We start from the raw sequence: 57,671 nt of genomic DNA, 5'->3' as shown, positions 1-57,671 counted from the left end.
CCTGGGCTTTGGTCCGGCACCAGACCCTGACTACACTCTATAAACTTAAAACTACGGGACTAAACCACTGTCTGTTCTTCGACCCAGTCGTGGTAGGACAAGTTACATTCCACTTCGCGTACAAGAATGCATGGAACGTCGTACGGATGATAATCCTGAATACGACTAAGCAATCGTTCTTTGAGTGCTAGAGAAGATTTCATATAGATGAGATATTCTCCTTCTGTGGCGACATTTCCTTCCCAATTGTATTGGCTTTGAGCGGGCCATGCGACGCCACATGCGATGAGTTTTGATTGAAGTAATTGGTCAATCAACTTAGTAGAACTCTCTTTATCTGAGATGGTTGTGTAGCAAGTGATAATTTTTGGTAATGACATTATGAAAGAATATTGGTCATTTCAATCAAACTTTTCTTCGGGCTTTTATCTGCTGAGATGGCGTCTGAAAATTCTGTAAATACGATTTCATCATTAATGATCCCAACCGATTTATTGGTTTTGCCGTCCAGAAGTGCGGTGACCGCCGATGCACCCAGCCTGGAGGCCAATACCCGGTCGTGGCAGGACGGAGCTCCACCTCGCTGAAGATGGCCGATAATGGACACTTTTGATTCCAGTTCCGGCAGGTGTTCAGCAACACTTTCTGCAATTTTGGCAGCACCTCCGTTTTTATTTCCTTCTGCGACTATAACGAGACTAAAAAGTTTTCCCCGTTTCACCCCTTTTCTCAACTGGTCCACCAACTCCTCGATAGAGACGTTGTTCTCCGGGATAAGTATCCCGGTTGCACCGCTGCCGATGCCGGTGTGCAATGCAATGTGACCTGTGTGTCTGCCCATGACTTCGATAAAGAATACCCGGTTGTGACTGTCTGCGGTATCCCTGATTTTGTCGACTGCGTCAATCGCTGTATTAAGTGCTGTATCAAATCCTATGGTGAAATCAGTGCCAAATATATCGTTGTCAATGGTTCCGGGAATACCTATCATAGGGATGTCAAATTCTTCTGAAAAGATCATTGCAGCCGTATAGGTTCCGTTACCACCGATAACGATGCAGGCGTCAATGTTATGCGCTTTAAGAGTTTCATAAGCACGTTGTCTGCCTTCCGGTGTGAAAAACTCATAACTACGGGCTGTTTTTAGAATGGTTCCGCCCCGATGAATGATGTTCCCCACCTCATGTCGCTCTATGCGCTTGATGGATCCTTTAATCATTCCGTCATATCCGCGGTAAATCCCATAGACATGTTTTCCAAAATGTCCTGATGCTCTGACGACACTGCGAATTGCAGCATTCATTCCTGGGGCATCGCCACCTGAGGTTAATACAGCAATCCGGTTTATAGCTTTATCACTCATTCTATAATTCCTTGTAATGATATTTTTCTAATTCAGTAATTGGGCGTGTTAAAAACTTACCCGGCATCAATCCTTGAGACTCAAGAGATTCAATAAGTATATCTCTGAAATGTTCAGAAATTGAGCCCACAAAGTTAATTGGAAGTTTGTCATTATTAGGATATTTTGACAGATAATTTTTGATTAGAGCCTGAAATGAGCCTTGAATTTCGTGACGAATTACCGGTAGGTGTTGATGTTTGCCTGCAAATTGGCAAAAGGTTGCTAAATATCGATTTGGTTTTTCATGAGTGTATAATTTCTTAACAAATGCGGAACGATCAGCGAGCTCATCATCCAGTTTCCGGCTTAACTTTTCAGGGAGTGATTTTGAATAATATAACTTGATCATACGCGTTCCAATATCGACCCCGCCGCCTTCGTCACCAATCATATAGCCGAATCCCTGATAGTTCTCTGTGATGGATGTCCCGTCGAAATAACAGGAATTGGATCCCGTACCTAGGATGCATACGATCCCCGGGGCATCTCCCAAAGTAGCTCTGACTGCGGCGAGCATATCATCTTCCACAGAAAGTATTGCATTCGGGAAATAGGTGTAGTATATATCTTTTAACAGGTTTTTTTGCTGAATGCCGCTGACACCGGCACCATAATGGTAAATTTTCGAAACTTGGGCCGGATCAGGGAGCCGTTCACTGCCGGCACGAATATACAGTCCGACATCTTCTTCCGCCAATGTTGACGGATTAATTCCATGGTCAGAAAAAGAGATTTTCTTTTTCTCGTTAATGATCAATACCCAGTCACTTTTTGTTGATCCACATTCGAGAATTAGTATCATAATATCCTATCAGTTTGTGATCCCCTTGATAACCAAGAGATCATGAACAAAACATCGTAGTAAATAATTACTATAAAAATAAATAAGAATCTGAACGGTAAACTTACAAAGTTCCTGCCTTTTAAAGGGTACTTTATTTCCGCATTATATCCAATTTAGATTGGAATATACGACTTTGATATTTTTTTAGGAGTTGGATTTTAAATAATGTTTCCCCGGGCAGCATATGGATCTTTCGGCTCGATACTTATTTCCAGCAGGAGTATGACAGTCAATTGGTCGGAGAAATGCTTCCTTTATTTAACAACCGTTTTATACCATTTGAATTCACAATTACCGCATATATTTCGAAATATTCTTCGATTCTCTTCGTCAAAATACACGGTGTAACTTCAGCTATTGCTCCGTTTTTCTCCTTGACAATCTTTGAATATTTACAAAATCTTATACGGCATTATCAAATACATTGGTAATAGCTATTCATCCAGTGATTTAAATTCCTCGATGGCTCGACGCTCTTTTTTGGTTGGGCGACCAGCTCCTTTATCGCGGAACTCGCCCAAAGTCTTTCCAACATACCATCGATCAAACTTTTTTAGTTCTTCTTCCGGTGTAATGTCCTGGTAACATTGTTGTGCTTCGGGGGCACCCACACGCTTTTTAATGGTTTTAAGGACGATGAACTCATATAAAAACCGGTTTTTGCCGACTTTTATGTGGTCATCCTGGGATACGGTCATCGACGGTTTGACCTTATTCCCATTGATCCATACTTTTCCTTTTTTACAAGCTTCATTGGCTTTGGTCCTTGATTTGAAGATACGTACGGACCACAACCATTGGTCTATTCGTGCATCAGCCATAATTTTCTTTCATGTATTTGTGTTCGGCCTCACTGAGCAAGGGTCGAACCATATTAAGGTTTTGCAATGTATCCCGAACCGTCTTCGCTACCAGGTAGTTTCTGTACCAGGCCTGATCGGCAGGAATAATAATCCACGGTATCCGGCTATTATTGATGGAATATTCGTAAGCCGTACGGTAATCATCCCATTTTTTGGCTTCGACCCAATCTGCCGTCTTGTGTTTCCAATTTTTTTCAGGTTCATCGATGCGTTCCTGAAGTTCTTCCTGTTGTTCCGCTTGAGATATGTGCAAATAAAATTTCAGGATAGTGGTATTGTTATCATACTGGAGCAATTCTTCAAAGTCGTTGATGGAATTCATCCTTTTGTCCACAAGACTCTGGTCGATCCACTGATTAACGCGTTGAATAAGAATGTCCTCATAGTGGGAGCGATTGAATATTTGTATCATTCCTTTGGCGGGGGCATGCCGGTGGACCCGCCACAAAAAGTCATGATTCATTTCTTCTTCCGTAGGTTTTTTGAACGAATGTGCCCGCAGTCCGATGGGATTGCAATAGGGGAAAGCAGCTTTGGCGGACCCGTCCTTGCCACTGGCGTCCATGCCCTGGAACAGTACCAAAAGAGCGTGTTTTTCTTCTGCAAATAAAGTGGTTTGTAATTCACCTATTTCACGAGCGATTTGTCGCGTATTTTTCTTGGTTTTCTTTTTGTCGTAATGTTCGGGAGCTCTGGTTTCGATATCTTTTAGTCTGATCATATCATGTTATTTTGCCTCTTCGTATAAGGAATGCACGAAGTACTTTGTTGAAATCTTCATTAATATCTGCATGCATGATGTCAATGCCCATCTGGAGTGATTTAAGTCGCAGTAACTCCAGGAAATTGGTCATTTTCTCCTGGTATACTTGTTGTATCTCACGGGGTCGAATCTTTATATTTTCGCCGGTTTCATAATCTACGAAATTGATGGGTTTGTTTTTGTACTCAAAATTTACTTCCTTTTTGTGGTCAATTACATTGAAGATAATGACTTCATGCTTATTGTATCGCAGGTGTTGCAAAGCGGAAAATATAGGTTCCGGTGCATTCATATGTTCAAAGAAATCGGAAAAAATGACGATCAAAGAGCGCTTAGCAGCGCGTTCAGCCACTTCATGCAGTGCATTGGCTAGATTTGTTTTGCTATGTTTTCCGGGTGGGTTGTGGTAGAGGTCTTCCAGATAAGCCATCAAAAGACGCATTTGTTTGAGGCTACCATTGGCCTGGCGATGTATTTTTATCTCTTCATCAAAGACTGTTAATCCGAAAGCATCCCGTTGTTTTTTAAGCAGGTAAAGCAATGCCGCTCCCCCCAGAACAGACCATTGTAACTTGGACAGTTGTTGCTTATCTGCGTTAGTTAATGCCATGGAAGCCGAGGCATCGACGACGACTTGACACCGGAGATTGGTTTCGTCATCGTATTTTTTATTGTACAGTCGATCTGTCCGCGCATAGACCTTCCAGTCTATATTTTTGGTAGATTCGCCGGGGTTGTAAAGTTTATGTTCTGCAAATTCAGCGGAAAAACCGTGATATGGGCTTTGATGAAGTCCAATAATAAATCCTTCCACGACCTGTTTGGCCAGCAGTTCAAAATTTTCAATGTGATGAAGATCATAAGCTTCAAAAATGTCAGCCATAGTAATCGTTGCGGTTCAAGGTGAGCTAAGACAGCAATTGCCGGTCTCAATGTATGAAAAAAGCCTCTCATAGAAAAACTATGTGAGGCTTTTACTTTTGTTTATTCATGCCAAAAGCCTACGATAAATGTTCGTCGAGTTTGTCAATTAAGACTTGCTTTGGAGTAGCACCGACCACTTTATCCACGATTTCTCCGTCCTTTACAAACAGGATGGTCGGAATACTGCGGATGCCGTATTTGATCGATAGTTCAGGGTTCTCATCTACATTTACCTTGCCGATGAGTGCCTTTCCATCATAGTCTTTGGATAGATCTTCGATGATGGGGCCGATCATCTTACAAGGACCACACCATTCTGCCCAAAAATCAATGAGGGTCAGTCCCCCTTTATCCAGAACTTCATCCTGGAAATTGTTGTCTGTTAGTTCAAATGCCATTTCTTATCTACTTTTATGATTTGTACGTTGTGTAAAAAAACTACATTAGCGATTAAACGCATATTCTTTGAATTGGTTTTCAAAACAGAGAATAATTCAACAAATTAAAGACTTTTTGCCTTGAAGACATCAAAAATCGGTTCACTTGTTCAAAAATTTATCCGGAAACATTTGCTATTTTGTTTTATCCTGCTGGCTGGATTGATTACATTGGTATTCGGGCTCCTGATTTTTAATGATGTCACATGGGCCCACTGGTATTATAATAGATTCTTCATTCCTGTTAATACGACCATGCAGTCGGTGTTGCAATTTTCTGAAACGCCATTTTATATGGTTGTTTTGGTTATTTGTTTTGTGCTTCTTATAGGTCAGATTATGTCAGTTGCTGGTGAAGGATGGCGGCGCGGATTGGTCAGTTGGGGATTGTTTCTGTTATCATCTTTGGTTCTGATTGTGGTTTTATTTTATTGGTTGTGGGGCTTCAATTATGGTCGTTCAACGATCGGAGAGTTCTATTTTCAAGATGAATACGTGACCCTGGATACGATGGATTTTAAGGATCGATGGAAACTCCAGACAAATCGTGTGAATCTCCTTCGGTCCAAGGTGGTCATGCCAGATTCAACGGAGAAACGATTAACGCAGCAATACGCCATCCGATACCGGGAAACCATTCCGAAATTGGATGGATCGCTCGGATTGGATAAACGATTGCAGCCTCAGTGTAAAGAATTTGTTCCGGCGGGCTTATTACTGCGATTAAATACCGCTGGTTTTTATTTCCCCTTTGGAAGTGAATCGTATGTGGATAAAGCATTGCACGTCTCTCAAAAACCATTTGTGATTGCACATGAACTGGCTCATGGTTATGGTATTACCGATGAAGGTGAAGCAAATTTTATCGGTTATTTATTAAGTCAAGCTTCTGCTGATCCGCTGGCGCAGTATTCTTCTGCTATGGCATTGTGGCTCTATATGGCGTCCGATGGTCGACATCTAAGTCCGTCTTTTACCCAATCGATGTGGGATGGTCTGTCTCCCGCCGTTTGGGATGACCTGCAGGACCGGCAGGCATTGAATGAAAGATATCCGGAATTTATGCCCCGTATGCGCGACGCTGTATATGACTCTTACCTTTCTTTGAATAAAGTAGAAGGTGGCATGAAAAGCTATAATCGGTTTGTAAAAATGGTTTTGACGTATGAAGAGAATTTTTAATTCGTTAAAGCTATTTCTTATAGGATTGATAGAGACGAGCAGTTCTTCCTCAATGCAGGTTCATCAGAGTGAAATACATGGGGGGTGAAAGATGTGCGAAGTCGTTTTATTGAAAATAGATGGGGCGCTGCGCTTGGATCGGGGACGGTACGCTGAGTCGCTGGTCATCAAATGACATTTTAATCCCGTTTTTTATCTAAAAATTTAGAGCGTCCGCTATACCTGAATCGTAGTCGCATGACTTTTAGGTGTAATCCACTTCTCTTATGCTTCTTTTGATGGGCATGCGTCCATTATTATATACACGGGATGGGGTGTCTTCCAACTGATCGAGACCGGTTTTGAAAACTATATAAAAAAAGCCACTGCATGTTGCAGTGGCTTTGGTATTTACTATTTGGTGTAAGCTAACAGCTTTCTTCCTACTAAAGGAGTTTATCCATACTGGTTACTACAGAAGCTATTCGAATTGCACTAAAGATGCGTTTTTCTCCGGAACCCAGATTTTTGACAGATTGTTCATGTGATTTGACACAAGCTTCGCAGCCATTAACCGCGGATACGGCTAGACTAATCAACTCAAACAATTCCTTGCCCAATACGGGTTTTGCCATGATGTTCATCCGGATTCGAGCTGGAATATTCTGATAATTATCAGATTCTACAAAATGGCGAAATCGGTACAATATATTATTTGCACTTAGCAAGGACGCACAAGCCACAGATTCAGCGATTTCACCTTCAGAGGCCTCCAATTCACGAGATTTCTCTGTGAAATACTTGACCAGTGATTGATTTTTATTATTAGCTGCTATAGCTAAACCGATCAGATGTGATTCCTTTTGATTCAGTCCATCCTGGTCCGGATCAACCTGGAGCGCTGTTTTAAAGTTTAGTTTTAAATCCTTGATGTACCGGGATTCCCCAGCCACCAATTGATCCAGCAATGCACTGTCCTGATTTAGATCCAGTGCTGCGGTCAAATCATTTTTAATATCGTTTAACATAGTCGCTGATTTTAGTTTAATGACAATGACTCCGTCAAGGTCTCTTCTCCTTTTTCCCAGTTGCACGGGCACAATTCATCCGTCTGCAGGGCATCTAAGACTCGAACCACCTCTTTGACATTACGTCCTACATTGAGATCGTTAACACACACCCAGCGGATAATTCCCTGTGGGTCGACAATAAAGGTTGCACGCAAAGCAACTTTTTCCTCTTGTTCAAGGATGCCAAGCTCTTCAGCGAGGCTTTTAGACGTATCGGCCAACATGGGGAATTTCAAGTCACGCAAATCTTCGTGATCATTTCGCCAGGCCAGGTGTACGAATTCGGAATCGGTTGATGCGCCGATCAGATAGGCATCGCGATCTCGAAATTCTTCAAAATTTTGATTAAACTCTGCGATTTCGGTCGGGCACACAAAAGTAAAATCCTTCGGCCACCAAAACATGACCATCCAATCACCGCTTTGCTGATGATCATCGTGTTTGATGTTTTTAAATTCTTTTCCTTTTTCCCGGCTTACCACAGAAATTTTGTCAAATTCCGGAAACTTGTTTCCTACACTAATTACTCTTTGATTCATAGTTCAATTTATTATTTTAACGTTCAGGGGCAAATATGAGACATATAGTTGATAAACAAAATCGATGTTTTTTATATTACTATAGATTAAAATGATTGAACAATGTTTTCCTTTGTACAGCTGGAGTATATCATCGCTTTAGATACCTATGGCAATTTTAAAAAAGCTTCTGAACACTGTTATGTAACCCAACCCACGCTTTCCATGCAAATAAAAAAAATGGAAGAAGAGCTTGGTGTGATCCTTTTTGACCGGTCCAAAAAACCTGTTGTTTCCACTGAAATTGGAAGAGCAGTTATTGCCCAGGCGCGGACGATCCTTACTGAACGGGATAAACTGGGAGAGCTGGTCGATGTTCATCAGAATGAAATTCAGGGGGAGCTTCACTTGGGGATTATTCCTTCGATCTCACCGTATTTACTCCCTTTGTTTATAATGGAGCTGCATCAAAAATATCCACGAATATCTATTCACATTCATGAGATGCTTACCGAAGAACTGATTACAGCACTTCGAAAAGAAACTTTGGATGTGGGGATACTCGTCACGCCGATCGATGCGAAACAAATCATGACGCATCCGATCTATTATGAGGATATTGCACTATATGTTTCGCCCGATCATCCCTTCTTCAACGAGGTAAAGGTTTCGATCCAAGCATTGGACGGAGACGAAATGTGGATGTTGCGTGAAGGTCACTGTTTTCGAAATCAAAGCTTGAATTTGTGCCAAAATCAATCCAGAAGGTCAGATGAACGTCGTTTTTCTTTTGAAACAAGTTCGATAGAAACATTAATAAAAATGGTTGATTTACAGGGCGGTTATACGCTCATTCCGGAAATGGTGATTGGCAATATATCGCCGGAGAAGCGGGGGCAGGTCAAGTGGATAGAAGGGCCATCTCAAATGCGGGAGGTTAGCATTGCTACTTTTCGGAATTTTGCAAAGCAACGCCTGGTTAAGGTTCTCGAAGAGACGATACGGTCTGTCCTGCCTGAGTCAATGCTGGATCGGAAAGAGGGACAGGTGGTAGAATGGCAGTAAGTGTTAAGTTCAGAGCATTTTTGGAGATATATGGTTGAAAACTCTTTTCCATTATTTCATTTTATTTAACTACTTTACGGGTTTGTTTGAAGAGTGTTGCTGAAACTAATAAACCAAAAACCGAACCGATCATTAAGAATAACCCCACTACATCCATCAAAGGTGTATTCCGAAGCTACCGCTGGCGAATATGTGCCTTGCTTTTTCTGGCCACCAGTATTAATTACCTGGACCGAAGCGTCTTGAGTATTCTTGCGCCAACGTTACAAGAAGAAATTGGTTGGACAGAAATTGAATACAGTTATATCGTTTCTGCATTTCAACTGGCCTACGGCATCAGTGTGGTGGGGATGGGACAATTAATTGACCGTTTTGGAGTAAAATGGTTTTTTCCTTTGGCAGTGGGACTATGGAGCCTGGCGGGGATAGGCCATGCTTTTGCCCGGAGTGTATCGGGGTTTGCATTAGCCCGGTTTTCTCTTGGGGTGGGCGAGGCCTCCAATTTTCCAGCGGCGATCAAGACAGTGGCCGAATGGTTTCCTGAAAAAGAACGTGCGATTGCCGCGGGTGTATTCAACGCCGGTTCGAGTGTCGGAGCGATTCTGGCGCCATTGATGGTGCCATGGCTGGCGTTGAACTATGGCTGGAAGTCTGCTTTTATAGTTACGGGGATGCTGGGTTTTATTTGGATTATACTTTGGCGGCTCGTCTACCGGGAACCCGCAAAACATCCTCGGATCACAAAAGAAGAATTGGATTATATTGAATCCGGGCAAGAAGTAACTTCAACGGATAAAATTTCCTGGTTTGCTGTGCTTCGAAAGCGAGAAACCATCGTAGTGTGTTTAGTCCGTTTTTTATCCGATCCTACGTGGTGGTTTTTGTTGTTTTGGTTGCCGAAATATTTATATCAGGAATTTGGGATTACCCTGGAGAATATCGGAGCGCCGATGATTACGATATATTTGATTGCAGATCTGGGTAGCGTAGGTGGAGGATGGCTATCTTCCCGATTTATTTCCATGGGCCGAAGTATTAATTTCTCCCGTAAAGCGGCGTTATTAATATGTGCGGTGTGTGTGGTTCCTGTTATTCTTGTCTCTCAGATTTCCAGTTTTTATGTAGCTATCGCGCTTATTAGCCTGGCTGCGGCGGCACACATGGGGTGGATAGCCAATGTGTACACTGTGATTTCAGATCTTTTTCCGCAGCGGGCCATCGGATCCGTTACTGGGTTGTCTACCATGAGTGCGGTGCTGGGTGGGTTGGTGTATTCTTCCGTGATCGGTTATGTCCTCGAAGCTACCGGCAGTTACTTGTTGATCTTTGTGATGTCCGGGTTTATGTATGTGACGGCTTGGATGGTCCTCATGATAGGAATTCCGGAGATTAAGAAATTAAAAGTGGAAAAAGGGAAGTTGGCCTAGTGGTTATGTATCATAAGTCATTCTAAAAATAACACCTCGATATATCTCAAAATGACTTAGAGTTCAATCTAATCCGACCCTGACTGGGTCGGAATTGGTTTTCTAACTCACATCTAACCTAATCTGACCCTGACTGGGTCAGAATCCTTGCAGGTCAAAGATCTCAGAGAGGTCTAATTAGATTAGATATATTATTTGCACTCAAATTAACGACCTCAGAGAGGTCGTATTAGATTCTGAATCGCATAATTTTGTTCGTTCCATTTTAATTATCAATATTTATGAAACGCAACACTAGTGCGGCCTCGCATTAATTTTTATAAGTTAATTTGAAATAAACTGTTTTAACTGAAAGTCAATATAAATTGACCGGATATTTCCATCTATAATATGATTTGAATTCTAGAAAGAATGATATCTCTATCAGGGTATATGAAATAGCAGAAAAGCAATAATATTATTATAATTGAACTGGACTCAAAAATAATCCTTTATAATCCCTGAATTGTGTAAAAAATCAAATGTTTTCGAAATAATCATTGTAATATCTTAGTAATATTGAAATAAATTCCTTAATTTAGGTTTTGATAAATAGGAAATTTCTGAAAATCATTCAGGAATATAGTATAAGGTGGTTGCTGATCCCCAAGTAATTTATAGGTTCTATTTTTAATATTCTAATCTTTTAGAGATATGAAACGAGTATTACAATGTGTGTTTGCAAATTTAAACTTTTGGGTTGGTGTAAGATGGGGCGTTACAGCTTTTATACTTTTTTGGAATGTGTTAGCTGGAATAAGTCAAACATCAATAGAAGGCACAGTTAAAGATGAGGAAGGAGATCCTTTAATCGGAGCAACGATTTTAGAAAAGGGAACCACAAATGGTACGGTTACCGATCTAGATGGACGATTTGTTTTGGAGGACGTTGACGAAGATGGAACCGTGACGATATCCTATACTGGCATGAAATCAAGTGATTATGTTGTTGCTGAAGTGAATGATTGGAATATTGTTTTGGAAACAGCAGATATTATGTTGGATGAAATTCAAATTGTTGCGGTGGGGTATGGAACATTAGACAAAAAGGAGTTAACTACGGCTGTAACTCATATTGACAGCAAAGATTTTTTACAGACTTCGAGTATAAATCCGATGAATCAAATTCAAGGGAAGGTAGCCGGCGTGAATATTCAAAACACAGCAGCTGCCGATCCAAATGCTGGTCCTAGCATCCAGATTCGTGGTGTGGGGTCACGAAATGCTGGGAATGCACCCTTGGTCATTATAGATGGAATACCTGGAGGCAGTCTTTCAAATATTGACAACAACGATATTGCTTCCATTGATGTTCTAAAAGGAGGTGCGGCATCTGCTATTTATGGAACCAGGGCTTCCAATGGCGTCATTATAGTAACTACAAAAAAGGGGAAAGCCGGACAAGGATTGCAAGTGAATTATAATGGTTATTTGGCTACAGATGTGGTAAAAAATATTCCAGAAGTGTTATCCCCAGAGGAATTTTTGGAAAAGGAAATCGCGCGAGATGAAGGAGCTCGAACGGATTGGGCAGACAAAATTACCCGTGCGACACCATTATGGTATAATCATTCATTGGCATTAAGTAATGCTACGGAGAATACGAGTTATAGAGCTTCGGCACAATACCGTAATGCGGAAGGAATCGATATTGCAACGAACCGGAATGAATTCGGTGCCAGACTCAACGTGCGACATACCGCATTGAATGACCAACTAGAATTTACATTGAATGCGGCGCCCCGGTTTACCAAGGAGGAGTATACAAACTATGGGGCGTTTAGTCAGGCGATACAATTGAACCCTACGTTACCAGTTTTCGAGCCGGATAATCCTGGTCAATACGCTTATTTTGCTGGCTTTGATACCTACAATCCTGTGGAAGAATTACTCAACAATGAGCGTGGGGGTGAGCGCAAATATTTTAGTGGAAGTGCCACTGCACAGTGGAATATAACGAAAAACCTTAATACTTCGGTCATGTATGCTTATCAAAACGATGACCGACTAAACTATTGGTTTTCTCCGTCCAATTCGGCACGGTCTATTTCCAGTAATCGACGGGGCGAGGCGGAAAGAAGATATGATGTATGGAAAGATAAAGTATTTGAATGGACAGGAAATTACTCTTTGTATAAACGCGATTTTACGGTACGGTTATTAGGTGGATATTCATACCAATATAATAACTGGGAATATTTTAGAGCCAAAAACTATGATTTTCCATCAGATGCATTGTCATACAATGATCTGGACCAGGGTAGTTACCTGAAGGAAGGACGTGCAGAGCTGGATTCTGATCAAGATTCGTGGAAACTTATTGCGTTCTTCGGGCGATTTACGGGCAATTACCTCGAAAGATATTATTTTACTGCCAGCCTACGTCGAGAAGGATCTAGTAAGTTTGGAGAGAATAATAAATGGGGATGGTTTCCGGGTTTGTCGGCTGCGTGGCGAATATCGGAAGAATCCTTTATGGATGATCAGGTTTTCTTTGATGAATTAAAAATAAGAGCTGATTATGGAGTGACGGGGAACCAAGGATTTTCACCATATCAAGCCGTAAAATTATATACCGGTGCTGGTCAATACTATATAATGGGCAACTGGGTTAAAGGATTTGGGCCGGGGAACAACTACAATCCAAATTTGGCTTGGGAGGAAGCCGTAAATTATAACGCTGGAATTGACTTTACAATTTTAAATTCGAAAATAAGTGGAAGTATTGATTTGTACAATAGAGAGTCACGTGGATTAGTAGGGAATTATGATGTACCTGTTCCACCCAATATTCATCCTCAGACATTTGTCAATGTAGGAACTATACGTAATACTGGTGCTGAAATATCTTTAGATGTTTTTCCTGTTCATAGCGAAGATTTTGAATATAGTCTTGGTTTGGTGGCAGCTACCAATAATAATAAGTTGGTTTCTTTTTCCAATGATCTCTATGAACAGGGACAGGTGTATTTGAAAAGCTTGCCTAGTCCAGGTAACCCCGGACCTGTTATTTTGATGGAAGAAGGAGGTGATATAGGCTCTTTCTATATGTTCAAGCATGCAGGTTTTGATGAGAATGGAGATTTTCTGATTTACAAAAAAGGAGAGAATGGTGAGTTTACTAATGAGAAAATATCCGCTACAGGAGCTGGAGATGATCAAAAGTATCATGCAGGGTCTGGGATTCCGAAGCTCACCGCCAGCTTGAGCAATAGATTTCGGTATAAAAATTTTGACTTGAATTTATATTTCAGAGGAGCATTTGGACATAAGATCCTTAACTTGAAAAACATGTATTATGGCTTGAAAGCATTCGAAGGAGTGAATCTTCTTCGAAAAGCTTACTTTCCAACAGATCATGGTATACAGACCCACCAGATTAATGATTCAAAAAAAGTAACGGATTACTTTCTACAAAAAGGTGATTTTGTAAAACTGGATGTTGCGACGATTGGATATACTTTTGATCCCATACCTGGTTTAAAAAACTTGCGATTATATCTTTCTGCGCGGGAGCTTCTGACTTTAACAAGGTACGATGGGATCGATCCTGATCAAGTTCCTACAAACGGCCTTGAACCTGGTGTGGAAGAAAAGGACTTTTATCCTGATACTCGGAATTTTACATTTGGTCTTCAACTTACCTTTTAATCAATTGAAAACTAATAGATATGAAACGCATATACATAAATATTTGTCTGATCACTTCTCTGTTTTTTATTAACGGCTGTACTAATTTGGATGAAGAATATTTTAATCAAATTGCTCCCTCTACATTTTACAATTCGCAAAGTGACGTTGCTGCTGCAATCGCCCGAGTATATGAGCATACTTCTTGGGCGCTTCATTCAGATGCAGATTGGTGGAAGGTGTCGGAATTGAGCTCAGACCATTTTGTGTGGACACAAAAAGGCCGACATGGTTATGATCAAGCACGATGGATCCAATTGCACGGCCATTCGTGGACGTATTTACACAATGAAATATTTGGAGTTTGGAGGGCCATGTATCAAGGAATTGGGTATGCTTATAATACATACAATGATTTTGAAAGGGTTGTTAAACCAAAAGCAGAGAGCTTTGGGTTGTCTAAAAGCGATATTGAGAGAGCTCAATCTGAAATGCTTGTTTTGGCAGCGCTCTATCATCTATATCTGATGGATGCTTATGGACCTACAATTCCTCTTTTTACCCCGGAAATCGAAGGTGATGCTCGTCCTCCTTCTTCAGAAGGGACAGAAGTGTTTGATTGGATTGAAAAAACACTCAAAGAAAATTTGCCGAAATTGGGACGTCACCAGGCCGGAACCAAAGATGAACTATATGGCCGTATCGATCAAGCGACTTGTGCCGCGATTTTAGCACGATTATATCTTAATGCTGATGTAACCATTGGGGTACCAAAATATGACCAGGCTGAAGAATACGCTCAACGGATCATCGATGGAGAATATGGTAATTATTCCTTAGATGAATCTTGGCAACTGCAATTTAACTTTGATAACGACCGCTCCAATTCAATTCTATGGGCATTCCCCTGTGAGAAAAATCAACTTAGAAGAGTAACAATTCCTTGTGGAGGTCATTATCAAGCAGCATTTTTTTATAGGTCTGAATATGGAAATGGATGTAATGGCACGCATCTACAACCTTCTCAAACCACAGATGGAGAGTTTTTTGAAGATAAGTATGGTCAGGGTTCACCTTACCAAAAATATTATGACGGAGACGAAAGGAGAGTACCATATTTTTGCAATCAAAAAGGCGAAAGAACGGGAATATTTTCGATCGGAACCCAAAGTGTCCCCGGGCATACTTATAAAGGACGTGCAGCATTTGATAATGCTTCCGAAGAATGGCGTTTTACAAGTGGTCAGGATACGCTTTTTGTGGTCGACCGGGTCGGACGGTTTTCAGAAATAGCGAACAGATGGGCAGATAGCGGTGACCCCAGGTATCAAGAACTAGTGAATTCTCATAACTTTCTTTACTTATTAGAGAATGCTTCTAAAGAGGAATTGGCTAGTGTCCGAAGTGATTTGGCAAATCCAGGTGAAGGTGTAACAAAAGGTGAAGAAAACTCCGGGTTCCGATATCGTAAATACCCCATTTATCCCGATGAATTCGAAGCTGGAGCAGGAAATTGGAATTCTGACTTTGCAGTTATTCGACTCGCTGAGATATATTATACCTTGGCAGAGTGTAAATTACGGAAAGGAGAAGTGGCGGCAGCCGCTGAACTTTTAGATGCAGTCCGTAGGCCTTATTTTACTCAACCGGGAGCTGATGAAGCACAAACGCGCCAAGTACGTTTCGAAAATGGGGAAATCGAGGATGTTCGAGAACCGCCGATAAGCTATCGAACAGCTACAACCGAATCTGGAAATATAAATGAATTTTGGAATGCAGCGAGTTATGTTCAAAATCCAGAATTGCTCGATATGGATGAATTGTTGGATGAATGGGGGCGTGAATTTATTGGGGAAGGCCGGAGAATGGTTGATCTGAAAAGGTTTGGGAAGTATACTAAAGGACGGTGGTGGAATAAGAACAAAGATACAGATGATAAATATGAAGTGCTACCAATTCCACAACGGGTATTGGTAGCTAATGAGAATATTATTCAGAATCCGGGCTATCAGACAATCCAATAAGATAAAAGTCGTCAAATATTATTGATGTACTCATGTAGATTTGATTCGTTAGATTAACTGGGTCTATGCTTAAAAGAAATCAATTTAGATTCTTGTTGCTAATCAACACTATTATGATCCTTTCTTGTAAGAACATGGATCATGGTGTTATCACTGACTCCAGAGATGGCACCAAGTATCACTGGATTAAAATAGGAGACCAAAAGTGGTTTACCGAAAACTTAGCTTATCTCCCCTCCGTAAACAAAGTGTCGGAGCAATCGGATTCCGAACCTATGTATTATGTATATGGGAATATTGAAAGCGATAATCCAGATACCGCACGCCACAATAAGGTTGAGTTGGTATCTGGTGAGGAAATTAATACCTATAATGAATTTGGTGTTCTATACAATTTTGCTGTCATCTCCAATGATGTTGGAGTCTGTCCAACTGGATGGCGAATACCCACGGATGACGATTGGAAGGAGCTGGAGATCCAATTAGGTATGGATAAACATGCGGTTGGCATGCTCGGACATCGGCCAGAAGGAGGACTTGGACATCGCCTTAAAGATTCTGTAGGATGGGCTAATGACGGAAATGGTCTGAATGAGGTACAGCTGGCGATTAAATCGACTGGAGAATGTTTTAGTGGGAGTAATTTTCATTCTGAAGGTTCTACTGCTGTCTTTTGGACAGCGACTAAAGATAATTTTGGTAATGGAATGGTGCGTAAGTTCTCCTGTTGTAAAGAAGGAATCATACGAGAGTGGAAGGATCAACGAGATGGATATTCGATAAGGTGTATCCAGTAATATAATGCATTATGACGTTAAATTGTTCCAATAAACAGGAATTATGTTTTTTAAGCCGGATTTGTTTTAAACTATAAATTGGAATTTAATATTCATAGCTAACCTAATACTATATATGATGATTAAAAACAGAAATATAATTACATTGCTTATAGCAGGTGTTCTACTATTTAGTTGTCCATTGTGGGGTTTTGCGCTTCCGAAAATTACTGTGTCCGGTATCGTCACTGATACCGATGGCGAATCACTCATTGGGGTCAATGTTCAGGTGAAAGGAACCGACAAGGGGACCGCTACGGACATCGATGGATCGTATGAATTAAATGATGTGGCAGAAGATGCAACGCTGGTTTTTTCATACATTGGATATCAAACGCTGGAAGTACTTGTCGATGGGCAATCCACCATTGATGTGTCGCTGACATCCGATGCTGAATTGCTGGAAGAAATTGTGGTTGTGGGGTATGGAAAGCAAAAGAAGGCAAATGTCATTGGATCGGTCACCGCTATCTCTGGAAGTGATATCGAGGCGATTCCAGCTCCGGATTTGACTAATGCGATATCAGGTCGACTTCCCGGATCCGTCGTGATGCAGGGTTCAGGTGAACCAGGACGAAACAGTGCTCGAATATTAGTACGTGGTAGGTCTACCCTGGGAGGTGCCGGACAAACGAGCCCTTTGGTGGTCATTGATGGGATTCCCAATCGAAGTTTAAATGAAATCGACCCCAATGACATCGAAAGTATATCTGTGTTGAAAGACGCTGCTGCTGCTATTTATGGTTCTAGTGCAGCCAACGGTGTAATTCTGGTGACAACAAAATCAGGTACACAAGAAGGCACCCGCCTAAACTATCAACTGTATCAGGGATATCTGACGCCTACGATACTACCAGAACCAGCCGGAGCAGCTCAATATGCCCGCTATATAAGTGATTATCAGAATTATGAAGGTCTTAGCAGGTTGTATTCCGATCGTGATATCGAATTATATGAAAACGGGAATGATCCCTGGGAGCATCCTCGAACCAATTGGATGGATGAATTGGTTCGGGATTGGACCACGACCTCTAAGCATCATTTGTCACTGTCTGGTGGATCAGATAATCTATCCTACTTTATATCGGCAGGCTTCAAAAATGAAGAAGCTTTTTATGCGCAGGAATCAACCAATTACAAGCAATATAATTTAAGGGCAAATGTAGATGTTCCGATCAATAACTGGTTGACTGCATCTGTGAATTATGCCGGTTTTATAACGGATCGAAAGTACCCGACAACAAGCACGTACCAACTTGTAGGTTGGGCATCCTTAGTGGTGCCTACTGAACCAGCCTTTTGGCCAACCGGTGAACCGGGGCCAGACTTCGAGGGTGGAGTTAATCCTGTTGTTAATTCCAGTTTTGTCGCAGGGTATGATGAGCTCAATAATTACAAAAATCAAATTACACTGAAGACTTCGATTCAACCCGAATTTGTACCCGGGCTTGATATAGGTGCTTTTTATACGCTTGATTTGAATAATGCTTATAACAAAACCTTTAAAAAACCATGGACCCTGTATTATGCAGATTGGGAATCAGCCGTCAGAGACGCCGATGGTTTTATCACCCGTATGGATCTGCAGCCCCGGAAACGTGGACTGGACTCCCCGGAACTGACAGATAGATATGGCCGGGACATCAACACCATGGCCCAATTTCATGCAAATTACAGCAAAAGTTTTGATAATCACTCTTTTTCGATGTTTGGAGCATTTGAACAGTTTCAAGTGAAATCCAATGGATTTAATGCTTATAGGAAATTCTTTATCTCTGATTTGGTCCAGACGCTGGGCGCCGGGGGGGGGAAAAGGACAAAGACAATGATGGGTATTTGAATATTTATGCACGTAGTTCCTGGATTGGTCGATTGAATTATAATTTTCAAGGTAAATATCTGGCAGAGTTTATATTCCGACGAGATGGTTCATTGAAGTTTCCTCCCAAAAGCCGATGGGGGAACTTCCCCGGATTGCTGTTGGGATGGCGTGCATCGGAAGAGCCTTTTTGGCAAGCTAATTTAGCGGCGATCAATTATTTCAAGCTTAAATTGAGTTACGGAGAAATGGGGATGGATCCCGGGGCTGCTTTTCAATATATTAATAAATACACACTCGGAACGGGAATGACGATTGGGAGTGACCGAGAGGTGAAAACGAAAATTTCACAAGCCAGTCTGGCAAATCCAAATATCACCTGGGAAAAGCAAAAAACTTACAATATCGGGTTTGAATCAGAATTTTTGGACAATGCATTCTTTTTTAATGCAGATGTATTCTACAACCGTCGATCGGATATCCTTACTTCGAGAAACGCCTCTGTACCGGATTATTCCGGGTTGGCCCTTCCCGATGAAAATATTGCTATCGTAGACAATAAAGGTTTTGAGCTGGAAGGAGGATATAATTCATCGGTGTCGAAAGAGTGGATGATTACAGTATCGGGAAACATTGGATGGAGCAAAAATGAGGTGGTTTTTATGGACGAACCAGAACGTGCGGTTCCCTGGCAACGACGTACCGGTCATGCGTACGGAGCAGACCTCGTGTACAATGCGATCGGGATATTTCGGACGGAGGCTGATGTAGCCGGTTATCCGCACTGGAATGGTGCCAAACCGGGGGATGTCATATTTGAGGATTACAATGGCGATGGTGTGATTAATTCTGAAGATCGAATTCTATTAGATAAAACTGATTTTCCAACTACGTTTTATGGCGTAAAACTGGACCTTAACTATAAAAATTGGGGGCTCTCTATCCTGGTTCAGGGACAGGGAGATTATTATGTATCTTCCATTAGTGGGAATCGCGGGATTGGTCAAAATGTTTATAGCTGGATGGCTACCGATTATTGGACACCTGAAACAACCCAGGCAACCAATGCCCGCCCATTTCACCGGGGAGATCAATATTGGTCATACATTAGTAATAGCAGTACCTATTGGTACGATAATATGGCTTATGCGCGATTGAAAAATGCCGTTTTGCGGTATAAATTTCCCGATACCTGGATGGATCAGGTAGGGATCGCCGGTGCGAGTTTGTTTCTTTCCGGGAATAATTTGTTTTTGATTTATAGCAAACAAAAAAATTACGATCCTGAAATTGCAGATCCGGAATCTTATCCGGCCATGAAGACCTTTGCACTGGGTGCATACATTACCTTTTAATGAATTGAGTAATAATAAAACCAAAAAATATGAGAACCCATATACTATTATTTTCTCTGGCATTCCTTTTCACAATTGGGTTATTCAGTTGCCAGACAGATTTACTAGAGCAGAAGCCGGTGGATTCGTTTAATGAAGAAACTTTATTTGATGATATTAATCTCGTGGAAGCATTTTTGTGGCAATGTTACGATGATATGGGCGGTGGTCGAGAGGAAGTACTTGGCATGCGCGAAGATTTACTGTCTTCATCTACGGACGAACTTTTGAATATCCATCGTGCCGGACAGATTAATTTTTTAAAAGGAACCCTGACTTCTGATGATATGGGGCATTTTGGAAATTGGCGTTTCGGTTTTTTGAATTGGTCTTATATGTACAATAGCATCAAAAATGTAAATACTTTGTTGAGTAACATCGATGAAGTTCCCGTATCGAATAGTGAGGAAGAAAAACTTTTAGCGCAGATAAAAGCAGAAGCTCTTTTTATTCGTGCCTTTAATTATACGAATTTATTACGATCATATGGCGGCGTCGTGCTGGTCGATAAGAAATTTGAATTGGATGATGATCTAACCGCACAAAAAAGAGCAACTTTGAATGAAACTGTCGATTTTATTTTAATGGATCTGGAACAATCGATTTCTGGTTTACCCTTAAAAAATGATACAGAGCAAGGGCGAGCTACGAAGGGTGCCGCTGCTGCTCTAAAATCCAGATTACTGAGTTTTGTGGCTGGTGAATTGACGAATGGAGGGTATGCTCCTTCCAATCCTTTAGTGTCTTTTCAGGAAGGGAATCGGCAGCAGCGCTTGGAAGACGCCAAACAAGCTGCCAAATCAATTATCGATCAGAATTATGGTACCTATGCACTTGCAGGCAGTACAGAGGACCCCCCGGAAAATATGACCGAAGACGAAGTGCAATCCTACGCCCAGGTATATTATGATCTGTTTATGCAAAAGGGAGCCTGGAACGATGAAGTGATTTGGGGTATTCAATATCTCAATAAACAAGGTAATAGAGCCCGTAACAACCTATATTGGGGGCCAAACGGGTACAATAACTGGGGGAATAATGAACCCTTGGAAAGCATGGTTCGGAAATTTGAAATGAAAGATGGACGTCCGTTTGAATGGGATCGATTTGACGAGGGGAATATGGTGTATCGCGAATTTACCAACGCACAGCTATTAGCTGAGCCCGAACGCAATCCCTATGTGGGACGTGAACCGCGGTTTTATGCATACGTATTGTTTGACGGTGCCCCATGGCAGGAACGTGCAGCAACTAATGATAAAATCGAAGCCAGTTATTTTGTGGATGCACCGGGTGCTGATTTGTTGGGGAAAGGACTGAGTGAAAAGAACAATGCCATAGATCAACTCGAGCCTTTGATTACTGGTGGATATGATACAAGGTCAGCTGCAAACCAGGCTTGGAATGGTACCAAAACAGGGTATTATCTGCGGAAAATGCTGGACATTGGCCTGAATGGTGAACAAAACAACAATGAAAACAGCTGGTTAGAATTTCGGTATGCTGAAGTTTTGTTAGACTATGCTGAAGCATGTATTGAACTAGGCGAAGTACAGGAAGGATTGAATGCTGTGAATCAAATACGTAACCGAGCTGGTTTGCCTGACCGGGTCACCAATGATCAAGCTAAGGCCCGGGAATGGTATCGACATGAACGAATGATCGAAATGTTGGCCGAGGGAGATCGTTGGTACATGATTCGCAAATGGATGATCGCTGATGATGCTGTGCAGAATCACCATCCGATGAAAGTGTATCACTTTAATGATGGTGTGTCCATGTATATTCACAATACAGATGTACTAGCTGATGAACGAATTTGGGAGGATCGTCAATATTGGTTGCCCATATCTATTGTAGAATTGAATAAAGCGCCGCAATTGGAGCAGAATCCGGGGTATGAATAAAGATAGGTAACAATGCCTTGTTCCGAGACTTATTTATGTTTTTTGTGCCCAAACATATCATATGCTCCTTTAGAATGACACAGTAGACAACATAGGCGTGAAACTAGTGGTCAATGACGACCTATTCTCTGATCGCACAGCGTTAAACTTGTCTTGAGAAGTATTATGCGCTTAGACCTGATGTTTTAGCCTAGTAAGAGGAATATAATCATGGCACCGGTCAAAAATGCTTCCGGATTGATGCGAGAACGTATAAACTTAAGTGCCTGAGCCCGGTGGTTTTTAGCGGTATAGGGTGAAATGTTCAATTCTATAGCGATCTCTTTCAGGGATTTTCCTTTGTCGTAAAAGAGCTTGTAAACCTCTTGCTGTCGTTGTGGGAGTTCAGCCACGACAGATTGGATGGATTCTTGCAATTCATGACGCTGGATTATAGCGTACTCATTGCTATTTTGCGTAGGCATATGTAGAATGACTTCCTGGAGGTAGGATTCCTCTCTCGTCATTTTCTTAAAATGATCTCGCACCTGGTTGCGGGTAACAGCTAGTATGTAAGCTTCCTGATCTTCCATTGATAGAATTCGATTCCGATTCTTCCATAGCTTAATCAGAACATCCTGTGTCAGGTCCTCTGCCTGTTCCGGGATCTTCACATATTTCAGAAGGAAACCATAAATTCGGTTCCGGTATTGTTGCACTAATTCTTCCATCTTCACATAGTTAACAAGTTCAAAACTTGGGGCTAGGACTTAAGTCAGTGATCTTGTTATCATGCCCAAATGTAGGGATAATTTAAGATTATTAAAAAATTTTTAGGATTTAACTAGTCTCTTTTTGACCCAATGGAGTTTACCTGTATATAGATCGCCAGATAGTAAATACTTTAAGGTTGTGAGATAAAACTTATGGCGTTGAATAAACAAATGGTATGTATAAAAAAGAATTTCAAGAACTGCTAATCAAATATAAAAATGGTACTTCTACGGTTCACGAAGTAGAGGAAATGACGCGGTTATTGGATATTAATCCGGAATTTTATGCTCTAATCGATGCGGACGTTGATCAGGATTGGAAGAATTTCTCTGCTGGATTAAAGGATGGCAAGGATCAAATTCCAAAATCAATTTCTAAAAAACAGATAGTTTCCAGAACCTCAATGTGGAAGGTAGCTGCAGCTATTGCGCTATTAATTGCTGCCGGTACTGTTTGGTGGTTTACTTCCAATTCTGGTCAGGTTCACTATCATACTGATTTTGGAGAACGTCAGATGATTGAGCTTCCGGATGGGAGTCAGGTCACATTGAACGCCAACTCTGAATTAACCTGGAGTACGAACTGGAAAAGAACAGGAATCCGATCGGTAACCCTTGATGGGGAAGCTTTTTTTGAAGTCGCAAAATATAAGGCCCAAAAATTTGAAGTAAATACCGGAGATGTAGTGGTGAAAGTACTGGGTACCTCATTCAATGTGTCAAACCGGAGGGGAGATACTAAGGTATACCTTGAGGAAGGAAAGGTCCAGCTCGCATTGCCTGGTGTGGAGGAACTGGCCATGGTTCCAGGGGATAAAATAGAATATGAATCGATTTCTCAAAAGATCGAGAAAACGGAAATGGAGACATTGAGATCTGCTGCGGCTTGGAAAACAGGGGTGATTAGTTTTCAAGAACAACCTTTGAACAGGATTATACCCGAACTCAGCGATATTTACGGGGTTGAATTGATCTGTGTGGATAGTGCGCTGAATGATAAAGTAATGGATGTCGGCGTACCCTACATGGATTGGGAAGCTACCAAACAGTCACTTGAATTGGCGATGAAAGTGGCTATACAGGAAATAGATGGTAAATATTATATAGAAAGTAAATAGTTAAGGTTTAAATGCATCAACCAAATAACCAAGATAAAGAAAGATAATCATGAAGAAATTTTTATTCCCGGGTGTGTTGCTTCTTGGACTCATTTTTACGCAAGTATCCGTGGCGTGGAGTGCGGAGGTGGAAAATGATCCATCTCATAAAAAGCAGATGTTGTTGGTGGAAGCGATTAGTATGATTAGTAAGGAATACAATGTCTACTTCACCTTTGACCACAGTCTTGTGGAAGATATAAAAGTCGAGTATCAGACGAACCACAGTCAGTCTGTCGAAGAGGCATTAACCGGGGTGCTGCGTGAGACTGATTTGAAATTTAAATTGTACGATCGTCGGTTTGTGATTTTGTATCAAAATGATAAAAAGGGCTTGGAGTCACTGAAAGAAATGGTGAAACACTTTGAGCATATTATCGCTGATGGACCCGAAAAAAAACAGGTTCGGAACAGTTTGAGGCCGATATCCAAAATCCCACTGAACAAAAGAATGGTTTCTGCTGAACGAATGATTAAAAAAGTAGCTACCAATATTAGTGGTATCGTAACAGATCAGGAAGGAGAACCATTGATCGGAGTCAATGTTCAGGTGAAGGGAACCAATAAAGGGGCCGCCACGGACCTTGATGGAAAGTTTGAATTAATCGATGTTAATGAAAATGCGACCCTGGTCATATCTTATATTGGATACAAAACCCAGGAAGTGAAAGTGGATGGTCGGACAACGATCAATATTACACTACAGCCGGATGCAGCATTAGTGGATGAAGTGGTCGTGGTCGCTTTTGGAAAACAAAAAAAGACAGACATGGTCGGTGCCGTAACTTCGATTAGTCCTGCGGATCTTAAAGTGCCTGCGAGTAATTTGACGACGGCTTTGGCTGGGCAAGCCGCAGGAGTTATCTCCTATCAACGAAGTGGCGAACCCGGTCAGGATAATGCAGAATTTTTTATTCGAGGCGTCACCTCATTTGGAGTAGGTAAGGTTAATCCCCTCATCTTGATTGACGGGGTGGAACTGGGCGTCACGGAATTAGCGCGATTACGACCGGATGATATCGAGAATTTTTCGATCATGAAGGATGCTACCGCCACCGCTTTGTATGGGGCGCGTGGAGCTAATGGCGTGATTTACGTAACTACGAAGGAGGGGGTAGAGGGCAAAGTACAGATATCACTTCGCTCTGAACTTTCGATGTCGTCACCAACGTCCAATGTAGAATTGGCGGATCCGGTCACTTATATGGAGTTATATAATGAAGCCTTGTTCGCCCGGGATCCATTTTCAATACCACTATATAGCCAGGAGAAAATCAATGAAACCAGAAAAAATCCCAATTCGGTCATTTTTCCATCGGTGGACTGGAGGGATGAATTATTTAAAGATAGAACGGTCAACCATCGACACAATCTAAATGTGCGTGGGGGAGGGAAAATTGCCCGGTATTACGTGGCAGGGTCGGTCGCGCAGGACAATGGAACCCTGAAGGTCAACGGGATTAATAATTTTAATAATAACATTGACTTAAAGACCTACACCCTCCGTGCAAATGTGAATATTAATCTATCCCCTTCTACAGAATTGATCGTTCGATTGAACGGTAATTTTGATGATTATAAAGGACCTTTGGACGGTGGATCCACTGTTTATAATCAAGTCATACGCTCCAATCCAGTTGATTTTTTACCGTTCTATGAGCGGGGTCAAAAGCATCAGCACATCAATCATATTTTGTTTGGAGGGGTCTCTGACCGCCCTTTTATTAACCCATATGCTAATATGGTCAAGGGATATCGGGATTACCAAAGATCATTGATGTTGGCACAGATGGAAATCAAACAAGACCTGAATTTCATTACCGAAGGCTTGTCGTTTCGCACCATGTTCAATACGAACCGAACCTCCAGGTTTGATATTGAAAGGTCTTATAAACCTTTCTACTATGAACTGTCCGACTTTGATAAATTTTCCGGAGAATACAGCATAGAAAACTTTAATGAAAGCACGGGTGAAGAGTTTTTGAGCTTTAGGTTGAATGATAACAACCGGCAGCAAGAGAACGTATTTTACATGGAGTCTGCCCTCAATTACAACCGTACATTTGCTGACAAGCATTCACTTAGCGGTCTTCTGGTGAATATATTGAGGTCATCCATCACAGCTCGAGCTTCAAGTCTACAACTTTCTTTACCCCGAAGAAACTTTGGAGTTTCTGGTCGTTTGACTTATTCTTATGACGAGCGATATTACGGGGAATTCAATTTTGGATACAATGGATCAGAGAAATTCGATAAAAATCACCGCTATGGTTTTTTCCCTTCTGTTGGATTTGCATGGAGCATTTCCAACGAAGATTTTTGGTTGCCATTAAAAGATATAGTCAATAATTTACGGATTAGAGCAACCTATGGATTGGTTGGAAATGATGCCATTGGAAGTGCCTCAGACCGTTTCTTCTATTTGTCCAATGTGAATATGAACGCTGGTGCACAAGGTTTTAGGTTTGGGCAGATTAATCCCTATTCACGCAACGGCGTGAATGTTACTCGCTATTCAAATCCCGATGTAACCTGGGAGGTTTCGAAAAAAGCGAATTTATCGATCGAAGCCAGTTTGTTTGAGAATTTAAATATTCAGGCAGATTTTTTCACGGAGGAGCGAGCGAATATCTTAATGTCGCGGATCGATATTCCGTCTACGATGGGTCTGACAGCTCCTGTTCGTGCCAATGTGGGGGCCGCATCCGGAGGCGGAATGGATATCATGTCTGATTATACGTATACGCACCGTAATTCCTTCTGGCTTCAAGTTCGTGGAAATTTCACCTACGCGACAAGTCAATTTAAGGTGTATGAAGAACCATTATATGAAAAAGAATGGTGGTTGTCACGCATTGGTCAACCCATTTCAAAACAATGGGGATATATTGCTGAGCGACTTTTTATTGATGACGAAGAAGTGGCTAATTCCCCTGATCAACCATTTGGTGACGTGATTGGTGGAGATATTAAGTACAAAGATGTGAATCAGGACGGTCAAATTACTTCGCTTGATCGAGTCCCGATCGGTTTTCCGACGGTGCCGGAAATAATTTATGGTGCCGGCTTTTCTGTAGGATATAAAGATTTTGATGTGTCTGTCTTTTTTCAGGGATCTGCCCGATCCTCCTTTTGGGTGGATCCGGGACAGGTCGCTCCTTTTGAAGGCGGACGTCAAATTATAAAAGCATTTGCCGATGATCATTATTCACTACAAAACCAAAACACCTATGCATTATGGCCCCGGCTGAGTACAATCGGTAATCAAAATAATCAGCAAAGGAGTTCCTGGTGGCTTTACAATGGGGCTTTCCTTCGGGTCAAACAAGCAGAATTAGGCTATACCTTTTCCCCCAAGTCGGGCCGAATTGGAAAATTTGATGATGTCAGGGTATATTTAAGTGGCACCAACCTGCTTTTATTCAGTCATTTTAAACTGTGGGATATTGAAATGGGACAACGAGGTTTGGGATACCCATTGCAACGGGTGTTTAATTTTGGAGTAAATATAAATATTTAATAATATGAAAACTTCTATATATAAGGTTTTTACTGTTAGCTGTATAATACTTTTTTCTTCCTGCGACAGTTTCCTGGATGTGGTTCCTGATAATGTGGCTACTATAGATTACGCATTTCGTTTACGCAGCGCAGCTGAAAAGTATTTGTTTACGTGTTATTCCTATTTACCTGACTTAGGTGATAAATATAAAAACATGGGGTATGCGGCGGATGAATTTTGGTTGTCTAATGATAAGGTTTGGTGGAGATCGTGGACGATAGCACGTGGAGTACAGAATACGAATAATCCGCATATGGACTATTGGAATGGCGATGGTGTAACCGATTTGTGGGAAGGCATCAGCCAGTGTAATATATTTTTAGATAATATGGAGTCAGTTCCGGATATGGATCAGTATGAAAAGAAACGTTGGGCTGCCGAGGTGAAGTTTCTAAAGGCCTATTATCATTTTTACCTGTTAAAGTGTTACGGCCCCATTCCGATTATTGATCAGAACTTGCCCATTTCTGCTTCCGGTGACGAGGTTCGAGTACATCGAAAACCGGTCGATGAGGTGTTCGAGTATGTTGTCAATTTGATTGATGAGTCTTCTCAGGATTTACCCATAGAAATTCAAGATGAAAATACCGAATATGGACGGATTACCGCACCAATTGCTCTGGGCATAAAAGCAAAAATACTGACTTATGCGGCCAGCCCGCTTTTCAATGGGAATACGGATTATCAGGGCATGGTCGATTCCGAGGGAACCGCTCTGTTCAATACGGCATACCAACCAGAGAAGTGGGAACGAGCATTGGAAGCCATTGATTCTGCAATTGAGTTAGCGCATTCCGTAGGATATCAATTGTATGAATTTGAATTGACACAACAGACCAGAGATATTTCAGATAGTACAAAACTGAAGTTAACGCATCGGGGTACTATTACTGAGCGTTGGAACCCTGAAATTATTTGGGCCCACACTAACAGTACGACTCAATCTTTTCAAGAATGGGTAGCGCCGAAGGCATTTAATTGGCAGCAACAAAATCAAAACAGTAAGCCTAATGGGAGTACAGGAGTAACCATGAAAATTGCCGAAAAATACTATTCTGAAAATGGGGTGCCTATTGATGAAGATGTAACCTGGAATTATGGAGATCGATTTGGAATTTCTACGGCACTAGAGGAGGATGAAAATTATTTAAAAACGGGAGAAAGAACCGTAAATTTTCATTTTAACCGAGAGCCCCGGTTTTATGCCTCTTTGGGTTTTGACCGTGGAATATGGTATGGCCAGGGCAAGTACGATGAGGATAATGTCTATTGGCTCGAGTTGAAAATCGGAGAATATGGCGGTAAAACACAGACGGGTTGGCATGCTGTTACCGGCTATTATGCCAAAAAATTGATTCATTTTACTAATACAAACCCAACCCCAAAATCCTATTCTGCTATTGCATATCCTTGGGTTATGTTGCGATTGGGTGACCTTTATTTATTGTATGCTGAGGCTGCTAATGAGGTGAAAGGACCGGGACCTGAGGCTTTTAAGTATCTCGACTTGATTCGTAAAAAAGCAGGGTTGAATAGCGTGTTGGAATCTTGGGAAAACTTTTCTAAAACCCCGAGCAAACCGAATACAAAAAACGGTTTAAGAGAAATTATTCAGCGAGAAAGAACGATTGATATGGCGTTTGAAGGTCAACGGTTTTGGGATGTGCGAAGATGGAAGACCGCACCGGTGGAGTTGAATCAACCCATCACAGGGTGGGATGTAGATCAGAAATCCATACAAGGTTTTTACAGGGAGCGAATCCTTCACGAACAGACTTTTGGGTTGAAAGATTATTTTTGGCCGCTCCAGGAATATGATTTAATTGTAAACAAAAATTTAATCCAGAATCCTGGATGGTAAAAATAAATAGCACTTATTATGAATGGTAGATTTATTTGTTTTATTCTAATTTCTTATTTATTAATTGCTTGTGATGCGGAAGAGAAGAAGCCATTGGTGGACGTCGGAGGTCAACCCCAAGCAATATTTAACATTAGAGTTGAAAATAAACCTGGGGGAGCAAAAATTTATTATTCTTTACCAGATGACCCTTCCATGTTGTATGTGATGGCTGAGTATCGGACAACCGATAAAGGTGATGTGCAACGTGTAAAATCATCTGTATTTAAAAACTTTATAGAGCTAGAAGGGTTTGGGCGGGAACAAACCTACCAGATAAAACTATATGGTGTTAATCGGGCAGAGCATAAGTCGACACCAGTGGATGTTACAATTCATCCGGAAAGGCCATACGTTCATTCTTTATACGATTCTCTAAAGGTGTCTGCAGCTTTTGGAGGTGTTGCGATCAATTTAAAGAATATTGATGAAGTGGACAATGTAGTACATATATCTTACAAAGATTCTATTGGTGAGTGGGTTGACTATGACAGGTATTATTCTAATTCTAAAGAAGTTTATTATGCGGTGAGAGGTTTTGAGGCAAAACCGACTCAGTTTGCATTTTGGATAACAGATAAATGGCAAAACAGCTCGGATACCCTTTTTGCAGAACTTACACCTTTATATGAAGAAGAGCTAGATAAAAGTTTGTGGAAAGATGCTGCATTGTTAGATGATTTTAACGACCCATTGTATGGCCCATTATCTCAACTATGGACTCCGGGATCAAGAACATACTTTTTTCAAAATAAAAACAATATTGAAGCCTCAGGGATGCCTACCTGGATAACAATTGATTTAGGAAAAAATTACTTTATAGGTAGAATGAAGCTAAATCAAGTATCCCATAGTAACACCTGGAGGTATGGGAGCTGTTCTCCACGGTTGTTTCAGATATATGGTTCTAATTCACCTTCTACAGACTGGAATAAATGGGACTTGTTGGGTGACTTTGAATCTATCAAACCGTCAGAGCTTCCAGTAGGCCAACTTTCAGATGCAGATCTTAAAAGAAATGCAGAAGGAGAAGATTTTTCTTTTCAATCCTCCGACCAATCATATAGATATGTCAGATTTAAGGCGTTGGAAACATGGGGTAATGTTCAATATATGTGTGCTTTGGAGTTAACCTTGTGGGGTCAAGTAGATGAATAAGAAACTTAAAAATTTAATTAACGTGAATAATAATCTAATCATATTTTTTTTCAGTGCTGCAATTTGGTTAACTGGATGTGAATCGATGGAAGATACCTATTGGGATTTTGTTAAGGATGGTGAAACAATCTATGTGTCAAAAGCAGATTCCTTACAGGTTCGCGGAGGATATAATAGGGCAGAATTGACTTGGTTGCTGATTGCTGATCCTAAAGTACATCAATATGCTGTGTATTGGAACAATAAACGGGATTCAATTTCAGGAATACTCGAAAAATCAATTTACGTAGACACTGTCCAATTAACCATTGAAAATCTTGAAGAAAAAACGCATGAATTCGAAGTAATAATTTTTGACAAGTACAGAAACAGTTCGGTTCCTTCTAGGTTGATTAGTGAGGTTTATGGTGATCGGTATCAAAGATCTTTATTGAATCGAAGCTATAGTTCATATTCTGTAGTTGATGAAAATCAAGTGATTTTGAATTGGAGCCCAGCTGAGGAGGAATTAGTATATTCTATCGTAACCTATGAATCAATTCGGGACTCAATGATAACGAAGGTGATCAATCGGGAATCTTCTGAAGACGTCTTGTCTGATTATCCTATTGGGCAATCATTTGAAATGGTTTCGGCATTTTTACCGGATACGACCGCATTGGATACATTTTTTACTGAGCCAGAAAAGTTTCTTATTGAATGACAATAAGTTGGATAATTGGTGTTTACCTCTCTTTCACTGTAGTCATGTTTGTACTTTCTAGTAGTATGATTATTTAATAGATATGAATAACTCGAATACTGCTAGGATGGATCATGATAATTTTGCTATTCGAATTATTTGAGGCAATCGTATTTTGCATAAATAGGAAGTTATTTTAATTGTTTAAATGTTTTTGTATTGAGATTATTTATATGCCTTTTGTTGAGTCTCCTATATGTTACTAATATTGTCCAGAGCCAGGAGAATAAATATAATTTTGAAGCATTAGGAAAGCCCGTTCGATCTACCATTCCTATCCAGTTTGTCACCTCGACGCCGTCTACAGGTTCCATAGCATGGGCCAGCCTTACCGATGCGGACCGAAGTGCCTTAATAGGCATCAATTTAGAGAGCGGTGAATTGACTGAAATCGATCTTACCCCCTATGGGAAAGCCAATGGGGTATTAATTTTTAAAGAATCGAATCATATAATACACATATACGCCGGAGTGCCCGGCCGATTTTTTAGATATGACGTGAATACGGATAAGTTATCAGTGATCGGTGAAGTAACTAAATCCAAATACTGGATGAGTACAAGTTACACCATCGCACCTGATGGGAAAATTTATGTGGGAACTTATCCCAGAACCGCCGTGTCTGTCTTGGACCCTGAAACAGAAAGTGTGGAAGTTTTAGACCAGATATCTTCTACACCAGGAACCGAATATGTGATCAATCCAGCTTCTTCAGATGATGGTATCATTTACTTTCCCACAGGTATGCATCATGGAGAACTGTGGGTGTATAATCCAGAGACCAAAACGAAGAAACAGATTCTGCCAGAATATTTGCAAACCTACGGACAACCCCGAATTTGGATAGCGGAAGATGGAAAGGTTTATGGCAAAAAAGGCAGTACGAAGTTTTTATGTACCCCTGATGGAATCATAGAAGGAAAAACCAAACCGAAGAGAAAAAGGAAGAAGGATCATAATACAATTAGTCACAGAGCTTTATTTATAAATGAAAAGGGAGCACTGGTCTTAGAGGATATCGGTTCCAAAGAAAGAATACAGGTTAAAAGTGAATTTGAACCTCCTGCGCATGAGATCTACAGCATTGGAGATGTATTTAAAGAGAAACTTTATGGGAGTAGCCTTAAGCCAGGTCATGTATTTACTTTTGATTTGAAATCGCGCCAGTTCGAAGACCTGGGTAAGATAACCCGGGGCGGAGTGCAAGTGTATGACATTCTCTCTTCAAGTGATGGCTTGTATATGAGCAGTTATACCGGCGGATACATCGATTACTTTGATTATGATGAGGAAGCAGGTCCCATAAATCAAACGAGTATCGCTCATTTAAAAGCCACCGACAACCAGGAACGGATAGTCCAGATGGTTTATGGTGAAAACGGACATATATATGCTCCTACTTTTCCTATTAAAGGGTATTTAGGTGGGGTATTGACGGAAATAAACACTCAGACACGAGTTGTAAAGACCTTTAAGGGATTGATCAAGGACCAAAGTCTAACTTCAATAACATCCATACCTATGACTGGAGAATTGCTAATTACGTCGTCCATTTATGGCGGGACCAGCGCAAAACCCAAAGCACGCTCTGCTTTCATTTTTATTTGGGATCCGGAAACTGAGACGGTGAAATATAAATCACAACCTATTCCAACTGCAAGAAAATATGGAAAAACTGTTTTAGCGTCCAACGGGATGGTGTATGGTACCGCCAAAGACAGTATTTATGCTTTTGATCCCATTAATTATAAAGTGACCTTCAAAGGAAAGTTGAAAACACAGCTTCAAGTTAAAACCCCAAAACTTATGTTGAGCGATCGCGCTGGACGCGATGGAATACTCTATGGGGTTGATGTGGTCAACGGACAGTTGTTTTCTATCGATTCGAACACCAATCATCTGCAATTGCTGGCTCAGGATGATTCCATTATTGGCGCACGTTTTGCAGAAGTCAAGGATGATGGGTATTTGTATTATCCGCATGACGCTGTATTGATGCGAGTGAAGGTGGTTAAAGAATAAATGATAAGGATTAATAAACACCTTTCAATTTTTATAATGTCATGCGAGAACCAATATAATCGAATAGTGACTGTGAATTTATTTTTGAGTCTTTTGATCATTCTATCCTGTCGATTCGATTCCGGATTTGGTAAAAGTGCTTCAGAGGATCCGAACGTTACTTTCGATACCATCATCAAATCCATCCAGATCGATCCCGGTTTCTCCTATTATCAAAACCGTTCACCCGAAAGTATCGCTGAAGAATTGAAGCTCAATGGATTCAGAGTTGTACACTATTTCGTCACAAATGAAAATAAGGTAGATGGTGAGCTGGTTCAAGCCTTGAAAGATTGTGGGGTAGAAGTTTGGTTGATGACGCTGGGGAATGGCACCTATTCTACGGCCAATTATCCGAAAGGATGGGAATCCTGGAAAATGGAATTTACAAATGGTCAGAATGGAACAGGAGGATATACCTTTTTATCTCCGTTCAATGAAGAATTTGTTTCCTGGAAAAAGCGGAAGTTGGTTGGTTTGATGACTACGTATCCATTTGACGGTATAGAATTAGCGGAAGCTTATCTGCCCTCGTGGAATGGCATGAGCAGAGGACATTACGGAGATGTCGGGCCAAATGCTCAGGAGGCATTCTATGCCATTTATGGCGTGGAGATGCCTGATTTTACTGATGCTGATGATCCCCGATATTACAAAAATATACCAAAGGTATACGAGAAGTGGATGACTTTTAGAGTCAATGGAGTCAATCATTTCTTAAATGAAATATTCAATGGGCCAAACGGGATCCGGGAATCTCGTTCTGATGCTAAAATAGCTACCTGGAGTCTGGCGATTGACGCTGGTGATCATCCTGTGAAAAAGCTGAGGGAAGATCAGGGATTGGATGTGCCTGCCATGATTGAGCTCGTACAACCGGATCTTCATTATATCCAAACCCATTGGCCGGATTGGATTAAGTCCGAGGAACAACTGCCGGCTGATTACATCAAAGCCTACGAACCCTTTATTAAGGAAATAAAAAATATACAACCTGACCTGCCTGTGGGGATTCAAGCCGACATCGGTTCCAATGCAAATATGGTGAAATCTCAAGAATGGATTCAGGACTTTATTCACTTTTCGGAAAAAGAGGGATATGATGTGATGACAGCTTATGAATATCATTTGGGAGGATACATATATGATGAAGCTCCACGTCTTATGAAGACTGATCGAATCGGGTCAGATCGGATCGGGCTTTCTTTTCAAAAACGAATCCATGTTGAAACTACAATAAAGTCGGATAATTTTTATTTTTTGGATAATAACAAAAAACGCATTTATCCAACCATCAATAAAATAAATATAGATGGTAATCGGGTGGAGCTAAAGAGTCGAGATTTTCCCGAAGTTCCTTTTTATGTAATTATCCAGAAACTCAGGGATACCCCCGAATTCTGGCTATATGGGAAAACCAGCGCAAATAATGTTGAAAATATTAAGTGTTATATAGAATGAAGCTTCGGCCTTACAATACTCAAAGTGGCGTATTCAAACTGTAAATCGTGAACTTGACCTCGATGACCTGTCCAATGCGCTCTTGTTAAGTAAAGGGAAATGCTTTAACTGAAATTGTAATTAATTAACAGATAAAGATGAAAATGAAATTCCTAAGAACCGTTTTATTACTTTTACTTATTGTGAAATCCCAAAGTTATGGACAGGTCAATGTAAAAGACTCCCTTACATTTTTACTGACTGGTGCTTCGTTTGCGAGCCAGGTTAACGGTTGGTTCGAACTAGGCTGTGAGTCGCTAGGAGCCAAGACCATCAATCGTGCGAAGGGTGGAACGGCAATCGCTGATGCAGCCAATCAAATGATGGAAGGCACTTTATACAGCGATGAAGAGCTTGAAGATATGGATGCCTTAATCATTATGCATGTTGTCAATAGGGATGTATTTGATAGTACTCAATTGAAAGATTCATATACAGATTATGAGACTCCTTTTGATCGGAGTAACTATGCTGCAGCTTATGATTATGTTATAAAACGATATCTCACAGAATGCTATAATTTGAAATTTAATAAAGATTCCAAGTACTATGGAACCCGGAGTGGTAAACCTGCTGTCATTGTGCTTTGTACAGACTGGCACGAGGGAAGGGACAAGTACAACTCAAGTATTCGGAAGCTTGCAAAAAAATGGGGGCTTCAATTAATAGCATTTGATGAAAAAATTGGATTTTCGCAAGAAGTTCTCCATCCTGTTACAGGACAAGACATGAGTCTTACATATGCGAAAGACACTCAAAGTATTAATGATAAAACTTTTGGTTGGCATCCTGCCAGAGGGAAAAATGAATATATCCAACAACGGATGGCAGCTATTTTTAGTAGTACTATGCGGAGCATTTTTGTGATAAAATAATTGTAATTAATTGAATAATATTAATAACAACTGTCAGGCACGGGTGTATCCTGACTGTTTATCTTCAGGTCGAATAGTTGGTAGATTTAAGTTTATGATTAACTCAGGATAATTGACTATATATGTGTTTTGAAAATACATTCAGATAAAATATATAATAATCGCTAACATGGTTACACAGGAAGATGGAAAGGTCAATCGGAGAAGTTTTGTTAAAAAAACATCACTGCTTCTAGCCAGTGCACCCTTATTTCACATAAAGAGCCGGTCACAGTTCAGTAAAATTGAAAAAGGCCGAAGAATTGGAGTTATTGGATTGGATACCGGGCATGGTCCACATTTTGCAAAAATATTAAACAGTCCTGATGCTGGCGACAAATTTCTAGGATATAAAGTGGTAGCCGCCTATCCGTTTGGAAGCCGGACCATACAAAGTAGTATGGATATGATTCCAGGGAACACCGAAGACATCATAGCGCAGGGCGTTGAAATAGTCGATTCCATTAGTGACTTATTGAAGAAGGTTGATGTTGTTCTTTTAGAATCGAATGACGGGCAAATTCACCTGGAACAGGCATTGGAAGTATTCAAAGCGGGGAAACCAGTTTTTGTAGACAAACCAGTGGCGGCATCCTTAGTTGATACTTTGGCTATATACCGGGCTGCTGATTTTTACAATGTTCCGGTTTTTTCATCTTCTACTTTGCGGTATATCGACAGTGTTCAACAGGCGGCCAATGGACAGGTAGGCCATGTGAAAGGCGTAGATGTTTTTACCCCGGCTCCTACAGAGGAGAGTCATCCGGATCTGTTTTGGTACGGAATACATGGGACAGAAATGCTCTTCACGATACTGGGTGCGGAATGCGAAAAAGTAACCCGGTACTATGAGCCTGAATCAGAATTAACCGTAGGAAAATGGCGGAATGGTCGAATAGGTACCCTCCGGGGGAATCGAAACGTAACCTGGAATTTTGGGGGCCACGTTTTTGGAGAAGGAAAGAATATGTTACTGGGTGATTTCACAGGGTATGCCCCCTTAATGCCCCCTATCATTTCGTTTTTTGATACAGGAGTGAGTCCCGTAGCTAAGGAGGAGACGATAGGAATTTACGCCTTTATGTCAGCTGCTGAGCGTAGTAAGGAAGAGGGTGGGCGCGAAATATCAGTAGCGCACGTATTACATGAGGCAAGAGCAGAAAGTGAGAAAATTAATATTAAATAAATTGAATATTGGCTTATTGTGAATAAATTGTGTGGGGCGGTTTCATGCGTTGCACAGGCTGTGCCATTGCATGGAGTAACTGTCATTATGAACATGGTGAATCGATATTTATATCGAAAGAAACGTTGCGAAATAAGGTCTGAGATGGATGGGCTGGTCCAACCATCGAAGTGGCCTTCAGTTGGCCCACAGAATTTAAATATCAAGGTACTTTTATTCAAAATTTTTAAATGATCCCCGTACCGATTTAAGGGATGAAAGTATTCCCTCGGATCTGTACAAAATATATAATAAAAACTATGAAAAATATATTCTATTTATCCTTTCTTGCATTGTTCTTATCATGCGGAGGATGGTCGAAGAACATGAAAAAAGGGGAGATGTCGCCCATCAAACTCATGTCATATAATATCCGGATTGCCAGTCCCCCGTCATTAGGGTGGGGAAATACCGAATTGGACTCAATCGCCCGGGTCATCCGTAAGAACAAGCCTGATCTGGTGGCGCTGCAGGAAGTAGATAGGTATACGGACAGGTCCGGTAAATCTATTCACCAGGCGGCAAAGTTAGCTGAAATGACCGGGATGAACTATTATTTTGCACCGGCAGAAAAGAAGTCTGGTGGATATCAAGGAGTAGGAATTTTATCAAAGTTTCCCATAATGGGCGGAATCAAAGCAAAGTTGCCAACGCTCATGAGTTCGGATAACGGTGAAACAAGATCATTAGCTGGTGCATGGATTAATATAAACGGAGCGGAAATACTGTTTTTGTGCACGCATTTAGATCATCGATCGATCGACGACAGGATGTACCAGGCCGAGCAAATATTAGAAGAAATACAGGATTATACCGATCAGCCAATCATTTTTGCAGGTGATTTTAATTCACAAATCCACAAGAATAATGATGGGGTCTATAGTTTATTATCATCGGAATTTGAATTGATCAAATCAGATCCACCCTTGACCTTTCCTCAAATAAAACCTCGGGTTGCGATTGATCATTTTTTGCTTAATAAACCAGCATTGGATCTATTTGTTGTAAAGGACTATTATACCATTGAAGAAGAATATGCCTCTGATCATTTACCGTTGGTATTAGAGCTTGAGATGAAGTGATATTTGTTCATTGCAATGCGTGAGGACAAATTTACTTCTTTGCTCACCGGGCTGTTCTTCCATGATAAATCCAGGAGAACGGTTTCTCGCCATGTGTTCATTCTGCACAAAGGACCACGACTTGGCATTTATCATGTAAACTCATTTCCTTCATCGGTTGATGAACTTCTTCAGGTCTGTTTCCATTATTGTACCCCTTCTTATACCATTTGAATTCATCATTGCCGCATATATTCCGAAATATTCTTCGATCCATTCGTCAAAATACTCGGTGTAACTCCAGCTACACCTTCGATTTTTTTCCTCGACAATCTTTGAATATTTAAAAAATCTTACGCGACATTATCATATACAAATGGTATTATCCGCGCCTTAACTAGAATCATGGTAAAATACAATCGATGTCTGATCAGTTAATCCTAAGCCATAAATTTTGAATAGTAGGGCTAGACCAATCAATATACTGGCAGCCGATAAATAAGCACTATAGTGAACCTCAGCCATTCCTCGCTTGAATTTGAAGGATTATAGGTGTTTTTATTTTATCAATAATTTGAAAAAAAAAAGTTGAGAGCTTGCATCTAAATAAATTAATGCCTTATATTTAACGCAATTGTAGGATATAGATTATCTATTAATTGAATATAAGTATAAATTATGAAGATGTTAAATCAATCCACTAGTTTCCCATGCATAATAGATATGTTTTTGAGAAGCTATCTTTCATTTCTGGTTATATTGCTTTCGCCTCTGATCATACATAGTCAGGTGACGGTAAACGGCACGGTGACTGATTTGGAAAATGAACCCTTGATTGGGGTCAATGTCCAAATAAAAGGGTCCAATTCAGGAACAGCGACAGATTTCGACGGACAGTTTGAGTTGAGTGGTGTCAATGCGAATGACGTATTGGTGTTTTCCTATATCGGGTATCAAACGCAGGAGGTGTTGGTCGATGGTAAAACAACCATAAATGTAACATTGAACAGTGATGCAGAAATGCTTGATGAAGTGGTGGTGACCGCCTTAGGAATCGGGCGGATGAAAAAAACAATTGGTTTCACGACGCAGGAAGTTGGCACCGAACAACTGGCCAATTCAAAGACGATGAACCTGGGTACGGCGCTTTCGGGACAAGTGGCCGGCTTAACGGTAACCAACCCAACAGGGATGTTTCAAGGGCCACAGTTTGTTCTCCGGGGGAAAAACCCGTTGATAGTGATTGATGGTGTTCCAGTAGAAACGGATTTTTTCGATGTTTCGGCGATTGATATTGACAATATCAATGTATTGAAGGGAGTTGCTGCATCTGCATTGTATGGAAGTCGGGGTAAAGACGGCGCAATTTTGATTACCACAAAAAATGCGGAAGAAGAAGGCTTGGTGGTCAATTTTACCACAAATAATATGATTACGGCAGGATTTACTGCTTTTCCTGAAGCTCAATCGGTGTACGGTAGTGGTTCGAACGGGCAATATGAATTTTGGGATGGTGCAGATGGTGGAATTTCTGATGGGGACATGACCTGGGGACCGAAATTGGACGCCGGATTAAAAATTCCGCAATGGAATAGTCCGATCAGAAACAAGGAAACCGGTGAAACCATAGAGTGGTATGGAGACGTGAAAGGAACGATTTATGATGATCGATCCAAATATGAACGAGTCCCTATAGATTTTGTCTCGCACGATAATTTGAAAGATTTTCTAAGAACGGGAGTGGTGAGTACGAATACATTTACGTTGGCCTATAAAGGGAAGAAAGCAAGTTATTATGCATCTGGAAAATACGCGCATCAAAAAGGACAGGTCCCCAATATGTCCTTAAATACAGGAAGTATTAATTTTAATTCCCAATTTGAAATCACCGAAAACTTTACCCTTGATGCATCGATGTCTTATAATAAGGTATATTCTCCAAATTATCCTCGGTATGGATATGGGCCCAAAAACCACATATATACTATATTAATATGGATGAGCTCTGATGTCAACGGACAGGATCTTGCCGATCACTTTTGGGTGCCCGGCCTGCAAGGGTATCGACAAGCCAACTACAATTATGCCTGGTACAATAACCCATACTTTGCATCCTATGAGTTGCAACAACTGCAGGACAGAGATGTCATGGACATGCAAGTCAAAGCCAATTGGCAAATCATGGAAAACCTTAGTTTCCAAATTCGGGGTAATGGACGGAATAATTCCAGATTCGAAACTTTGCAAACTCCAAAATCGTACAAAAATTATGGTGATTCCAGAAACGGCGACTACAAGAATTGGAATACTTCCAAGCTGAACATCGATGCGGATGCACTCTTGACCTACAATAAAGAAATTACGAATAATATTGATTTTGGAGTGAATGCCGGTGCATCCATTTTTAATAGAACGTATCGAAGTGAATATCAATCGACCGATGGTTTGATTGTTCCGGGAGTGTACAGTCTCAATAATACCCAAGGTCCCGTTCGGGCGTCAAATTACCTACAGGAGAAGTCGATTCGAAGTGTTTATGGCGCCTTTAACCTGGATCTGTATAATGCGGTGTTTTTAAATTTTACAGCACGAAATGACTGGTCTTCAACGCTGCCGACCAATAACAATTCTTACTTTTACCCGTCTGTGTCTTTGAGTACGTTGGTATCAGAGTACCTCAACCTACCGCAAACGGTAAGTTACGTGAAGCTGTATGGATCGTGGGCGCAGGTATCCAGCGATTTAAGCCCGTATAGTATATACTCTACCTACAACAAGGGCGTGACCTACGGGTCCACCCAGTCTGTGTATTATCCGTCCGGCATAATTAATCCCAATATTCTCCCTGAAAAATCTAGCTCTTTTGAGTTAGGGTTATCCACGGGGTATTTCAATGACCGGTTGCGACTGGGATTGACCTATTATAACATTACAGATGAGAATCAAATTATTAATTTGGGAATTTCTGAAGCTTCCGGATTTACCAGCCGAAAGGTGAATGGCAATGAATACAAAACCAATGGATTTGAAGTGGTGGCGACAGTCAATCCGATCCGTAAGAAGAATTTAAATTGGAACTTATCTGCAAACTGGTCAAAATATGTCGAGCGTATCACGAAAATATTTGGCGGTCAAACGGTATATAATAATTTGAAAGTGGGGGAGCGAACGGATAGTTATTATACCCGTGTGTGGCAGAAAAGTGCTCAGGGGGAAGTCATATTAGGCGATAATGGATTGCCGATTCGAGATCCATACCGACGCAACCTGGGACATTTGAATCCATCTTGGAGGTTGGGGTTGATTAATAAATTCACATTCAAAGGATTTGATATTGGGTTGGATATTGATGGAGTGTGGGGAGGAATTATGAACTCCACCACGCATGAGAAAATGTGGTGGGGTGGTCGCCATCCCAATTCATTGGAATACCGGGCTGCTGAGTATTCGGCAGGAAAACCCGTGTATGTCCCGGAAGGAGTAGTGGTCGTGGAAGGAGAACTCAAACAGGATGTGTATGGAAACGTTATTTCGGATACCCGCGAATATCGACCCAATACCACGGCGGTCAGTTGGCAGACCTGGTCGCAAAATTACCCCTATAGAGCTAGTGTAACTGAGGAAGAAAGTGAAAAATTTGCCAATACGTTTGACCGGTCCTTCTTTAAGCTCAGACGATTGGCCATAGGGTATGAACTGGGAAACCTTCTTCCTTTGGGCCAAACCTTGAAGGGTCTTTATGTCCAGCTTTATGGATACAACTTATTGATGTGGAAGAAAATTCCTCTGATCGATCCCGATTATGAAACGGGTAATGATGGTAATTTGCAGGATCCGTCGCCCAGGTACCTGGGGTTGTCTGTCAACTTTAAATTGTAACTAAACTTAGTGATAATTATTTGGACGCTCGTCCCTGACCGGTGGGGCTGTCAAAGAGAAGCACTGTTAAACATTTGATGAAATAAGAATTTAATCAACTATGAGAAATTTAATTTTAGTTTATATAATTATATCCTCTTTTTCCTATTCATGTAGAGATCTCGATGAAATTAATATCGATCCTAATCGGGTAACTGAAACACACCCCCAGTTGTTATTAACACAGAATGAATGGGATGTGTTTCAATATAATGCTGGACGGGGGTCGATGTACGCGCAGAAGATGGTGGTTCAAACCGATGGAGAAAGTTCGGGTCAATATTATAAATGGGATCGGTGGGATTTTGATGCTTTTTCCGAAATGCGGGACATCACCAAGATGATGGAGGAAGCTGAAAAGATAAATGAACCCTCCTATGTGGCATTGGGTAAATTTTTTAAAGCATTTTATTTTTTAAACCTGACGTTGCGGTTTGGGGATGTGCCTTATTCACAGGCCTTGCAGGGCGAACAACAAGAAACCTATGCTCCGCCTGCTTATGATGCTCAAAAGGATGTTTTTAAAGGAATATTATCAGAATTGAGAGAAGCAAATGACATTTTGGCCAATGAAAATACGATTATCGCTGGGGATATTATTTATGGTGGCGATGGAACCCAATGGCGCAAAGCCATCAATGCATTTCGGCTGAAGACTTTAATGATGCTTTCGCAGAAGGTGTCCGATATCGAGGTGGATATCCGGTCCGAATTCAAAGAAATCGTCGAGAACCAACCTTTGTTTGAAAGTATCGATGATAATGCACAACTGATCTTTTTAGATCAGCAAGGAAACCGATACTTTGATTTTAACTCCAGCAGCTATGGATCTGGGCTGTACATGGATTCTACTTTCATACAGCGTTTGCAAGTTCGAGAAGACCCACGGTTGTTTATATATAGCACTCAAACCAAGAATTCGGAGGACGCGGGACTGGAAATTGATGATTTTACTGCTTACGAAGGAGGTGATCCTGCAGCGCCCTATGCAGAAGTAAATACCAAGGCGGCTAATGGTAAAGTGTCCAAACCCAATTCCAGATACTACAGTGATCCAACCACCGAACCCATCATTTTAATTGGGTTTGCGGAACAACAGTTGATTATTTCTGAAGGAATTGTTCGGAACTGGCTTACTGGAGATGCTGAACAATACTACAATGAAGGGGTGAAAGCATCGTTTCGGTTTTATGAAAACTATGCCAAGGGCTATGGACAGTACGTGACGCAGGAAAGAGCTGTATCCTACCTGGATAAGCCGGTCAATGACTTCAAGACAGCCACGACTGTGGAAGAAAAAATAGAAAAGATTATTATGCAAAAATATCTTCGAGCTTTTCTTCAATCACCATGGTGGCCATATTACGACCACCTAAGGACGGGGTATCCTGACTTTAGAAGACCACCCGGTGTGGACATTCCCTACCGGTGGATCTATCCTCAGAATGAATACGACGTAAACACCGACAATGTATCGTTAGCCATAGAGAACCAATTTGGAACTGGAAATGATAAAATAAGCGCCGTACCCTGGTGGGTCAAATAGCCTGAATTGCTGGGAGGTACACCCATGGTTTTTAGTTCACAACATCATCAACCCACCTCACTAGTGCTCCGTTTCATTAATTTTTATAATTAAAATGTAACGAACAAAATTATGCAATTCAGAATCTAATCCGACCTCTCTAAGGTCGTAAATTTGAGTGCAAATAATATAGCTAAACCTAATTAGATCGCTCTAAGGTCTTTGACCTGCAAGGATTCTGACCCAGTCTGGGTCAGATTAGCCCGCTTTATTCACCACGTCAATCTGCTATGATGCATAATATGCAGTGCATCAGTTGCTTAAATTCCAAAATTGGGCATATTGCATAACCCAATTTTGGGTGACGTTTGACTTTTGATTCATACATTATCCTCGGGACAGAGCCCTCGGTTCTCTCATAGAAAGTTCACTGAACTTTCTGTCTCAGCTCGGCCTTGCCGAGATGAGACTACATTCGCTCATGTTACTAACTCCTTGAAATAGAATACTATTCGTGAGGCTACCCTTCCAAAATGAGGGCATTTTGGTTCCCTCATCAAAGATGGATTTACCATCTTTGGTCTGCGTTGCACTACGACTATATTCAGTCATTCCTTGCATCTGCATAAATCAAAAGCCATGAATTTTGCGGGGTAGGCTAGATGTGAGTTAGAAAACCAATTTCGATCCTGTCCAGGTCGGGTTGGATTGAACTCGGAGTCATTTTGAGATATATGAGGTGTTATTTTTTATAATGACTTGTGAAACATAGTACTAGATATCAGGGATGCCGATTAATGTTTTAAGTGATATGCTTTGGGCTGAACGAATGCTCGAATCCCTTGATACCCCAAGGTAGATCCTATGCCTGAATTTTTACGCCCCGACCAAGGCACATTTGGACTCACCCTGTCGCAACAATTCCAATAAACAGTCCCGGTATTTACTTTGTTCAATACGGCCAACGCCCGCTGTTCATCAGAGCCGAATACAGCAGCTGTCAGACCATATGGAGTATCTGACATTAAATCTACTGCTTCCTCATCGGATCGAACCTTTTGAATACCAACCAGCGGTCCAAAGGTCTCTTGTTTCATGACCTTCATAGTATGATTGACATTGCTCAATACGGTAGGTTGATGAAAATAGCCTTGGGATGAAACTCTTCGGCCCCCAATCATGATTGTGGCTCCTTGATCTACAGCATCAGTGATCTGGTCTTCGATGGTGTCGAGTTGTTCGGCTCTGGTCAAAGGACCGATAAAAGTGGATTCTTTCGTAGGGTCCCCCATCGGGTAACTAGAGACTTCTTCTATAAAATAGTGGATGAACTCATCGTAAATTGACTCAGAAACATAGATTCGTTCTATGGCACAGCAACTTTGCCCAGCATTATAAAAACTTCCCTCCGCAGCATTAATAGCTGCCTGCTTTATATCTGCAACATCATCCATGACATAGAGCGGGTCCTTTCCACCTAACTCCATCTGCACGGGAACCATTTTTGGAGCCAATGTGGTAGCTATTTTTTGCCCGGTGTGGTGAGAACCGGTAAAAAAGTAACCATCAAAGTTCATTTCTAATAACTTTTGGCCGACCGAAGCTCCACCAATTCCAACTTGAAAAACCTCTTCCGGAATACCCGCCTGGTAAAGCTTATGACTAATGGCTTGCCCTGTTAAGGTAGCATACTCAGAAGGTTTATAAAGAACTCCGTTGCCTGCGGCCAAAGCGTATAGAAACACATTATAGCCTACATTATAGGGGAAGTTCCAGGCCGAGATATTAGCGATTACGCCGAGCGGTTCGTATCGGATGGATTCTGATATCGTATCATTATGATATATGTGTTCAGGGCTCAACCAAGGGGAGGCATTTTGGATAATATGATCAATTCGATTTTGAGCCCCCCTAATCTCATTTCGAGCCTGCTGAATTGGTTTTCCGGTTTCGGATGTCAATAAAGCAGCTAAATTTTCAATATCGTTACGGACAAGATGACCAAAAGTTTTGATCTTGTCTATTCTGTCTGATAATGAAGATGTTCTCCATGATGCTACTCCCTGTCGCAAGGTTTGCAGTTTCTTTTGCAAGGTCTGATCTGTATCTTCCTTCACGGTTGCGATGACAGTATTTGTACTAGGATTGTATATATTCATGGTGTAACGATTTGGTTAGTTTGTCGCAGATCGTACTGTTTTCTGGCGTAATCCAAAAATCTGCGATAGATGCGGTCTGCAGGTATTACGAGTCCTGCTAGGGTCGGTGAGAACTCCGGGTGCCACTGTACCCCAAATACTTTTCCTTCCGGTTCTTTGGAATATCCAAATGCTTCAATCAATCCGTCTTCTGACCGGGCATAAATATTAAGATCGGATCCCAGTTTTTTGATGGCTTGATGATGTACCGTATTTACCTGCGGATTAGGGATGTCTGCATACATCGTCTGCAAGAAATTGTTTTCCTCAAAACGGATCGCGTGATGAAGTTGATCATAGTCTTCAGCGGATCGGTGCAATATAGCCTTCGGTAGTTGAGTCGATATATCTTGATAAAGTGTCCCCCCGAAATAAACATTCATAAGTTGAAATCCCCGGCAAATCCCCAGGACGGGAAGAGATTGTTGTATGGCGAAATCCAAGATTTTCAATTCATACCGGTCTCTGTAGGCGTCACCCTTCCATTTTCCGATGGGAGATTCTCCATAGGATTCCGGAGCAAGGTCACTTCCTCCTTGAAGTACAACCCCATCGAGTTGTTGTAGTATCGAGGTGAGATAAGGTTCTGCTACATCCGGGATTAGCACAGGTAGCACGTCCTGGGTGGTTACATATCGGGCCATATCATTTTCGATATAACTTAATGATTTAGGACCAAAGACAATACGTTTTGGATTTGAGTACATAAAACAAGAAGAAATACCGATTTTTATCATTTCTAACGGGTTTATTACAGCGCTTTTCGGTATAAAATTTCGAAATCTGTTTGTGTCACTGTTTTGGGATTATTAGGATGTGCAAAATCTGCTGCTGCCAGTTGAGATAGGGTGGGGATGTGATCCTGAGTTACCCCGATATCCGATAAGGATTCCGGAAGTTTTAACTCCCGATTGATCTCAGACAAGCCTTCCAAAAAACGTTGGCCGGCCTGACTTCCCAACCCCCACGCAAAAGCCATATGATCAAATTTACTTTCATTGCCCTCATAATTAAACGCCATGCCATGGGGTAAATTGATCGCATTCGCCAAGCCATGATGGGTGTCTAAAAGACTCGAAAGAGGGTGCGCAAGACTATGAACCACACCCAGTCCTTTTTGAAAAGCAACAGCACCCATCAAGGATGCAATGAGCATCTTAGACCGGGATGCCAGATCAGGCCGATGGGTAGCGTTGACCAATGAACCGGAAATTAACCGAATCCCTTCCAATGCGATGCCTTCACACATGGGGTGAAATCCTTTGGCAAGGAACGCTTCCATGTGGTGAGTTAAAGCGTCCATACCCGTGGCAGCAGTTATATATGGGGGAAGATCCATGGTAAGTTCCGGGTCCGCAAACACTATTTTAGCCATCAATTTGGGATGGAATAGTATTCGTTTTTTCTTTGAATCATCTTCGGATATGATCGCACTTCTTCCCACTTCACTGCCCGTGCCGGCGGTGGTGGGAACTGTAACCAAAATGGGCACGTGTTCCGTAATGTATTGATCCCCGCCCAGTAGGTCATCATAATCGAATAAATCTCTGTGATGGTTGATGGAGAGTGCAATGGCACGGGCAACATCCATAGCGACTCCGCCGCCAATGGCTACTATACTGTCCCGATTGGTTTTTGTATAGAAGTCCTTGCCCTGAAGTACATCCGACTTAATCGGGTTTTTATGCATTTTATCATACACTTCTGGTTCGAGCCCTTTTAAGTCCAACTGTCGAAGAATCTTCCCAAAAAAGGGCAAAGACGCCACTGTTGAATCTGTTACGATCAAGGGTTTAGAGACATCCTGCTCAATAAGGAAGTCAGGAAGTTCTTGTATAACACCCTTACCGAACCGGATGTTCGTCGGAAAACTGTAACTAAAAGATTGATTCCAGTCTATCATGCATTCAAATTTCAAATAATTTCAAAGTATCTTTTTTTCTCCCAGTCTGTCACATATTTACAATACTCCCGCCACTCCCATTCTCTGGTTTTTGTAAAGTGGTTGACGAATTCTTCGCCGAATAATTCTGCAGCGATGACCGATTCCTTCATGCGGTCTGAAGCTTCGATGAGGGTCTTCGAAAGCAATCCCGCGCCTTTATCCTCGTAGCCGTTCCCCGCAGTGGCTGTGAGTTCCAGGGATAGATTGTTCTTTATTCCATATAGTCCACTGGCCAGGCTGGCAGCCATTGCCAAATAGGGGTTTACATCGGAACCAACCACTCGACTTTCCAATCGGGTGGAATTTTGGCTCCCTGGAATCACACGAAAAGCGGTGGTGCGGTTGTCGACACCCCACGTGATGGTCGTGGGAGCCCAGGCGCCCTCCACCAGTCTTTTAAAACTATTTATAGTCGGGGCATACATAGGGAGAATATGAGGAAGGCAATGAATCTGCCCGGCCAGGTAGCTTTTAAAAACCTCGCTCATGTGGTGTACGTCATTTGAATCATAAAATTGGTTCTCTGATCCGGAACTATTCCACAGACTTTGATGAATGTGGCCACTGCATCCCGGAAGATCCTGAAAAGGCTTTGCCATAAAACTGGCTATAATATCGTGTTTAAAGCCAATTTCTTTGCATGCTGTTTTAAATAAAAATGCCCTGTCGGCAGCTTCTGATATAGCCGAATATTGTATGGCCGCTTCGTATACACCGGGCCCTGTTTCAGTGTGAAGACCTTCCAGCGGAATTCCGAATTTTTCAAGGTCCTCCCATAAGTGGTGGAAAAAATCACTTTTTTCTGATGCCTTCAAGATCGAATAACCAAACATGCCAGAGGTGAGGTGATGCAGGTGGTTAAAATCCTTGGTGTAAAGATCTTCTGCGTTTTCCTGGTAATTGAACCATTCAAATTCCTGGGAAAATAAAGGTAAATAGCCGGCATCATGGGCTGATTTCTCAATACGTTTTAACAATGATCGAGGACAAACCGGAAACTTTGAATCGTTTTCTATACAAAATTCGCCCAGGACAAAAGGTAAATCATCTTCCCAGGGAATCGTGCGATATGTGCTCGAATCCAGATAACAACTTTGATCCGGATAGCCGGTGTGCCATCCGGAAACTTCGACATTGTCATAGGATTTGTCGTTCATATCCCAGCCAAATACCACATTGCAGAAACCAAACTCGGAATCCAATACTTTGAAAAATTTCTCTTGATGCATCAATTTTCCACGCATGATACCATCGATATCAGAAACGGCTACCTTGATTTTGGTATGTCTCGAATTTTTGATCTGGTTGACTATTTCGTTCTTGGATAGGTGTTGTTTATTCACTTTTCTGTCTTTGATGAATGAAGAGGTGGTACCCCAGGTATGAGATACCAATAATGCCATAGAATATGATGGCAAGCATAAAATTATAGTAAGTCATCGCGATCAGCGCAACAACAGAAATAGCTAATGCGATGGATGGAAACGCTGGGTAAAAAGGGACCTTAAAAGGGCGTTCCAAACCAGGTTCTTTACGGCGCAAAGCAAAAAAGGCAATCATGGATACGATGTAAAGATTTAGTGCCCCAAAACATGCGATGGTAATGATCTCGCTCGTTTTTCCGGTAAATAGAGCCAGGATGCCTATAGCCATATTTAAGATTAAAGCATTTGCCGGTGTTTTGAAACGCGAGTGTACGACGCTAAACAATCGTGGCGCATAACCAACTCTTCCAAATTCGAAGGAGGCCCGGCCCGCTGCAAGGATGATACCGTGAAAAGAGGCAATCAATCCCAATAACCCGATCCCGATTAACATCTTGTACAGAAAGTGCCCTTCATGAACTACCTGGGCCAACGCCAATGGTAAAGGCGAGTCTGAGGGCAAATCACTCCCTGCCGGGTAGACGACAGCTTCCCAGCCAGCGACACCGACTGCAGAGATAAATGTGAGTATACACAGAAAAACCAAAGTGCCAATGGCCGACCCAAAACCTAATAGAATATTTCGCTGCGGATGGATCGCTTCCTCAGCAACGTTAGCTACCCCTTCAATTGCCAGAAAAAACCATATCGCAAACGGAATGGCAGCAAAAGCTCCAGAAAATCCGTTGGGCATGGGATTAATGTGTAAATTCTGCCATTCAAACGATGGGAGGGTAACCCCTGCAAAGACCAATAACTCAATCACTGCTAATATGGTAATGACTAATTCAAACGAGGCCGCTAGGCGAACGCCTAAGACATTGATTAAAGTAAATATAAAATAAGCACCGACCGCCCACATGAGCGGATGTACGTCGGGGTATAAGAGGTTGAGGTAGGCGCCGATCGCTGCCGCAATCGCTGGGGGGGCGAATATGAACTCAATGTTTTGTGCCATGCCGGCAAAAAACCCCAGATTCTTTCCCAATCCCCTGTTGGCATAATCAAAAGCGCCCCCGGCTTTAGGGATAGCGCAGGCCATCTCTGTATAGCTAAACGTAAACGTGACATACATGACAATAATAAATAAGGTGGCTATGGCCAAGCCATACGTGCCCCCCTCTGCCAGTCCTAGATTCCATCCGAAGTACATGCCTGATATCACGTAGCCGACCCCTAAACCCCAAAGCATAAATGGACCGAGGGTGCGTTGCAACTGATGTTTACTCATAGACGTGGAAAATTATTCTAAATAAGGTAATTAACAACCAAATATAGTATTACTCGTATTTTTACCATAATTTATATAATAATTTCTGAATAAATTATCTTGATCCAAGGAGTGTTTAAAAAACGAGGAAAATAAATTCAGTATCTTTGCAATTACTGGACAAACTATTCCCAATGCATGATCCTCATTCCCTAGCTTGTCAATAACACGTTATGTCGGTCTAACTTGGGCATCTTTAGAGTGTATGTGATTTGCTTCTTATTTTGATAATGTGTTGGTATACAGTATCCAGCTCTACTATTTTTCTCTACGGTAGAGATGGATAAGCGGTTTTCGATTATAAAACATTAGAGAAGTGCCACACAGAAGGATCGATCTCATGATCGAAGCTGATGGGAGCCAGCCACACGAATTGATCCGGACGATGGCATTTGGGTATTCGGTATCCAATCTGCGAAACTTTTTCGATGTTGGTATTATCGGTCTAAAAGAAGATATCGATGTGTTTCATTATACCAATCCCAAAGGTGGTTCGCTGAAAAAGGCATTGGATTATCTGATCGGTTATATCGGTCGTGAAAGGGAGTGGCCTTTCGAACAAATATCCGGATGGGATAACACAGAAAACCGGCTGGGCTTATTGATTCGTAAAGCAGCCTGGATTTACAAGGATGAGAAATATCAAAAGTTATGGGAAGATACATTCGAAGAAAGAATGAACGATGATTGGAGTTTGTTGGTATTTCCCGAGCTTTATTAAAAAATAATGTTCTGGTCTTTGGTAAAAGCAGATCGAGGTTCGAATGGTTAAAAATGCGGTGCATCCAGAACTTTTTCCGTCTCTGTAGTATCGATCTAATGCAATCCACGCACACGAATCGCAAGGGTGGAATTAAGCTTTATGAACCTGATGGTATCTGGAAGTCTGCTTATCTTTATTTTTTTTATAAAGGCAACAAACTCAATGCCTAATACAACAAGATCATCGACTACTTTGATCCCTATTGATTAGCGTTTCATGCATATCATACCGGTGACCATCAATCATAAAACTATAGTTGAGGGTAAAAGTCTTTTTTTCTGGCTGATATCGACTATCGCCCAAATCACCGATGTTATTTCCTTCATGAATCGTGACGGAATTATCCGGGTTAACGCTAAATTTCAGGGTATATGTTGGTATATTCGCCGGGTTTTCATTTTCGGCAGCTACATACATTCGGCTGGTAAACTCATCGATGGGTACGATGTTTTTATCTTTAAAGACTTGCTGTTCAACACCTGAAGCTGTATCGATCAGCGTGCCTGACATCCTGTACTGCCCCGAATATTCATTTTTAAGTTGAACCGCATAGAGTATAGATGATAATTCCTCATTGACTTCGTACTCATTGACCTGTTTGATTCTTAAAGGAATCACGTAGGTAGTGTCTGGGGATAATCCATGCGCATTCAATAGGATCGGCATGTTGCTGTACAATGTTCCTTTCTTAATTTCAACGGTAAATGATGGAACTTCAAAATTTTCCTGGTTGAGCATATGGACATACCTGGAACTATCGTGTTCAAACTCGATGAAATTGTACTCGTCTATAATGTCCGGATCGAACTCCATGTCAATTTGTATGTCTCTATCTGGTAAGAGCGATCCACTGCAGTATACGGTTATAAACCCTTCTGAAGGTTTGTCCTGGAAAGGGTGAATAAAATGATGGATCAGATTTTCACTGTGAACCAGATAAATGTTCTTCTTGTATGCTTCAACCTGATCGAACTCTTCATCACAAGACGAAAGACTAAGTATCGATGCAAGTACTGCGGTGAATAGTAGAAGTTGAGGTATAATTTTGTATATCATTTTTTACACGTTTAGATGGATTACCAACCAGGGTTTTGGATCAAATTTGGGTTTTTATCGAGATCGGAGGTTGGGATTGGGAAAAAGTACAACCTTCGATCGTAATTTCGTCTGACATTCGAATCATTGACCCGGACTCTGGTAAAAAATTGATCGGGTTGGGCGCGAACGGCGCGTACATTCATCCCTTCAAATGGCTCATAATCTTCTTCCAGCTTTTTTAACCGACGTTGATCGTGGTATCTTCGGCCTTCGAGTGCGAATTCTATATAGCGCTCTCTACGTATAATTTCCCGAAGCAATTCAGGATCGGATACTTCAGCATCGGATAATCCCGGTAATCCAGCGCGGTAACGGACCATATTAAAGTATTTTTTAATCAATTCCGGATCACGTGCTACGGTGTATCCATCGATGGTGTAGCTTCCGGTCAACTCATTCAAAGCTTCCACATAATTTAATAGTATTTCGGCATACCTGATCCGTGCAAAAGATTTATCGGAGACGGATCCAAAGAAAAAATTATCGTCAGGGTGCGTGTATTTTCTAAAAGTATACCCGGTAACCAGGCGATCGTCCGGATCTGATCCTACGATAGAACCGGCATTGCCATCTGCAGCATAATTAACCAGGAAGTTGTTGTATGCAGAACCTCCGGAAGTACTCAAACCATAGAACTTCGCTCCGCTAAACATAATCGTGGCATAAAACCGATATTCCCGGTTGGCATACATATTGAAAGTTCCAGCGGCCAGTGTGTAGTTTGAAAAATTTTCTTCATGTTCTGTATATCCAGTCTCAGAATACTGATATTCCGGAAGCTTCGGTTGATCGATTGTACTTCCATCCCGCATATAGTAAGCGTCGATCAATTTTTGAGGTGCGTTCAATCCATTCCAACCATAGACAAACAAAGGGTGGGTGCCCTGAACAATTCGATGCAATGCTGCACTTTCAGAATTGTCGCCCCAGATACACTCAGGGTTTTTGTACATCAAGGTTTCACTGTTGAACATGTCGCTGTAGGAGTGATAAACATCGATCCCTCCCGCTCCGTTTGGAAAATCAGCAGTGGGCACATTCGGAGCCAATACAGGCGAGTTTGTTTTCCAGGGCTTGGTATGCAGAGAATACAGTCCCGTTTCACCAAGTTCAATCACACGCAATGCGGCTACAGCTGCTTGCGCCCATTTTTGGTTGTCTTCAGTTTGACTGATAAAATGATCGCCTTCCTGGGTGGTCCAGTTAGAATAGAATTGACTGTTTCCATTAAACAAAGGACTCGCTGCATAAAGTCTTAAACGAGAAGCTAATGCCAGTGCAGCTCCCTTTGTGGGGCGCATCCAGTAGGCATCAATTTGTCTTTCCGGCAATATCTTCGCTGCTTCCATAAAATCATCGACAATGTACTCTACACATTCATCATAGGTGCTGCGTGGTAGAGCCAATTCATCCAAAGAAAGATCATACGATTGTGGTTGGTCTGGGGTAATGACTACTGGACCATATTGCTCTACGAGTTTTAAATAAAAATAGCCTCTTAAAAATAGGGCCAACCCAAGGATTTCTCGTTTTTCAATAGCTGTGGCATCCTGCACTTCATCTAGTCGAGCCATGATTGTATTGGCTTTTCGAATTCCGATGTAAAAATGGTTCCAGTGCTTAAACTCACCCGAAGATGCATCCAATTCATTGGCAGAGAAGAAGTTTTGAGGGAAGGTTCCTCTTTTGTAGGTCCAGAAAGCATCATCGGATCCTGTGAAATAAGGGTACACATCCGTCGAAGTATGAGAACCCGCTTCTGGCATGATGTAGGAGGCTGTGTTCCAAAGATAACCTTCTACAAAATGTTTTCTGGCAAACACGGTATCAATACTGAAAGTATCTAAGAAGTAGGGATCAACATTCAGATAGTTGCACGAAAAATTGAATAACAGTATCAGACCAAATGATAGGGTTAGTATAAATCGTTTCATTTATTAAAAATTTAAAATCAGATTGAGAGTGAATTTACGCTGAATCGGATATGCCGTTCCGTTGCTTGATGCCTGTTCAGGATCCCATAGTTTGACATTATCCCACACTATTAAATTGTCACCGATTACAGAGATGTCTACATGACTGAGAGCTACTTTTCGTAAAAAATCAGCTTTGATGCGGTAGGCTAATTCAACGTTTTTTAACCGAACATAATCATTGCTGGCCAACCAGTACGTTGAGGGTTGGGTATTGTTCGCAAATGATCCGTAACTCAATCGTGGAAAGCGAGCATTGGGTACTTCCGTGGTTGGCGTGCCGGAGTAACTCGCCGGTGTCCATCTGTTCAAAGGATCGTTTACGATTGACAAGATATTTCCAATATCACCACCACTGTATGGAAAATAATTGGATCCGCTATAGATGAATTTGGATCGTCCTGCGCCCTGAAAAAACATACTCAATGTCCAGTCCTTGTAGCCCACTTCACCAGCTACCCCATACGTAATCTGAGGTACATCTGAATAGTCGAAATAAACGTAATCTTCTGAGTCTACCTTCCCATCGCCATTGACATCTTTGTATTTTATATCTCCCGGTAATACAGTACCGAACTGCGATGGACTACTGAGAATTTCTTCCTCATCCTCAAACAGCCCCAATGCAATTAATCCGGTATGGGAATTGTATATATGCCCGGCCTTGGCTTTATAAGGGTATTTGAACGGGGGTTCTTCCCAATACTCTACTTTGTTGTGTGCAAAGGTGAAGTTACCTCGTACAGTTGCCCAGGCTTTTTCTCCCAATGGTTGGGTCAGAGAGGCCGTACCATCAATTCCTTTACTGACCATGGTTCCTACATTTCCCCAGGGTTGGGCAATGTTCCCAACGGTTTCCGGTAAGTTGGTCCGTTCCTGGAAAATTCCTTCACGACGGTCCTTAAAGATATCAAAAACAAAAGAAAGACGGTCATCTAAAGTGATCTCTATACCAAGGTTGTTTTTAATGGCTTTTTCCCATCTCAGATTATCTGCGCCCAGATTCGTTTCCGTGATTCCGTTGGATCCGGCCCAACCTGCCGCAGCTCCTTCCTGCACAAATGTGAAATAGGGGAATCTGTAATTGGATATTTTATCATTTCCGGCCGTACCATAGGAGTATCTAAATTTAAGCAATGATATAATGGGCGCGTGTTCTTTCATCCAGTCATAAAAAGTCGGAACCCACCCCACTGCAATGGAAGGAAAGAAACCAAATTGTTCACCGCGTTTAAAATTTTCAGAACCGGTATACCCAAAGTTGCCTTCGACGTAGTAGGTATCATCAAACGCATAAGTCATTCTACCAGATAGACCTTGGTTTCGCTGTGGAATGGCATTGGTGCCGGTGAATTCGGTGGAGTTGTATTCCTGATGGAAATAGTGTAACAGGCCGCCGATACGGTGACGATTCGCGATAAACTTACTATAATCAATTGCCCCTTCCAGGTAATATTTTCGGTTGGTCAATGAAGCCGTGGATATTTCAAGAGACTTTTGGTTAACATTGAGTTCTAAATCGAGATCTCCATTGGGCTTTCGTTTGTTTGCGTAATATAGATCTGGTGCTTTCTCTCTTTTTACGATATGCGTTGAATACGTGTCAAAAGAATAAAGCACGCGGGCGGATAGACCATCAACCCAGTTGGACAGATCCTGCTTCAGGTTGATGTTGGATTGAACAGCACTTCTATGATCCGTAAGATAACCGGTGTGGTTCAATAATACGGCGGGTGACATTTCATTTTGTGATTTTCCATAGGCTGGAAATTGCCCGGACGAATATTGAATGGGCACAGTCAGTGGTGTCAGGTTAGCCTGTGCTTCCCATATTTTAGATGTTTCGCCGATTCCTGGACGATTTTGTGTCGTCATATACCCATCGACCCCCAACGAAATAACTGTGGAATTGGTCACATTGATGTCTAGATTGGAGCGGAATGTATGTCGATTGTACTTTACATTGGTATGATAATCTGCTAGACTGTTTTCTTTATACAAAGCGTCAGAAGAATAGGTCCCGGCACTTAAAAAATACCGAGCTTCATCTCCTCCTCCAGAAATATTTAGGTAGTGATTTCTGTCCAAGGTCTGTTTCTTTAATATTTCATCCTGCCAACTGACGTTGGGGTATAGGTCAGGATCGAGATTTCGGTTTATGATATTGAGTTCAATATCATCATAGATCGGGTCCAGTCCCCGAACTTCTCGTGCTTCATTGGCCAGTAGGGCATAATCATATGCTTCCAAATATTCCGGCATTCTAGGCGAAGAGGATAATGTGGCATAATTCTTCAATCTGATTGAAAGCTTTCCCGCAGAACCTTTTTTTGTAGTGATCAGAACCACTCCGTTGGCTCCCCGGACTCCATACACGGCTGTAGCCGATGCGTCTTTGAGTACAGAAAAGCTTTCAATATCTTCCGGATCGATTTGGTTTATTCCGGCCCGCTCAACGCCGTCAATAAGAATGAGCGCACTTTGGCTGGCTCCGAATGTGCTGATTCCACGAATCCAGAATTGAGAAAAATCATTGCCCGGTTCGCCGCTTCTTTGTACGGAGATGATTCCAGCTACTCGACCTGCAAATGTATTTGTAATGGACGAGGAAGGGGTTCGCAGTTCTTTGGTTTCCATCGTTGATATGGAACCAATGACACTCGCCTTTCTTTGATGTCCGTGTCCTACCACAACAATTTCTTCCAGTTCGGAGCCTGAATCCACCGTCAGTTGTACATCCAGGAGATTGGTTTCACCTGTAATCAAATGTTCTTGGGTTTTGAATCCTATATACGAAAACACCAGGGTGCTGTTCTTAGCTACATTGATCTGATACCCACCATCCATATCTGAGGAGACTCCGACACCGGGCATGTTCTTAATATAAATATTGACGCCGGGAAGTGTTTCATTGTTTTCATCCGTTACGACACCGGTTATTTTCAGCTCTTCGTTCTGACCCCATGTGTGAAGGGGACATCCTGCCAGGAAGAGCGCGCACATTATGATGCATACATATTTCATTCAATTACAATTTTTCGGATTCTATAATTATTCTTATCACTCACGTAAATGGCACCAGTGGTCGGACTCACGCAAACACCATATGGCTCATGGAACAACGCGTTCTCTGGAAGACCATTTAAGTACCCTGCTGTCCCAGGTTGGCCCGCTAACGTACTTGTGAATCCATCGGGGCGCACCATTCGCACCACATGATTAAATCGGTCTGCTACGATAAGGTTGCCATCCAAATCAACGGCGATTTGACCAATAGTATTAAACTGAGCTTCATCACCAGGACCGTCATTGTGCCCTTTGGAAGATCCCGCGAGATAGTTGAACTCACCGGTTTTAAGATCATAGTAGTAGATCTTGCTCTCATCCCTGGTAGCTACA

41 protein-coding genes (1 of these 41 only partly in view) are annotated in these 57,671 nt (G+C 41.6%); 22 read left to right on the top strand and 19 right to left on the bottom strand.

What is annotated here, in order from left to right:
* Positions 1-59: 59 nt before the first annotated feature.
* The 7 genes from cutA to trxA form a co-directional block, all read right to left on the bottom strand.
* Positions 60-380, bottom strand: coding sequence for a divalent-cation tolerance protein CutA (gene cutA, locus KUV50_RS11645; protein WP_222580331.1), 321 nt, complete (start codon positions 378-380; stop codon positions 60-62).
* A complete protein-coding gene (gene pfkA, locus KUV50_RS11640; RefSeq protein ID WP_222580330.1) occupies positions 380-1,363 on the bottom strand; it encodes a 6-phosphofructokinase in 984 nt (327 codons plus the stop codon). Before pfkA ends, cutA begins: the two co-directional genes overlap by 1 nt.
* A 1-nt stretch (position 1,364) precedes the next feature.
* Entirely contained in the window at positions 1,365-2,162 is a 798-nt protein-coding gene (locus tag KUV50_RS11635; protein ID WP_222580329.1) for a hypothetical protein, read from the bottom strand.
* A 521-nt stretch (positions 2,163-2,683) separates the two neighbouring features.
* A complete protein-coding gene (locus tag KUV50_RS11630; protein ID WP_222580328.1) occupies positions 2,684-3,070 on the bottom strand; it encodes an RNA-binding S4 domain-containing protein in 387 nt (128 codons plus the stop codon).
* Positions 3,063-3,833 carry a PPK2 family polyphosphate kinase gene (locus KUV50_RS11625; protein WP_222580327.1) on the bottom strand — a complete coding sequence of 257 codons (771 nt, stop codon included), beginning with the start codon at positions 3,831-3,833 and terminating at the stop codon, positions 3,063-3,065. The genes KUV50_RS11630 and KUV50_RS11625 overlap by 8 nt, the downstream gene beginning before the upstream one ends.
* Before the next feature lies 1 nt (position 3,834).
* Positions 3,835-4,758 carry a DUF58 domain-containing protein gene (locus KUV50_RS11620; RefSeq protein WP_222580326.1) on the bottom strand — a complete coding sequence of 308 codons (924 nt, stop codon included), beginning with the start codon at positions 4,756-4,758 and terminating at the stop codon, positions 3,835-3,837.
* Positions 4,759-4,876: 118 nt separating this feature from the next.
* Complete coding sequence (gene trxA / locus KUV50_RS11615) at positions 4,877-5,197, bottom strand: thioredoxin (protein WP_222580325.1); 321 nt, start codon at positions 5,195-5,197, stop codon at positions 4,877-4,879.
* Positions 5,198-5,317: 120 nt separating this feature from the next.
* Here trxA and KUV50_RS11610 point away from each other — a divergent pair, with 120 nt between their 5' ends.
* The gene (locus KUV50_RS11610; protein ID WP_222580324.1) at positions 5,318-6,418 is read left to right on the top strand and encodes a DUF3810 family protein; all 1,101 of its coding nucleotides are present in this window, start codon (positions 5,318-5,320) and stop codon (positions 6,416-6,418) included.
* A 425-nt stretch (positions 6,419-6,843) separates the two neighbouring features.
* Here KUV50_RS11610 and KUV50_RS11605 read toward each other — a convergent pair whose 3' ends face one another.
* Both KUV50_RS11605 and KUV50_RS11600 read right to left on the bottom strand, forming a co-directional pair.
* Positions 6,844-7,425: a carboxymuconolactone decarboxylase family protein gene (locus tag KUV50_RS11605; RefSeq protein ID WP_222580323.1), complete on the bottom strand. Its 582-nt coding sequence runs from the start codon at positions 7,423-7,425 to the stop codon at positions 6,844-6,846.
* A gap of 11 nt (positions 7,426-7,436) precedes the next feature.
* Positions 7,437-8,006: a peroxiredoxin gene (locus KUV50_RS11600; RefSeq protein WP_222580322.1), complete on the bottom strand. Its 570-nt coding sequence runs from the start codon at positions 8,004-8,006 to the stop codon at positions 7,437-7,439.
* A gap of 102 nt (positions 8,007-8,108) precedes the next feature.
* On the opposite strand from KUV50_RS11600, the gene KUV50_RS11595 reads away from it, so the two are divergent.
* The 8 genes from KUV50_RS11595 to KUV50_RS11560 all read left to right on the top strand — a co-directional run bounded on the left by KUV50_RS11595 (position 8,109) and on the right by KUV50_RS11560 (position 22,126).
* Positions 8,109-9,050, top strand: coding sequence for a hydrogen peroxide-inducible genes activator (locus tag KUV50_RS11595; RefSeq protein WP_222580321.1), 942 nt, complete (start codon positions 8,109-8,111; stop codon positions 9,048-9,050).
* Between the two features lie 86 nt (positions 9,051-9,136).
* A complete protein-coding gene (locus KUV50_RS11590) occupies positions 9,137-10,477 on the top strand; it encodes an MFS transporter (protein WP_222580320.1) in 1,341 nt (446 codons plus the stop codon).
* Positions 10,478-11,170: 693 nt separating this feature from the next.
* Positions 11,171-14,167, top strand: a complete 2,997-nt coding sequence (locus KUV50_RS11585; protein ID WP_222580319.1) for a SusC/RagA family TonB-linked outer membrane protein — start codon at positions 11,171-11,173, stop codon at positions 14,165-14,167.
* A gap of 20 nt (positions 14,168-14,187) precedes the next feature.
* Positions 14,188-16,170, top strand: a complete 1,983-nt coding sequence (locus KUV50_RS11580) for a RagB/SusD family nutrient uptake outer membrane protein (RefSeq protein WP_222580318.1) — start codon at positions 14,188-14,190, stop codon at positions 16,168-16,170.
* A gap of 113 nt (positions 16,171-16,283) precedes the next feature.
* Positions 16,284-16,967, top strand: a complete 684-nt coding sequence (locus tag KUV50_RS11575) for a fibrobacter succinogenes major paralogous domain-containing protein (RefSeq protein WP_222580317.1) — start codon at positions 16,284-16,286, stop codon at positions 16,965-16,967.
* 115 nt (positions 16,968-17,082) lie between these two features.
* Complete coding sequence (locus tag KUV50_RS11570; RefSeq protein ID WP_222580316.1) at positions 17,083-18,846, top strand: SusC/RagA family TonB-linked outer membrane protein; 1,764 nt, start codon at positions 17,083-17,085, stop codon at positions 18,844-18,846.
* Positions 18,843-20,180 (top strand): SusC/RagA family TonB-linked outer membrane protein, encoded by a 1,338-nt coding sequence (locus KUV50_RS11565; RefSeq protein WP_222580315.1) that lies wholly within the window; start codon positions 18,843-18,845, stop codon positions 20,178-20,180. The genes KUV50_RS11570 and KUV50_RS11565 overlap by 4 nt, the downstream gene beginning before the upstream one ends.
* Positions 20,181-20,209: 29 nt before the next feature.
* Positions 20,210-22,126 (top strand): RagB/SusD family nutrient uptake outer membrane protein, encoded by a 1,917-nt coding sequence (locus tag KUV50_RS11560; protein WP_222580314.1) that lies wholly within the window; start codon positions 20,210-20,212, stop codon positions 22,124-22,126.
* A gap of 185 nt (positions 22,127-22,311) precedes the next feature.
* Here KUV50_RS11560 and KUV50_RS11555 read toward each other — a convergent pair whose 3' ends face one another.
* Positions 22,312-22,836 (bottom strand): RNA polymerase sigma factor, encoded by a 525-nt coding sequence (locus tag KUV50_RS11555; RefSeq protein ID WP_222580313.1) that lies wholly within the window; start codon positions 22,834-22,836, stop codon positions 22,312-22,314.
* A 218-nt stretch (positions 22,837-23,054) separates the two neighbouring features.
* On the opposite strand from KUV50_RS11555, the gene KUV50_RS11550 reads away from it, so the two are divergent.
* The 12 genes from KUV50_RS11550 (at position 23,055) to KUV50_RS11495 (ending at position 43,622) form a co-directional block, all read left to right on the top strand.
* Positions 23,055-23,996, top strand: a complete 942-nt coding sequence (locus KUV50_RS11550; RefSeq protein WP_222580312.1) for a FecR family protein — start codon at positions 23,055-23,057, stop codon at positions 23,994-23,996.
* Between the two features lie 49 nt (positions 23,997-24,045).
* Positions 24,046-27,555 carry a SusC/RagA family TonB-linked outer membrane protein gene (locus KUV50_RS11545; protein WP_222580311.1) on the top strand — a complete coding sequence of 1,170 codons (3,510 nt, stop codon included), beginning with the start codon at positions 24,046-24,048 and terminating at the stop codon, positions 27,553-27,555.
* A gap of 4 nt (positions 27,556-27,559) precedes the next feature.
* The gene (locus KUV50_RS11540) at positions 27,560-29,458 is read left to right on the top strand and encodes a RagB/SusD family nutrient uptake outer membrane protein (protein WP_222580310.1); all 1,899 of its coding nucleotides are present in this window, start codon (positions 27,560-27,562) and stop codon (positions 29,456-29,458) included.
* A gap of 18 nt (positions 29,459-29,476) precedes the next feature.
* Positions 29,477-30,655: a DUF4959 domain-containing protein gene (locus KUV50_RS11535; RefSeq protein WP_222580309.1), complete on the top strand. Its 1,179-nt coding sequence runs from the start codon at positions 29,477-29,479 to the stop codon at positions 30,653-30,655.
* A 22-nt stretch (positions 30,656-30,677) separates the two neighbouring features.
* Positions 30,678-31,358, top strand: coding sequence for a DUF4998 domain-containing protein (locus KUV50_RS11530; RefSeq protein WP_222580308.1), 681 nt, complete (start codon positions 30,678-30,680; stop codon positions 31,356-31,358).
* 198 nt (positions 31,359-31,556) lie between these two features.
* Complete coding sequence (locus KUV50_RS11525; protein WP_222580307.1) at positions 31,557-33,419, top strand: hypothetical protein; 1,863 nt, start codon at positions 31,557-31,559, stop codon at positions 33,417-33,419.
* Positions 33,420-33,491: 72 nt separating this feature from the next.
* The gene (locus KUV50_RS11520) at positions 33,492-34,919 is read left to right on the top strand and encodes a hypothetical protein (RefSeq protein WP_222580306.1); all 1,428 of its coding nucleotides are present in this window, start codon (positions 33,492-33,494) and stop codon (positions 34,917-34,919) included.
* Positions 34,920-35,056: 137 nt separating this feature from the next.
* Positions 35,057-35,833 (top strand): DUF5040 domain-containing protein, encoded by a 777-nt coding sequence (locus KUV50_RS11515; RefSeq protein WP_222580305.1) that lies wholly within the window; start codon positions 35,057-35,059, stop codon positions 35,831-35,833.
* A gap of 169 nt (positions 35,834-36,002) precedes the next feature.
* Positions 36,003-37,058 (top strand): Gfo/Idh/MocA family protein, encoded by a 1,056-nt coding sequence (locus KUV50_RS11510; protein ID WP_222580304.1) that lies wholly within the window; start codon positions 36,003-36,005, stop codon positions 37,056-37,058.
* 299 nt (positions 37,059-37,357) lie between these two features.
* Positions 37,358-38,179, top strand: a complete 822-nt coding sequence (locus tag KUV50_RS11505) for an endonuclease/exonuclease/phosphatase family protein (protein ID WP_222580303.1) — start codon at positions 37,358-37,360, stop codon at positions 38,177-38,179.
* 702 nt (positions 38,180-38,881) lie between these two features.
* A complete protein-coding gene (locus tag KUV50_RS11500) occupies positions 38,882-42,037 on the top strand; it encodes a SusC/RagA family TonB-linked outer membrane protein (protein ID WP_410000049.1) in 3,156 nt (1,051 codons plus the stop codon).
* Positions 42,038-42,137: 100 nt separating this feature from the next.
* Entirely contained in the window at positions 42,138-43,622 is a 1,485-nt protein-coding gene (locus tag KUV50_RS11495; protein ID WP_222580301.1) for a SusD/RagB family nutrient-binding outer membrane lipoprotein, read from the top strand.
* A gap of 773 nt (positions 43,623-44,395) precedes the next feature.
* Here the strand turns inward: KUV50_RS11495 and KUV50_RS11490 are convergent.
* From KUV50_RS11490 to eat, 5 genes are read right to left on the bottom strand one after another with little or no spacing between them, the layout of a single operon-like run.
* A complete protein-coding gene (locus KUV50_RS11490; protein ID WP_222580300.1) occupies positions 44,396-45,760 on the bottom strand; it encodes an aldehyde dehydrogenase family protein in 1,365 nt (454 codons plus the stop codon).
* Positions 45,757-46,536 carry a gamma-glutamyl-gamma-aminobutyrate hydrolase family protein gene (locus KUV50_RS11485; protein WP_222580299.1) on the bottom strand — a complete coding sequence of 260 codons (780 nt, stop codon included), beginning with the start codon at positions 46,534-46,536 and terminating at the stop codon, positions 45,757-45,759. The genes KUV50_RS11490 and KUV50_RS11485 overlap by 4 nt, the downstream gene beginning before the upstream one ends.
* A 14-nt stretch (positions 46,537-46,550) precedes the next feature.
* Positions 46,551-47,702, bottom strand: a complete 1,152-nt coding sequence (locus KUV50_RS11480; RefSeq protein ID WP_222580298.1) for an iron-containing alcohol dehydrogenase — start codon at positions 47,700-47,702, stop codon at positions 46,551-46,553.
* An 11-nt stretch (positions 47,703-47,713) separates the two neighbouring features.
* Positions 47,714-49,147 carry a glutamine synthetase family protein gene (locus KUV50_RS11475; RefSeq protein ID WP_222580297.1) on the bottom strand — a complete coding sequence of 478 codons (1,434 nt, stop codon included), beginning with the start codon at positions 49,145-49,147 and terminating at the stop codon, positions 47,714-47,716.
* Positions 49,080-50,399, bottom strand: a complete 1,320-nt coding sequence (eat, locus tag KUV50_RS11470; protein ID WP_222580296.1) for an ethanolamine permease — start codon at positions 50,397-50,399, stop codon at positions 49,080-49,082. Before eat ends, KUV50_RS11475 begins: the two co-directional genes overlap by 68 nt.
* A 355-nt stretch (positions 50,400-50,754) precedes the next feature.
* Here eat and KUV50_RS11465 point away from each other — a divergent pair, with 355 nt between their 5' ends.
* Positions 50,755-51,159, top strand: coding sequence for an alginate lyase family protein (locus tag KUV50_RS11465; RefSeq protein ID WP_222580295.1), 405 nt, complete (start codon positions 50,755-50,757; stop codon positions 51,157-51,159).
* 222 nt (positions 51,160-51,381) lie between these two features.
* On the opposite strand, the gene KUV50_RS11460 is transcribed toward KUV50_RS11465, so the two are convergent.
* The 4 genes in view from KUV50_RS11460 to KUV50_RS11445 are tightly spaced (at most 20 nt apart) and all read right to left on the bottom strand, a layout consistent with a single transcriptional unit that may run on beyond the window.
* Positions 51,382-52,257, bottom strand: coding sequence for a BT_3044 domain-containing protein (locus KUV50_RS11460; RefSeq protein ID WP_222580294.1), 876 nt, complete (start codon positions 52,255-52,257; stop codon positions 51,382-51,384).
* Between the two features lie 20 nt (positions 52,258-52,277).
* Positions 52,278-54,233, bottom strand: a complete 1,956-nt coding sequence (locus KUV50_RS11455) for a RagB/SusD family nutrient uptake outer membrane protein (protein ID WP_222580293.1) — start codon at positions 54,231-54,233, stop codon at positions 52,278-52,280.
* Between the two features lie 3 nt (positions 54,234-54,236).
* Positions 54,237-57,296 carry a SusC/RagA family TonB-linked outer membrane protein gene (locus KUV50_RS11450; protein ID WP_222580292.1) on the bottom strand — a complete coding sequence of 1,020 codons (3,060 nt, stop codon included), beginning with the start codon at positions 57,294-57,296 and terminating at the stop codon, positions 54,237-54,239.
* Positions 57,293-57,671 carry the final stretch of an IPT/TIG domain-containing protein gene (locus KUV50_RS11445; protein WP_222580291.1) on the bottom strand. Its footprint extends 803 nt past the window's final position, so the window shows 379 of its 1,182 coding nt (coding positions 804-1,182); the start codon falls outside the window, past its right edge; its stop codon occupies positions 57,293-57,295. The genes KUV50_RS11450 and KUV50_RS11445 overlap by 4 nt, the downstream gene beginning before the upstream one ends.

The sequence above is a fragment of the Membranihabitans marinus genome (assembly GCF_019802045.1).
GTDB classification, from domain to species: domain Bacteria; phylum Bacteroidota; class Bacteroidia; order Chitinophagales; family Saprospiraceae; genus Membranihabitans; species Membranihabitans marinus_A.
The sequence above is the reverse complement of the archived record's forward strand: the minus strand, read 5'-3'. Positions and strand labels throughout refer to the sequence as shown.

Excerpts from the sequence above, each read along its gene's own strand:
- cutA (WP_222580331.1), bottom strand. The coding sequence starts at position 380 with ATGTCATTACCAAAAATTATCACTTGCTACACAACCATCTCAGATAAA.
- pfkA (WP_222580330.1), bottom strand. The coding sequence starts at position 1,363 with ATGAGTGATAAAGCTATAAACCGGATTGCTGTATTAACCTCAGGTGGC.
- KUV50_RS11630 (WP_222580328.1), bottom strand. The coding sequence starts at position 3,070 with ATGGCTGATGCACGAATAGACCAATGGTTGTGGTCCGTACGTATCTTC.
- KUV50_RS11625 (WP_222580327.1), bottom strand. The coding sequence starts at position 3,833 with ATGATCAGACTAAAAGATATCGAAACCAGAGCTCCCGAACATTACGAC.
- KUV50_RS11620 (WP_222580326.1), bottom strand. The coding sequence starts at position 4,758 with ATGGCTGACATTTTTGAAGCTTATGATCTTCATCACATTGAAAATTTT.
- trxA (WP_222580325.1), bottom strand. The coding sequence starts at position 5,197 with ATGGCATTTGAACTAACAGACAACAATTTCCAGGATGAAGTTCTGGAT.
- KUV50_RS11605 (WP_222580323.1), bottom strand. The coding sequence starts at position 7,425 with ATGTTAAACGATATTAAAAATGATTTGACCGCAGCACTGGATCTAAAT.
- KUV50_RS11600 (WP_222580322.1), bottom strand. The coding sequence starts at position 8,006 with ATGAATCAAAGAGTAATTAGTGTAGGAAACAAGTTTCCGGAATTTGAC.
- KUV50_RS11595 (WP_222580321.1), top strand. The coding sequence starts at position 8,109 with ATGTTTTCCTTTGTACAGCTGGAGTATATCATCGCTTTAGATACCTAT.
- KUV50_RS11585 (WP_222580319.1), top strand. The coding sequence starts at position 11,171 with ATGAAACGAGTATTACAATGTGTGTTTGCAAATTTAAACTTTTGGGTT.
- KUV50_RS11580 (WP_222580318.1), top strand. The coding sequence starts at position 14,188 with ATGAAACGCATATACATAAATATTTGTCTGATCACTTCTCTGTTTTTT.
- KUV50_RS11575 (WP_222580317.1), top strand. The coding sequence starts at position 16,284 with ATGATCCTTTCTTGTAAGAACATGGATCATGGTGTTATCACTGACTCC.
- KUV50_RS11570 (WP_222580316.1), top strand. The coding sequence starts at position 17,083 with ATGATGATTAAAAACAGAAATATAATTACATTGCTTATAGCAGGTGTT.
- KUV50_RS11560 (WP_222580314.1), top strand. The coding sequence starts at position 20,210 with ATGAGAACCCATATACTATTATTTTCTCTGGCATTCCTTTTCACAATT.
- KUV50_RS11555 (WP_222580313.1), bottom strand. The coding sequence starts at position 22,836 with ATGGAAGAATTAGTGCAACAATACCGGAACCGAATTTATGGTTTCCTT.
- KUV50_RS11550 (WP_222580312.1), top strand. The coding sequence starts at position 23,055 with ATGTATAAAAAAGAATTTCAAGAACTGCTAATCAAATATAAAAATGGT.
- KUV50_RS11545 (WP_222580311.1), top strand. The coding sequence starts at position 24,046 with ATGAAGAAATTTTTATTCCCGGGTGTGTTGCTTCTTGGACTCATTTTT.
- KUV50_RS11540 (WP_222580310.1), top strand. The coding sequence starts at position 27,560 with ATGAAAACTTCTATATATAAGGTTTTTACTGTTAGCTGTATAATACTT.
- KUV50_RS11535 (WP_222580309.1), top strand. The coding sequence starts at position 29,477 with ATGAATGGTAGATTTATTTGTTTTATTCTAATTTCTTATTTATTAATT.
- KUV50_RS11515 (WP_222580305.1), top strand. The coding sequence starts at position 35,057 with ATGAAAATGAAATTCCTAAGAACCGTTTTATTACTTTTACTTATTGTG.
- KUV50_RS11510 (WP_222580304.1), top strand. The coding sequence starts at position 36,003 with ATGGTTACACAGGAAGATGGAAAGGTCAATCGGAGAAGTTTTGTTAAA.
- KUV50_RS11505 (WP_222580303.1), top strand. The coding sequence starts at position 37,358 with ATGAAAAATATATTCTATTTATCCTTTCTTGCATTGTTCTTATCATGC.
- KUV50_RS11500 (WP_410000049.1), top strand. The coding sequence starts at position 38,882 with ATGTTTTTGAGAAGCTATCTTTCATTTCTGGTTATATTGCTTTCGCCT.
- KUV50_RS11495 (WP_222580301.1), top strand. The coding sequence starts at position 42,138 with ATGAGAAATTTAATTTTAGTTTATATAATTATATCCTCTTTTTCCTAT.
- KUV50_RS11490 (WP_222580300.1), bottom strand. The coding sequence starts at position 45,760 with ATGAATATATACAATCCTAGTACAAATACTGTCATCGCAACCGTGAAG.
- KUV50_RS11485 (WP_222580299.1), bottom strand. The coding sequence starts at position 46,536 with ATGATAAAAATCGGTATTTCTTCTTGTTTTATGTACTCAAATCCAAAA.
- KUV50_RS11480 (WP_222580298.1), bottom strand. The coding sequence starts at position 47,702 with ATGATAGACTGGAATCAATCTTTTAGTTACAGTTTTCCGACGAACATC.
- KUV50_RS11475 (WP_222580297.1), bottom strand. The coding sequence starts at position 49,147 with ATGGCATTATTGGTATCTCATACCTGGGGTACCACCTCTTCATTCATC.
- eat (WP_222580296.1), bottom strand. The coding sequence starts at position 50,399 with ATGAGTAAACATCAGTTGCAACGCACCCTCGGTCCATTTATGCTTTGG.
- KUV50_RS11460 (WP_222580294.1), bottom strand. The coding sequence starts at position 52,257 with ATGATATACAAAATTATACCTCAACTTCTACTATTCACCGCAGTACTT.
- KUV50_RS11455 (WP_222580293.1), bottom strand. The coding sequence starts at position 54,233 with ATGAAACGATTTATACTAACCCTATCATTTGGTCTGATACTGTTATTC.
- KUV50_RS11450 (WP_222580292.1), bottom strand. The coding sequence starts at position 57,296 with ATGAAATATGTATGCATCATAATGTGCGCGCTCTTCCTGGCAGGATGT.